This is a genomic window from Bartonella sp. MR100HLJHH (genome assembly GCF_042194215.1).
In the GTDB taxonomy this organism is placed as follows: Bacteria; Pseudomonadota; Alphaproteobacteria; order Rhizobiales; family Rhizobiaceae; genus Bartonella; species Bartonella grahamii.
The window spans coordinates 121,392-165,492 of the sequence record NZ_JBHIMR010000002.1; the positions used below are offsets into that span (position 1 = coordinate 121,392).

General features: G+C 39.2%; 43 protein-coding genes, 1 tRNA gene and 3 pseudogenes. 19 read left to right on the top strand and 28 right to left on the bottom strand.

What is annotated here, in order from left to right; translation table 11 throughout:
- The first annotated feature begins 129 nt into the window (after positions 1-129).
- The 10 genes and pseudogenes from ACFIJ7_RS01725 to ACFIJ7_RS01770 all read left to right on the top strand — a co-directional run bounded on the left by ACFIJ7_RS01725 (position 130) and on the right by ACFIJ7_RS01770 (position 10,317).
- A complete protein-coding gene (locus ACFIJ7_RS01725) occupies positions 130-1,314 on the top strand; it encodes a hypothetical protein (protein ID WP_375644458.1) in 1,185 nt (394 codons plus the stop codon).
- Positions 1,315-1,332: 18 nt separating this feature from the next.
- Positions 1,333-2,820 (top strand): tRNA lysidine(34) synthetase TilS, encoded by a 1,488-nt coding sequence (gene tilS, locus ACFIJ7_RS01730; protein ID WP_375644459.1) that lies wholly within the window; start codon positions 1,333-1,335, stop codon positions 2,818-2,820.
- 114 nt (positions 2,821-2,934) lie between these two features.
- Positions 2,935-5,085: an ATP-dependent zinc metalloprotease FtsH gene (gene ftsH / locus ACFIJ7_RS01735; RefSeq protein ID WP_375644460.1), complete on the top strand. Its 2,151-nt coding sequence runs from the start codon at positions 2,935-2,937 to the stop codon at positions 5,083-5,085.
- A 547-nt stretch (positions 5,086-5,632) separates the two neighbouring features.
- On the top strand, positions 5,633-7,006 hold the full coding sequence (gene glmM / locus ACFIJ7_RS01740; RefSeq protein WP_375635540.1) for a phosphoglucosamine mutase: 1,374 nt from the start codon (positions 5,633-5,635) through the stop codon (positions 7,004-7,006).
- Between the two features lie 281 nt (positions 7,007-7,287).
- Complete coding sequence (locus tag ACFIJ7_RS01745; RefSeq protein WP_375644461.1) at positions 7,288-7,461, top strand: hypothetical protein; 174 nt, start codon at positions 7,288-7,290, stop codon at positions 7,459-7,461.
- Positions 7,462-7,771: 310 nt separating this feature from the next.
- Positions 7,772-7,882, top strand: a pseudogene (locus ACFIJ7_RS01750) (type II toxin-antitoxin system RelE/ParE family toxin); the annotation flags it as partial.
- Positions 7,883-7,898: 16 nt separating this feature from the next.
- Positions 7,899-8,170, top strand: a pseudogene (locus ACFIJ7_RS01755) (HigA family addiction module antitoxin).
- A 167-nt stretch (positions 8,171-8,337) separates the two neighbouring features.
- A complete protein-coding gene (locus tag ACFIJ7_RS01760) occupies positions 8,338-8,526 on the top strand; it encodes an antitoxin VbhA family protein (protein WP_375629692.1) in 189 nt (62 codons plus the stop codon).
- A 204-nt stretch (positions 8,527-8,730) separates the two neighbouring features.
- Positions 8,731-10,032, top strand: coding sequence for a Fic/DOC family protein (locus tag ACFIJ7_RS01765; RefSeq protein WP_375644462.1), 1,302 nt, complete (start codon positions 8,731-8,733; stop codon positions 10,030-10,032).
- Positions 10,033-10,197: 165 nt separating this feature from the next.
- Positions 10,198-10,317, top strand: coding sequence for a hypothetical protein (locus ACFIJ7_RS01770; RefSeq protein ID WP_375644463.1), 120 nt, complete (start codon positions 10,198-10,200; stop codon positions 10,315-10,317).
- A gap of 837 nt (positions 10,318-11,154) precedes the next feature.
- Here the strand turns inward: ACFIJ7_RS01770 and virB11 are convergent.
- The 16 genes from virB11 to ACFIJ7_RS01850 form a co-directional block, all read right to left on the bottom strand.
- On the bottom strand, positions 11,155-12,207 hold the full coding sequence (virB11, locus tag ACFIJ7_RS01775; RefSeq protein ID WP_375644464.1) for a P-type DNA transfer ATPase VirB11: 1,053 nt from the start codon (positions 12,205-12,207) through the stop codon (positions 11,155-11,157).
- Positions 12,208-12,224: 17 nt separating this feature from the next.
- Positions 12,225-13,397, bottom strand: coding sequence for a type IV secretion system protein VirB10 (virB10, locus tag ACFIJ7_RS01780; protein WP_375644465.1), 1,173 nt, complete (start codon positions 13,395-13,397; stop codon positions 12,225-12,227).
- Positions 13,398-13,424: 27 nt separating this feature from the next.
- Positions 13,425-14,279 carry a P-type conjugative transfer protein VirB9 gene (virB9, locus tag ACFIJ7_RS01785; RefSeq protein WP_375644466.1) on the bottom strand — a complete coding sequence of 285 codons (855 nt, stop codon included), beginning with the start codon at positions 14,277-14,279 and terminating at the stop codon, positions 13,425-13,427.
- Between the two features lie 2 nt (positions 14,280-14,281).
- On the bottom strand, positions 14,282-14,953 hold the full coding sequence (locus tag ACFIJ7_RS01790) for a virB8 family protein (protein WP_375644467.1): 672 nt from the start codon (positions 14,951-14,953) through the stop codon (positions 14,282-14,284).
- Positions 14,950-15,237, bottom strand: a complete 288-nt coding sequence (locus ACFIJ7_RS01795) for a type IV secretion protein VblB7 (RefSeq protein WP_375644468.1) — start codon at positions 15,235-15,237, stop codon at positions 14,950-14,952. The genes ACFIJ7_RS01790 and ACFIJ7_RS01795 overlap by 4 nt, the downstream gene beginning before the upstream one ends.
- Positions 15,238-15,243: 6 nt before the next feature.
- The gene (locus tag ACFIJ7_RS01800; protein WP_375644469.1) at positions 15,244-16,179 is read right to left on the bottom strand and encodes a type IV secretion system protein; all 936 of its coding nucleotides are present in this window, start codon (positions 16,177-16,179) and stop codon (positions 15,244-15,246) included.
- Positions 16,180-16,205: 26 nt separating this feature from the next.
- Positions 16,206-16,568, bottom strand: coding sequence for an EexN family lipoprotein (locus ACFIJ7_RS01805; RefSeq protein ID WP_375644470.1), 363 nt, complete (start codon positions 16,566-16,568; stop codon positions 16,206-16,208).
- Positions 16,569-16,879: 311 nt separating this feature from the next.
- Positions 16,880-17,179: an EexN family lipoprotein gene (locus ACFIJ7_RS01810; RefSeq protein ID WP_375635551.1), complete on the bottom strand. Its 300-nt coding sequence runs from the start codon at positions 17,177-17,179 to the stop codon at positions 16,880-16,882.
- A gap of 283 nt (positions 17,180-17,462) precedes the next feature.
- Positions 17,463-17,867: an EexN family lipoprotein gene (locus ACFIJ7_RS01815; RefSeq protein ID WP_375644471.1), complete on the bottom strand. Its 405-nt coding sequence runs from the start codon at positions 17,865-17,867 to the stop codon at positions 17,463-17,465.
- Positions 17,868-17,869: 2 nt separating this feature from the next.
- Positions 17,870-18,262, bottom strand: a complete 393-nt coding sequence (locus ACFIJ7_RS01820) for an EexN family lipoprotein (protein WP_375644472.1) — start codon at positions 18,260-18,262, stop codon at positions 17,870-17,872.
- 2 nt (positions 18,263-18,264) lie between these two features.
- The gene (locus ACFIJ7_RS01825) at positions 18,265-18,639 is read right to left on the bottom strand and encodes an EexN family lipoprotein (protein WP_375644473.1); all 375 of its coding nucleotides are present in this window, start codon (positions 18,637-18,639) and stop codon (positions 18,265-18,267) included.
- A complete protein-coding gene (locus ACFIJ7_RS01830; RefSeq protein ID WP_375644474.1) occupies positions 18,639-18,905 on the bottom strand; it encodes an EexN family lipoprotein in 267 nt (88 codons plus the stop codon). The genes ACFIJ7_RS01825 and ACFIJ7_RS01830 overlap by 1 nt, the downstream gene beginning before the upstream one ends.
- Before the next feature lie 24 nt (positions 18,906-18,929).
- Positions 18,930-19,706 carry a type IV secretion system protein gene (locus ACFIJ7_RS01835; RefSeq protein WP_375644475.1) on the bottom strand — a complete coding sequence of 259 codons (777 nt, stop codon included), beginning with the start codon at positions 19,704-19,706 and terminating at the stop codon, positions 18,930-18,932.
- On the bottom strand, positions 19,703-22,063 hold the full coding sequence (locus tag ACFIJ7_RS01840) for a VirB4 family type IV secretion/conjugal transfer ATPase (protein ID WP_375644476.1): 2,361 nt from the start codon (positions 22,061-22,063) through the stop codon (positions 19,703-19,705). The genes ACFIJ7_RS01835 and ACFIJ7_RS01840 overlap by 4 nt, the downstream gene beginning before the upstream one ends.
- On the bottom strand, positions 22,063-22,386 hold the full coding sequence (locus tag ACFIJ7_RS01845) for a type IV secretion system protein VirB3 (RefSeq protein WP_375644477.1): 324 nt from the start codon (positions 22,384-22,386) through the stop codon (positions 22,063-22,065). Before ACFIJ7_RS01845 ends, ACFIJ7_RS01840 begins: the two co-directional genes overlap by 1 nt.
- A gap of 27 nt (positions 22,387-22,413) precedes the next feature.
- A complete protein-coding gene (locus ACFIJ7_RS01850; RefSeq protein ID WP_375635557.1) occupies positions 22,414-22,764 on the bottom strand; it encodes a TrbC/VirB2 family protein in 351 nt (116 codons plus the stop codon).
- Between the two features lie 157 nt (positions 22,765-22,921).
- Between ACFIJ7_RS01850 and ACFIJ7_RS01855 the strand changes: the two genes are divergently transcribed.
- Both ACFIJ7_RS01855 and ACFIJ7_RS01860 read left to right on the top strand, forming a co-directional pair.
- A complete protein-coding gene (locus ACFIJ7_RS01855) occupies positions 22,922-23,650 on the top strand; it encodes a nuclease (protein ID WP_375644478.1) in 729 nt (242 codons plus the stop codon).
- A gap of 151 nt (positions 23,651-23,801) precedes the next feature.
- Entirely contained in the window at positions 23,802-24,209 is a 408-nt protein-coding gene (locus ACFIJ7_RS01860; protein ID WP_375635559.1) for a hypothetical protein, read from the top strand.
- A gap of 19 nt (positions 24,210-24,228) precedes the next feature.
- On the opposite strand, the gene ACFIJ7_RS01865 is transcribed toward ACFIJ7_RS01860, so the two are convergent.
- Both ACFIJ7_RS01865 and ACFIJ7_RS01870 read right to left on the bottom strand, forming a co-directional pair.
- Positions 24,229-24,672 carry a hypothetical protein gene (locus ACFIJ7_RS01865; protein ID WP_375635560.1) on the bottom strand — a complete coding sequence of 148 codons (444 nt, stop codon included), beginning with the start codon at positions 24,670-24,672 and terminating at the stop codon, positions 24,229-24,231.
- Between the two features lie 3 nt (positions 24,673-24,675).
- Positions 24,676-25,005, bottom strand: coding sequence for a YqjD family protein (locus ACFIJ7_RS01870; protein WP_273787730.1), 330 nt, complete (start codon positions 25,003-25,005; stop codon positions 24,676-24,678).
- Between the two features lie 1,002 nt (positions 25,006-26,007).
- On the opposite strand from ACFIJ7_RS01870, the gene ACFIJ7_RS01875 reads away from it, so the two are divergent.
- Both ACFIJ7_RS01875 and ACFIJ7_RS01880 read left to right on the top strand, forming a co-directional pair.
- Positions 26,008-26,892, top strand: a complete 885-nt coding sequence (locus tag ACFIJ7_RS01875; protein WP_375644479.1) for a MotA/TolQ/ExbB proton channel family protein — start codon at positions 26,008-26,010, stop codon at positions 26,890-26,892.
- A complete protein-coding gene (locus ACFIJ7_RS01880; RefSeq protein ID WP_375644480.1) occupies positions 26,889-27,470 on the top strand; it encodes a biopolymer transporter ExbD in 582 nt (193 codons plus the stop codon). Before ACFIJ7_RS01875 ends, ACFIJ7_RS01880 begins: the two co-directional genes overlap by 4 nt.
- An 836-nt stretch (positions 27,471-28,306) precedes the next feature.
- Here the strand turns inward: ACFIJ7_RS01880 and dut (ACFIJ7_RS01885) are convergent.
- The 3 genes and pseudogenes from dut (ACFIJ7_RS01885) to ACFIJ7_RS01895 all read right to left on the bottom strand — a co-directional run bounded on the left by dut (ACFIJ7_RS01885) (position 28,307) and on the right by ACFIJ7_RS01895 (position 30,539).
- Positions 28,307-28,772 (bottom strand): annotated as a pseudogene (gene dut / locus ACFIJ7_RS01885) (dUTP diphosphatase).
- Positions 28,773-28,953: 181 nt separating this feature from the next.
- Complete coding sequence (gene dut / locus ACFIJ7_RS01890) at positions 28,954-29,484, bottom strand: dUTP diphosphatase (RefSeq protein ID WP_375644481.1); 531 nt, start codon at positions 29,482-29,484, stop codon at positions 28,954-28,956.
- Between the two features lie 245 nt (positions 29,485-29,729).
- The gene (locus ACFIJ7_RS01895) at positions 29,730-30,539 is read right to left on the bottom strand and encodes a VIT1/CCC1 transporter family protein (RefSeq protein ID WP_375635564.1); all 810 of its coding nucleotides are present in this window, start codon (positions 30,537-30,539) and stop codon (positions 29,730-29,732) included.
- A 1,161-nt stretch (positions 30,540-31,700) separates the two neighbouring features.
- Here ACFIJ7_RS01895 and ACFIJ7_RS01900 point away from each other — a divergent pair.
- Positions 31,701-32,111 (top strand): hypothetical protein, encoded by a 411-nt coding sequence (locus ACFIJ7_RS01900; protein WP_375644482.1) that lies wholly within the window; start codon positions 31,701-31,703, stop codon positions 32,109-32,111.
- Positions 32,112-32,873: 762 nt separating this feature from the next.
- Here the strand turns inward: ACFIJ7_RS01900 and ACFIJ7_RS01905 are convergent.
- Both ACFIJ7_RS01905 and ACFIJ7_RS01910 read right to left on the bottom strand, forming a co-directional pair.
- Entirely contained in the window at positions 32,874-33,242 is a 369-nt protein-coding gene (locus tag ACFIJ7_RS01905; RefSeq protein ID WP_375635567.1) for a hypothetical protein, read from the bottom strand.
- Between the two features lie 1,271 nt (positions 33,243-34,513).
- Positions 34,514-35,038, bottom strand: coding sequence for a type II toxin-antitoxin system PemK/MazF family toxin (locus ACFIJ7_RS01910; protein ID WP_375635568.1), 525 nt, complete (start codon positions 35,036-35,038; stop codon positions 34,514-34,516).
- Between the two features lie 161 nt (positions 35,039-35,199).
- On the opposite strand from ACFIJ7_RS01910, the gene ACFIJ7_RS01915 reads away from it, so the two are divergent.
- Complete coding sequence (locus tag ACFIJ7_RS01915; RefSeq protein WP_375644483.1) at positions 35,200-35,337, top strand: hypothetical protein; 138 nt, start codon at positions 35,200-35,202, stop codon at positions 35,335-35,337.
- On the opposite strand, the gene ACFIJ7_RS01920 is transcribed toward ACFIJ7_RS01915, so the two are convergent.
- Both ACFIJ7_RS01920 and ACFIJ7_RS01925 read right to left on the bottom strand, forming a co-directional pair.
- Positions 35,334-35,906: a disulfide bond formation protein B gene (locus tag ACFIJ7_RS01920; RefSeq protein ID WP_015856908.1), complete on the bottom strand. Its 573-nt coding sequence runs from the start codon at positions 35,904-35,906 to the stop codon at positions 35,334-35,336. The genes ACFIJ7_RS01915 and ACFIJ7_RS01920 overlap by 4 nt on opposite strands.
- A gap of 12 nt (positions 35,907-35,918) precedes the next feature.
- Positions 35,919-36,524 carry a YqaA family protein gene (locus ACFIJ7_RS01925; protein ID WP_015856907.1) on the bottom strand — a complete coding sequence of 202 codons (606 nt, stop codon included), beginning with the start codon at positions 36,522-36,524 and terminating at the stop codon, positions 35,919-35,921.
- A gap of 221 nt (positions 36,525-36,745) precedes the next feature.
- Between ACFIJ7_RS01925 and ACFIJ7_RS01930 the strand changes: the two genes are divergently transcribed.
- Positions 36,746-36,830, top strand: a tRNA-Leu gene (locus ACFIJ7_RS01930).
- A gap of 1,402 nt (positions 36,831-38,232) precedes the next feature.
- On the opposite strand, the gene ACFIJ7_RS01935 is transcribed toward ACFIJ7_RS01930, so the two are convergent.
- The 3 genes from ACFIJ7_RS01935 to fumC all read right to left on the bottom strand — a co-directional run bounded on the left by ACFIJ7_RS01935 (position 38,233) and on the right by fumC (position 41,945).
- Entirely contained in the window at positions 38,233-39,123 is an 891-nt protein-coding gene (locus ACFIJ7_RS01935) for an outer membrane protein (protein WP_375635570.1), read from the bottom strand.
- A gap of 982 nt (positions 39,124-40,105) precedes the next feature.
- Positions 40,106-40,237, bottom strand: a complete 132-nt coding sequence (locus ACFIJ7_RS01940; protein ID WP_375635571.1) for a hypothetical protein — start codon at positions 40,235-40,237, stop codon at positions 40,106-40,108.
- Between the two features lie 319 nt (positions 40,238-40,556).
- Complete coding sequence (gene fumC, locus ACFIJ7_RS01945; protein WP_375644484.1) at positions 40,557-41,945, bottom strand: class II fumarate hydratase; 1,389 nt, start codon at positions 41,943-41,945, stop codon at positions 40,557-40,559.
- Positions 41,946-42,171: 226 nt separating this feature from the next.
- On the opposite strand from fumC, the gene groES reads away from it, so the two are divergent.
- Positions 42,172-42,468 carry a co-chaperone GroES gene (gene groES / locus ACFIJ7_RS01950; RefSeq protein ID WP_005774667.1) on the top strand — a complete coding sequence of 99 codons (297 nt, stop codon included), beginning with the start codon at positions 42,172-42,174 and terminating at the stop codon, positions 42,466-42,468.
- A gap of 58 nt (positions 42,469-42,526) precedes the next feature.
- A partial coding sequence (gene groL, locus ACFIJ7_RS01955; RefSeq protein ID WP_375644485.1) for a chaperonin GroEL occupies positions 42,527-44,101 on the top strand: 1,575 nt, incomplete at its 3' end.

Genomic DNA, 44,101 nt, shown 5'->3' on the forward strand with positions numbered 1-44,101 from the left:
AAGAAAGCACCTGAAGCAGCTGATAAAGCAGCATCTAGCGCGGAGGAAAAAGCCACTGACACTGTTAATAAGGCTATCGATGCAGTGAAGAAAGCACCTGAAGCAGCTGATAAAGCAGCATCTGATGTGGTGGAAAAAGCCACTGACACTGTTAATAAGGCTATTGATGCAGTGAAGAAAGCACCTGAAGCAGCTGATAAAGCAGCATCTAGCGCGGAGGAAAAAGCCACTGACACTGTTAATAAGGCTATCGATGCAGTGAAGAAAGCACCTGAAGCAGCTGATAAAGCAGCATCTGATGTGGTGGAAAAAGCCACTGACACTGTTAATAAGGCTATCGATGCAGTGAAGAAAGCACCTGAAGCAGCTGATAAAGCAGCATCTGATGTGGTGGAAAAAGCCACTGACACTGTTAATAAGGCTATCGATGCAGTGAAGAAAGCACCTGAAGCAGCTGATAAAGCAGCATCTGATGTGGTGGAAAAAGCCACTGACACTGTTAATAAGGCTATTGATGCAGTGAAGAAAGCACCTGAAGCAGCTGATAAAGCAGCATCTAGCGCGGAGGAAAAAGCCACTAGTGTTGTGGAGCACCAAGGGATTATTTTAGAGAATCAGCAGGCTTTATTTAAAGATTATGATTTAGATAAGCTTTTGCATAAGATACGAATGGTGCTTGAGCATAACAATCTAAAAAATGTTAACAAGCAGTTTCATGGGCTTTTTGATAAAAAATCCCCGTCCGTTTATTCTTGCTCTTTTGAAAAGTCCGCTGTGGATGAAAAATCTCAGACTGTAAAAAAAGAGATGGAGCAGGAACATAGTACAGGTGATCAGACAAAGGTTGCTGCTGTGGAAGCTAAGGTGGAGAGCCATGATCATGAAAACAGTCACCATTTTAACAAAGTGCATGAAGTAAGTGCTCCAATTGAAGCACATCAGAGTGACAATCTTTCTTCTTCTAAAGCTTTGTATAAGGAAGGGTATGATTTTATTCGTTCTGCCAACTATGTTGATGCTGAAAAAAGCTTTTGCGCTTTTCAAAATCGTTACAAAAAAGATTCTTTGAGTGATGATGCTTTATTTTGGTTGGCTGAATCTTTGTTGGGACAAAAACGCTATCATGAAGCAGCGCAAGTTTATCTTACCGCATGGTATGCAGATAAAAAGAAGCTCTATACCTCCGAGATTTTGCTGAAATTAGCAAGAAGTATGATCGCTCTTGAGCCAAATAAAGACGATTGTGCTCATTTTTTGAAAAAATCAAAACATCAAAAAACATTAGAGTCTATTTTTTGTAAACCTGCAAAATAAATAGCGAGGTTGTTTTCGGTGTGCGTTAGACTGGCAAGAAATCTCTTTAAAACATCGGATTTTATTCAGTGTCAGAAGTTGATTCTTGCCGTCTCAGGGGGAAGTGATTCTTTGGCTTTGATGTTTTTGGTCAAAGAGCATTTGGAAACTCTCTCAGTTCCTCCAGAAATGATTGTTGTCACGGTTGATCATCAATTGCGTAAAGAATCAACGCGTGAAGTAGAAACTGTTGCGAAAATTTGTCGAGTCCATCACATTAAACATATTGCTGTGCGGTGGGAAGGTGAAAAACCAAAGACGCATATTGCTTCCAGTGCTCGTGTTGCACGCTATGATCTCTTGGTTAAAGAAGCACAAAAACAAGGCGCATCAGTTATTATGACGGGCCATACACTCAATGATCAGGTTGAAACCTATCAAATGCGGTATCAACGTCTCCAAAAAAATAGAGGTGCGTTGCACGGTGAAGTTGGTGCCATGCGTGATGAGGTTTATTCCAGTGGTTTTGCCGGTGTTTTGCGCGGTGAAGCCGAAGGTATACATGATGAGGATCATGCCAGAGAAACGGGAAAAAATATTGCCGAAAAAAACTATGGTCCCCTATATGAGCGTGGTTTATCCTGTATTCCGCGTGAGGCGTTGTTGCATAGAAAAGTGCGTTTGATTCGGCCGCTCCTTGGTGTAAAACGCCAAACATTACGGAATTATTTACGCTTACAAGGACAAACATGGATTGATGATCCAACCAATGAAGATTGCAATTTTGAACGTGTGCGCGTACGTCAATCTCTTCATCCTGAAAAATTGGCTTATATTGCTCAAAAAATAAATGAAGCCGCATTGCAGCGTCGTCAACAAGCGAAAAATATTGCTGATTTGATCTTAGCGCTGGATATTACTGTTAAACATGGGCGTTGTTTCATAGCAAAGCCTGCGCTATTTTTACAGAAACATTCCAGTTTTCCTTTTGTGGTGGGGCTCTTTGCGGTGTTGATGGGAGGGGGATTTTATTTGCTTCCCAATCAAAAATTAAGCATGCTTGTTCAAAAACTCTGTCTCGATTCTCCAGAAAAGAAGCGTTTTACTTATGCGGGCTCTGTTATTGAATATAACAAGTACGGAATTTCTTTGTGGCGTGAAGGGCGGAATATGAAAGAGGCTATCGTTGAGCCAGATAAAACTTTTATATGGGATGGGCGCTATCAGATCACAAATCATGGATCTGAGGCTATAAAGATTGGAGCCGCAAATTTAGAACAGCTGAAATTTTTATTGAAAAATAGCGATTTTGAGCTTGAAAAGCCTCATTTTCCCTCTTTACAATCGCTGCTGATGATCTCAAATCACAAAGGGTATGATATTCCAGAGTTGATTTCTCAAGCAGTTGTTCATAAACATGTTATAATCAAGCGGATTATGGCACCTTTCGATTGGCTTTCTTCACGAGAAGATGCTGCTGTGGTAAATATTGTGGAACCTTTTTTTAATATTGAGGTGAAAAGATAAAGGAAAATTACGTTAAAAGAAAATAAACAGCTTCTCATCCCTTGGCAAGGGGCTGACAAGGTTATATGTTAAGGGGAACTGTTTGAAATCTATATTTGATTAAGTGGGCTGAATATGAATTCCAATTACCGCTCTCTCCTCATTTGGGGAGTTATTGCCTTCATTTTGATTGTGTCGTTTTCTCTCTTTAATGGAGATAGTCAGCGTTCTGGTGGTGGAGAAGTCTCCTATTCTGAATTTTTGCAAAAAGTTGAGAATAATGAGTTGAAATCTGTGACCATTCAAGGTCAAAAATTAACAGGACAAACCATTGAACATAGAGCTATTTCAACCTATGCTCCTCGTGATCCAGGTTTGATACAAAAATTGGAAAGCAAAAACGTTAATGTTAAAGCTATTCCTGAAAGCTCTGGAAATAGCATTTTCCTCAATCTTCTCTTTTCCTTATTGCCTGTTATTATTATCGTGGGGGCGTGGGTCTTTTTTATGCGGCAAATGCAAAATGGATCACGCGGTGCAATGGGATTTGGGAAATCAAAAGCGAGATTGCTTAATGAAGCGCAAGGACGTGTTACCTTTAAAGATGTTGCTGGCGTTGAAGAAGCAAAGCAAGATCTTCAAGAAATTGTTGAATTTTTACGTGAACCACAAAAATTTCAACGCTTAGGGGGGCGTATTCCACGCGGTGTTTTGCTTGTTGGTCCTCCAGGAACCGGTAAAACTTTGCTAGCACGTTCTGTGGCAGGTGAAGCTAATGTGCCATTCTTTACCATTTCAGGGTCTGATTTTGTTGAAATGTTTGTTGGTGTTGGGGCGAGCCGTGTGCGCGATATGTTCGAACAGGCTAAAAAAAACGCACCTTGCATTATCTTTATCGATGAAATCGATGCTGTTGGACGTCATCGGGGGGCTGGACTTGGTGGTGGAAACGATGAACGTGAACAGACCTTAAATCAGTTGCTTGTCGAAATGGATGGGTTTGAGCCCAATGAAAGTATTATTCTTATTGCTGCAACAAACCGTCCCGATGTGCTTGATCCCGCGTTGTTAAGACCAGGGCGTTTCGACCGACAAGTTGTTGTGCCAAATCCTGATGTTTCTGGGCGTGAACAAATCTTGAAAGTGCATGTGCGCAACGTGCCTTTAGCACCTAACGTTGACTTAAAAATTTTGGCAAGGGGAACACCAGGATTTTCCGGTGCGGACCTGATGAATTTGGTAAATGAAGCTGCTCTTATGGCTGCGAGCCGTAATAAAAGAGTTGTCACGATGCAAGAATTCGAAGATGCCAAAGATAAGGTGATGATGGGGGCTGAACGTCGTTCAACCGCTATGACACAAGAGGAAAAGGAACTCACTGCTTATCACGAAGCAGGACATGCTATTGTGGCTCTTAATGTGCCGGTTGCTGATCCTGTCCACAAAGCAACAATCGTTCCAAGGGGAAGAGCATTGGGAATGGTGATGCAATTGCCTGAAGGTGACCGCTATTCCATGAGTTATCGATGGATGATTTCTCGTTTGGCCATTATGATGGGTGGACGTGTGGCTGAAGAATTAAAGTTTGGAAAGGAAAATATCACATCCGGTGCTTCTTCTGATATTGAGCAAGCAACTAAATTGGCGCGCGCAATGATCACACGGTGGGGATTTTCTGATCTGCTTGGAAATGTAGCTTATGGCGATAACCAAGATGAAGTCTTTTTGGGTCATTCTGTTGCGCGAACACAAAATGTCTCTGAAGAAACAGCGCGCATGATTGATATGGAAGTGCGTAAGCTTATTGATGATGCCTATAAAAATGCGACTAACATTTTGAAAACAAAAAGAAAAGAATGGTTTGCTTTGGCACAAGGTTTGCTGGAATATGAGACTTTAACGGGAGCTGAAATTAACGAAGTTATTGCAGGAAAGCCTCCTTCACGCACACAGAAAGATGAGGGTGCTGCGCCACGGGGATCTTCTGTTCCAAAAACTGGAAAAATGAAGACAGAGACAACAGTGGTAGATGAAAAAGATGCTGAAGCAGCCCCTCATAAAGCAGAGACCGATAAAGGCAAGGCAGGTAAAGCAGAGGAAGCTGTTGGGAAAAAAACAGCAAAATCCGGTAATGTTGAGCTTAAGGAGGCTCAGTCTAAAGAAGTGCAATCGGATGAGACTGAGAAAAAAGCGCAAAGCACAAAAGGTACCACAAAATCAGTCAACCGCTCTAAAAGTAATGCTGAAAAGAAGTCCAGTACTGCGGGAGATGATAAAGAAAAATAAGAACTGTTTAATAACGCTTGAGTAACGATGTTTTAGGAAAATTTCTAAATTCTTTGAGAAAGGCGCAAGCAAAGCTTGCGCCTTTAATGTAATATTTGCAAAAATATGGAAGCAAAAAATTAAGCAAAGCTGTTGTATGATGACAGTTTTAGCAGGCTATAAGGCGAGGTGGTATTTTCCTTTACGGATTTAGCAAGGTGTGAGGCTAGGCGATAGATTTCCTTGCGGATTTGGTAAGGTTTGAGGTTAGGTGCTGGGTTTCTTTACGGATTTAGCAAATGTGTGAGATTATCCTTTGGTTGTGTTCAAGAGATGTGTAAAGCATTTTGAGGAGATAATATTGCTTGTATGTGTGAGGGTGTAAACATAATTGGTTGAGAGGGGTTTAGATGTGTAGATGGTGAATAGGGTTCTTGATTGTCTAAATGCATGAAGGTTTAGACCAATGATCTGATTTTATATGGGGAGGGGGCCTATTGTACCAAGGGGGCTTGTTAGGGTTTTAAAGAAAAGCCAAGGGAAGAGTTATATATTAAAGGAAAGAGGCATGGTGCAAAAATATTTTGGTACAGATGGAATTCGGGGGAAAGCCAATTCATTTCCTATGACACCCGATTTTGCCATGAAGGTGGGGATGGCTGTAGGGGTTTTATTTCGCTCACAACATCAATCGCGTCGTGTGGTGATTGGCAAGGATACACGATTATCTGGCTATATGTTGGAAAATGCTTTGGTTTCAGGGTTGACTGCTGCGGGGATGGAAGCTTTTTTATTGGGGCCAGTGCCAACACCTGCTGTTGCAATGCTTTGCCGCTCTTTGCGAGCGGATCTTGGGGTGATGATTTCTGCTTCTCATAATCCGTTCTATGATAATGGAATTAAACTTTTTGGTCCTGATGGTTTTAAACTTTCAGATGATATGGAAGCGAAAATTGAACAATTGATCGATACAGATCTTTCAAAGTCTTTAGCAAGTTCTTCTGAAATTGGTTATGCAAAACGGGTTGAGGGGGATATTTATCGTTATATTGAATATGCTAAACGAACTTTGCCGCGTGATGTTCGCTTAGATGCTTTGCGTATTGTTGTGGATTGTGCCAATGGAGCTGCTTATAAAGCTGCTCCCCGTGCTTTATGGGAATTGGGGGCTGAGGTTTTTGCTATTCATGATGAGCCTAATGGTACCAATATTAATCAAAAATGTGGATCAACCGATTTAAGCTCTTTAAAACGAAAAGTGCATGAAGTGCGTGCTGATGTGGGGATTGCTCTTGATGGAGATGGAGATCGTGTTCTCATTGTTGATGAAAAAGCACAAACGGTTGATGGAGATCAGTTGATTGCTGTAATTGCTGAAAATTGGCATAAAATGGGACGATTACGGTGCAATGGTGTTGTCACAACGATTATGTCAAATCTTGGACTGGAGCGTTTCTTGAACAGTAAAGGGTTGCACCTTGTAAGGACAAATGTTGGAGATCGTTATGTTGTCGACGCCATGCGCCAAAAGGGATATAATGTTGGTGGTGAGGCTTCTGGGCATATCGTGCTTAGTGATTTTGGTACAACGGGTGATGGTTTGGTGGCTGCATTGCAGATTTTAGCCTGTATGAAAGAAAGTCAAAGCCCTATGAGCCAATTGTGTAAACGGTTTGAACCTGTACCGCAAATTTTAAAAAATGTAACGATTAAAAATAAAAATGTACTGAAAAAAAATCCAGTCAAAGCGGCAATCGATAAAGCAACGCAACAATTGGGAAAAGAGGCACGGCTGGTGATCCGCGCTTCTGGAACTGAGCCGCTTATCCGCCTTATGGCTGAAGGCGATGCACGAGAAGTATTGGACACGGTCGTGACAGAGTTGATGGATGTTATTATCCATCATGATGTACGCATGGGTACTGCACTTGAGGAATCTTGAATTTTTTGAGAAAATTATCAGATCATCTTTTGATAAAGCTCTTATTGTAATGCGCGATTTTGGCAATTACAAAAGGTATGGTAGCTATGTTAGTGATGTAATAACGGTAATTGATACTCTATTTACTAATAAATTAAATAAAAAAGAGAAAAATCGAGTTCTCATAAATATAACGCGTAGAGTGTTCTATAGTTCGTAAGATATTAAAACCATGCCTTCTTTTGCTTGTTCGTAAACTAGTTATTATTTTAACAGAGTTTAGAGTAGGGGGGAGTTTATTATTGTTATTCATTCTTTTTACTGGATATACAGCGGGTGCAGCGCCCTATGAACATCAAACAGCAATGGTCATTGGTTATATCATCTTGATGTTTCTAAGCGCAGCTGCCAATTGGGGATATGATGCGCTCCTATTACGTTTAGCTCCCCCTAATTATGAACGTATACTTTTCTAATAATGAGTAGAATAATTAGAAAGAGATGAGAATGATCAATTTTTTCACGACAGTTCTAATGTTTATAAAGTAAAAAAAGCCCTGTGATGTAAAAATAATGAACATTTTTTGTATCTTGGAGGGTTACACTCTATATTAATTTATGCTTTTAAGATTTAAACATAAAAGGATTGAAGCCTGCTATAATACTGGTACGACTAAAGGGTTTAGAACTGCCCATGCTCAAAAATTAAAGCGTATTCTAGGTGCCTTTGAAGTTGCTATATCGCCAAATGATTTCAATTTTCCGTCTTTTTGATTACATCTACTAAAGGGCGTTCTCAAAGGTTATTGGTCAGTTACCGTAAATGGAAATTGTCGCGTAATATTTCGCTTTGATGGCATAGATGTCGAAATGGTTGATTATCTGGATTATCATTAAAAAGGAGATCCAAACAATGATGAAGAATCCTTCACATCCCGGTGAATTATTGCGTGAAGATGTGATCAAAGAGCTTGGTTTATCCGTTAATGAAGCAGCAGAGCGGCTTGGTATTCTCGAGTGGCACTTTCTAGAGTTTTAAATGGAAAAGCCGCTATGAGTGCTAATCTTGCTATTAGGCTTGAAATGTCTGGTGTAAGCACAGCACGTGCTTGGCTTGCTATGCAAACAAATTATGATTTATCAAAAAAAATCCTTAACAACAGTCTCATGATCAAGATTGCATAAAAGAGTATCAAACGGCGGTTAAGTTTTTGCAACAGAGACATGTGGAAGAGCAAAATAATGCGATAGCGCGTACAAAATCAAAAGATGTGAACACGGTAAGATAAGGATAAAATCTTGTTTCTGTAGTCTGTTTGGCTATAATAAATATAAGCAAAGGAGGGTTTTATATGTTGAGTGAAGAGGAAATTAAGCGACGTCGCTTTGCTGCTAAAAATGCATTGGCAAGCCAACGTTTAGAGGGATTAGAGCCAGATCCGCTGGTTGTTGCGCAAATGGAGCGTGTTATTATTGGAGAGCTCGAAACAAGTGATGTCATCAAAGATTTGTTGGAACGGGTAAAACGTGGAGAAGTATAAGGGAAGCGGTGATCCTTATACTGATCTTGAAACTGGTGTGATGTATAATCGGCTTGGTATTAAAGACAAAGCCACACTGCAGCGCGTAGGATCTACGATTTCTTATGTAAAATCTTTCGAATTTGTACATACTCCTATTCGTGGTGAGTTTGATCTGGGTTACATGAAACAGATCCATAGAAGACTGTTTGGTGACATATATGAATGGGCGCGGGACAAGTTCGTTTAGTGGATATTGCCAAAGGCAATAGTATGTTTGCTAGTTATAATCAGATTGAAAGTTATGCACTGAAGATTACACAAAAGCTTGCAAAAGAACAGTATTTGTGTGGTCTTGGCGCTTATGACTTTAGCCAAAGGGCTGGGTATTACATGGGCGAGTTGAATGTATTGCATCCGTTTCGAGAGGGGAATGGGCGTACTCAGCGTGAATTTATGGTGCAACTGGCTCGTGAAGCTGGTTACCATATCAACTGGAAGGGTATTGAGCGACAAGAAATGACACGTGCGTCAATTGAAGCACATTTTGGTAATTCAGAATATCTGTCTGCACTCATCTATAAGAACCTTACCAAGTTTACAGAAAATAAAAGGGATGATGTTTCTCAAGGTATTGGCAAAAATATTGCTTTTGGCGTTGATCTTAATAAAGAGTGCTTGGAACAACAAAAAGAGAAGATTGAAACTCCTTGGGATAGAGAAAAGATAAGTTTTGCTAAACGTCAAAAAGAAGAACTTGAACAATTACAAAATGATTTGAATGTTGTTGCAAAAGCAACAGAACGAGAGCCATACCTTGCGGCTTATACGGATAACTCTAATCTAGAACAGAAGGTGCTAAGCGCCCTTAGAAATAAAAAATCTTACATTGATATGTTTAAAAAATTAAACAGTCGTTTAGCATTTATTTATAAAGATCCACAAGAGGCTGCGCTTAGGATTGAGCAAACGATTTTAGCAGGGAAAGGCGATAAACTCTCTGATATTTTGGATAGGGCACCTGATAGAGCGGGCGAATTGCGTGGATCAGATCGTTTAATCGATAAACTCAAATCTACAGGAAAAGAACGTAAAACCGCGCTTTACAATGTTCCTCTTGCTGTTTCTACTATGAGAGCGCTTCAATCCTTTTATAAGAATTCTTATGAGACACATATGGATAGTGTTACACGGGAGCGTGAACAGTTAAAAGTTGAAGTCCCCTCACTTTCACAAGAAGCAGTGACTTTTATGAAAAATGTTGAAGCTGGTTGTGATAGTTATTCAAAGATACCAGAGCAGGTTAATCAAGAGTTTTTAAAGCTGCAAAGTGTTTTAGATAAACGTTTTGGACATGATGCCATTCATAAATATGGTTTTGATTTATCAAAAGTGATCCCCAAAGAACAGTCTTATAATAAAGAACGCATAAAAGAGCTTCAAATGGTTGTTAAATTTTTGCAACAGAGACAACAGGAGAAAATCAACGCAATAGCGCGTGCAAGATCAAGAGATGTGATACGGTGAGGGCAAGGATAAGTCTTATGCTGTATAAGCCCTATTAAACCATACGGTAAAAGAGAGGTAATCAAAGGAGGTTTAATGTGGGTGTGACAAAAGATGTTATACGATCCCGCATAGATAAGACGTTAAAAAGAAGCTCATGAAATATTAGCAAGTTTAGGACTTACGGTGTCTGATTTTATCCGTATTGTTTTGATAAAAGTTGTTTATGAAAAGGGATTGCCGTTTGATATGTATATTCCTTATGCGGAAACGCTTAAAACTTTTGAGAAAAGTGACAAGGGTTAAGAGATATGTATTGCTAAAGATAAGAAAGATTTGTTTCGTCATTTGGTTATTTGATATTTCTGATCATTCACTTCAAATTAGCTTTTAATTTACATCATTATCGTTATGGGTGTTTCCGTATATTGAATGATGTACGCAAACTGTGATTGAAATGGCAGCTTATTGAATTTCTGCAAAAGAAGAAGGCCTATCGCTTGAAGAATTATTTGATATTGTTTCTTTTATTGCTACTCATTCAGATGCTGGTGATCTTGTGGAAGGTACGAGAGGAAGCTAGGGAATATCAGGTTTAAAAGCATAAGGGTAAAAGAGGGGGGATATAGGGTTATATCCTTTTGGGGTGGTCAAAATATTCCTGTGTTGATTGAAGATGTTTACAGTTAATCATCTTGAGGCAATTTGGCAAAATCAGAGAGGAATGCGTTGAAGAAAATTTTTATACTGCGCCTTGATGAATATCGAAAAGAATAATAATGGATAAGACAAATAAAGCAGGATCTGGTATATTAAAAGGTGTTTGTGAAGCTCTTGTCTGAAGCTAAAGGTGAAGTGGATGTCACTAAATTTTGTATCGATATTCCTGCAAATGTTGATGTCAAAAAAAATCAGAAAAGATATTGGGTTATAGATATCATTTTCGGCACGTTGTGGTTTTTGTGTGGGGCGCATTCGTGATTGGGAATGGGGATGATATTTTTACTTCTTTTTGCTTTCGATTATTGAAAATGAATCTGAAGCTATGGTGGTAATTTAGTACGCGATGATATCCGTCGCTTATAATCGTGTTTTTAAGAAAGCTCTATTGGTATAAAAGGGGTGTGAGGGTTGCGTTTTTTTTTAAAAAGCATCACGGCGTTTGAAGGGGTCGTAATAGATTTCTGTTACACGAAATTTTCCTTCGAGGCGTTTACATTGGATGATGACATCTATCATCGAGATTAATAAGCCGCGGATATCATCGCGTGCTAAATTACCACCACCGTCACTTTCTTTGACTAAAAGGGTCATTTGTTCGAAGGCTGCAAGTGCTGTTGAGGCGTGGACGGTGGTAATGGAGCCGGGGTGACCAGAGTTGACATTACGGATGTAGTAAAAGGCTGTACCATCACGCAGCTCTTGTAGAAGGATTCTGTCGGGGCGCATGCGTAAGCCAGATTCAAGCAGTTCTTTTGCACCTGCTTTTGCTAAGCCTTGGTTATCTTTTGAATAAAAAAGTTGGACTTTGTTGGCGTGCGGAACGACAAGTTCTGGCGTGTCTTCAATGGTGAGAATTCGTTCATAGTCAGGGATTTTTGCAATCAAAGCTTTGGAGAGGGTTGTTTTACCAGAACCGGTTTTGCCCGATATTAAGATATTTTGTTGTGTAATAACGGCTCTTTCTAAAAAGTTGCAAAAGTCTTTGGCGATAAAGAGATCTGTTAGCTCTTTGTCTGTGTCAGAGAGTTCGGATAATCGTTCTGTCATTTGTTGCGTGGGTGTGAAACTGGTGTTTTGGGCAACAGAAAACAGATTGTTTTCATGTAAACTTTCAAGAGAAAAAGTGCGTGATGAAGGTTTACGAATGGTCATGCTAATGGTATTGGCTGCAACTGCTGGAGGCATAACAATTTGTATGCGTTCGTTGTTGGGCAGTGTTGCGGAGAGAACGGGATTTTCTACACTAATTTTTTGTGTTGTGTAGGCAGCAACAACTTTTGCAATCCCTTCTAGTTCGCTGTAGGTTAGCTCTTTTAAGATGTGGGTTTGCCAACCATTGGGACCCTCAACGATTACTTCGCCAGGGCGATTGATGACAATTTCAAATAAATTGTCATCATTGAGGAAGTCATCTAAGATCTTTAATTTTGTTAAAACGATGGAGGCGCGTTCTGCATTTTTTGCTGATGGCATAATGTGACTTTATTGGCTTAATGAAAAAAGGAATAGCTGGGAGTAGAGCGGTTTCTTTTGCTCTTTACGACTAGTTTATAGACAGAGGAAAAATCGAGATCTTTTGCTACGAAAATGTTGACCAGTTCGCCTTGAAATTTTTCTAAGGTAGGAGGGATATTGATTTGATTTTCAAGGGCAATACTGGCGGCATCTTTTCCAGTGTTGTTTGCGCCTTCAAAACCGCCGCCTCCAGAGTTGTTTGAACCTTCTTTATTGGAATTGCCTACTATTTTATTTGTTAGGGCGGTTGTGGCACCATCAATAACGGTCAACAAAAGGGAAGAGCCAAAGCGTTCCCACCAATGGGTGTTGATGTTGCCATCAAAACCGGCTCTGCCTAAACTGTCGGTTGCGGGTGAGGCAAGGTCGATGATGACACCGGTTGGGGTTTTTGCTCTTGTCCAGAGCACAAAGAGGCGAGATTGACCTTGTTTTATCCCTCCGCGGTATTCGCCAATCACTTGGGTTCCTTTATCAAGCAAAACAACGCGCCCATTGTCAGAGAGGATATCACGGTTGATGATGCAGCTTGCAAAGCCTGGTTGCTCACTGTTTAATGCAGTTTCTAAGATACAGGGGATAGAGGTTCCCATGGCGATGATAAAGTTTCTATTGCCGATGAGTTTTGCTTTTGTTTCTTCTGTTTTGGTAGGCTTTAAGAGGGTCGCAAAATTTTGTGTGTCTTGAAGGGCAGGAGAATTTTGCGCATTTGCGAGATTTTCGAGGGCATGGAGTTTGTCAAAGGGGTTGAGAGTCGTGTTGACAATGTCTTTTAATTGAGATTTAGAACCTTTGGCAAAAGCTAAAACAGGGGCGCGTCTTGCGGCATCAAGTAGTGGGTCATCTTTTTTGGGTTCTTGTGCGAGTGGTTGTGGGGGTGGTAAGGTTATTGGCGCTATGTTGGCACGCGGGTCAGAGGGCGCGAGCTCTAAAGGGGCGAGGGAATTGTGAAAGTTTTGTGCTTGTTTTTTATGAGCTTTTGCGGTGTCTTTTTGTTCTGTGGGGGTGGCTAAGATGTTCCAGAGCACATAGCCGCAGATTCCTATACAGGCTATTGCGACAACTATTTTTTTGCCGGCGCTTTTGGCGCTATTGTTTTTGCCATCCCCAATAGATCCTCGATCTTCGATGATTGGTTTATCACTCATAAGTTGTCCCCTTCAATTCCCGCTTATTTAAAGATCTGATGCAATTTTACGTTCAACAGATGGTGAGGTTGTTCCGGTATTTGGATTTGTGCCTTTTGGTTGATAGGCTTCGTTAAAGACGCATAGGACGTTTCTTCCCTGTCTTAGGGTGAAGCGCGCGCTAATGGCATGGACAATAACCATGTTGCCTCTTGTGGTTTTTGGAACCAGCGATTCTGTACCGTCATTGTTGATAATATAAATGGCAGGGATTTCTTGGTTGTCGGGAAATGTAAATGTTGTTGTTTTGCCATTGTCATAAACGGAGGCGGGTTCGAGCGTGCTTGATCCTTGAGCGGTGTAAGCCCAATTGCGTGGTCCGTAGGTTTCATAAGCGTTGAAGACACTATCAATACGCTGGGCTTGTTTTTTTTCTTGTCGCATAAGGGCTGCGAGTCTTCTTTGTTCTGCTTCTTCTTGTGGGTAGCGAAATTTCACAAGGAAATATGTTTCTTGTCCAGATGAAATTTCCCCATCTTTGATCATGAGTTCAAATTGATAGGAGCGCTTTGAGCCATCAAGCTTTGTGGTGACGACTTGGAGATTGGTAATGGGTTGGACTTCTCGGGCTTTAAGGAAAAGAATATTGCCAGCGGGAGCGACTTCCCATGCAACGCTGTTGCCAATTGCCACATGGGCAATTTCTTCATTGGGAGAAAATTCTATTTGTACCGATGAGCGTATAGAGCCAATAATTTTTGTGACATTATAGGCATCATAGTTGATAAAGCGAATGCGGCTATCGCTTGGCGCACGGGTGGGAAAAATACTGGCATGGCTCAAGGCTATAGGAGAAAGGGTAATAGCGATGTTAAGAATGAGAAAAAGAATTTTTTTTGTCATGATCAGTTGACCACTTCCGGATCGGTTCTATATTCACTAACAATAAACCCTAGAGGATTTATCAAACGGTTTTGGACAGAGATAGGGGCATTGATGTATTCAAAGGTAAGTGTTGCAACCCAGTGGGTGACGAATTCTCTGTTGTTTTCGTTGTCATGAATGGTTCTGTAGTAACGCACTTGGGCAACATCGTCATTGATAAAGGAGATTGATTTTATTGTTATTGTAACGGCGGCGTTTTTATAGAGAATTTGAGGACTTTGGGGATTTCTTGCTCCATACCAGCTGGCAAATCTTTCCTGTTCTTCAGAAGAAGAGAGGAGAGAGACGGTTTGGAAGTTGTGTTGTGTTTCTTCTGTGGTGAAGCCTTCACGGGAGCGGACATATTTTGCAGCAAAGTAGCGTGTGATTGCTTCGTCGACATTGGTGGGACCTTCTTTTAAGGCTTCCACAACTTCGACAATGCCGGTTGAATTGTCCACACGGATGACAAAAGGTTCCACGGTTTTAAGGGGTGTGAGGGTGATGACCGCGAGAGAAGACATTATTGCAACAGCAACCGCGATGCCGGCAATGGCAAGCGAGACGCGGGTGGTGCGGCGTGAGGCGAGCATGCGATCTTGATCAAACGAGCGTGCTTCAGCAATGTATTGTTCTATGTCTTTTTCTTTCATGCTTTTTGCCCGCAATTTTTGTAAGATTTGATTTCTTCATCCGTTAATTTTTGTGCCAGAAGCGTTTCCAGCTTCCCTTCTTTTAGGGGTGAAGGGGTGTTGTTACTGATGATAATGGGCGTGGGCGTGGGTTTTTTCCCTTCCCAATTCCACATTGATCTGTTGAGTGGACGTTTAGAATATCCATCACACTTTGGGAGTGACTTCAGTGTGTTTGGTGAAGACACACAGCCACTGAGAAAGAGAAATGGTAAGATGACCCCAATTTTTTTAAATTCCCGCATTTGAACTTAGACCTTTTTTAATAGTGATGCTAGTTTTTTAACGCCCTTCGTTATCGTGTTGGCTGTTGCTTTAGCAGCTTTACCTGTTAGTTGAGCCGTTGTTTTAGCGACTGGTCCTGATCCTGTAAGAGAAGCCCCCCCAGAGGCTAAAGCTGATGCGATATCAGGGAGTCTGAGGAAAAGAAAAATACCACCAATACCAACAACCAAGAATTGAATTAAAGTAGTGAAGATATTGTCAATACCTCTTGAAAAAACGTTCATTGAAATGTTAACATATAAACCACCAAGCAGCACGACTAACACATATAAAATGATGAAGTTTGCAACTTGCCCTAACCATGCTTCTGTGAATTTTCTGGTTGAGGAAAATATATAGAGGCTTATGAAGAGTGGTCCTATTGATAGGACAAGAAATGATCCCAGTTTAGCAAATAATGAAACAACAAAACCGACTAGACAAAAAAAGGCAGCAACTACTAGGCAGATAAAACCAGCAATCCATGTCGCAATAAACATCCCCATTTGAGTCAGACCTGTGTACTGGTTTGCTGCGTCCAAAACCTGTGCTCCAGCTTGGTTCATCATATTGTCCCATACATTTCGATCCACATGTGCTCCTTGTGTGACATTTGAAATGGCATTTGGCAGATCATGGAAAAATATACCACTGACCCACTCATTATAAAGAGCAGCGTTTGTGGCAAGTGAAACAACGATGCCGAGTTTGAAAGTTGTCACTATAAATTCCCATAAGGGCATGGAAGAGCGCCCATAGATGATATTGTAGCCCATAAATATAATGTAAATTGTACAAGACAGCTTAAGCGGAGCACCTAAGCTTGATGAGAGATTGTGAATGATTTCATTCATTGTCTTTGTAATGGGATTCATCAACATATCATCTATGTCAGTAAATACGCCTTTGGTTACTATTGCCATTTAGATGCTCCGTTATTTATCGTGTCTTAATGGTTATTTTGTTGTTGTTCAGCTTCTCTTTTAGCGCGTTCTCTTGCTTCTCGTTTAGCTCTCATTTTTTCAATCCAAGCGTCTTGTTCAGCTTTCAATTTTTCCATTGATTTGCGATTTTCTTCTTCAATTTTACGACTTCTTTCTGCTGCTTTTGCTTCATACTCTTTCTGAAGTTCTAAAAATGCTAACCGCATGTTTTCACAATTTTTTGAAGTTCCTGCAAATCCACATTTCGCATCCCATTCTAGGCGTAATTTTTCATCTTTTTTAAATTCTGCGACGCTATAGGTTTTTTCACATCCAGCAGCGATAATTCCAGTGCAAAGCAGCAATGTTGTTATGAGAACTTTATTCATAGATATTCCCCTTTTTCCTTTCAGTTTTTGAGGTTTGAGCACAATTTTTAAATTATGCTAGGTTATCGGTTTTTATAACCAGTGATGATAAATCTAGGGCAGCGACATAATGTTGCCATAAATCTATTGTATAGTCTGTAAGGTTCTTTAAGTTGAGCAGCTAAAGCGCAATAGATGTTATCCATTGTTTTTGTAATGGGATCCGTTAACATATTGTCTATCTTAGTAAATATATCATACGCTGCCATTGTCTTTCCTCCGCTCCTTATCATATGGGGTTCGTGTTCCATACGGAGTCAAATTTTTATGATTTAATTACTGTCCTCTTTCTTTTCAGATTGTTCTTTCATTTTTTTCTTATCGTCATTTTTACGATATTTATTTAGATAGTTTTGAAAGGATTCTTCACGAAGTTCGTCTAGTGCTTTTCCTAAGTTTTCACAATTTTGAGGAGATTCTGTTTTAGAAGGCTTTTTCCACATACATTTAGGTGTCCACTCATTACGTAATTTTTCGTCTTTTTTAAATTCTGCTACGCTGTAGGTTTTTTCACATCCAGCCGTGATGAGCCCTGTGCAAAGTAGCAATGTTGTTATGAGAACTTTATTCATAGATATTTCCCCTTCTTTCTTTCAGTTTTACAAGGTTTGAGCACAATTTTTAAATTATGCTAGGTTATCGGTTTTTTATAACCAGTGATGATAAATCTAGGGCAGCGACATAATGTTGCCATAAATCTATTGTATAGTCTGTAAGGTTCTTTAAGTTGAGCAGCTAAAGCGCAATAGATGTTATCCATTGTTTTTGTAATGGGATTCATTAACATATTGTCGATATAAGAAAATACGCCTTTGGTTACTATTGCCATTGAGATGCTCCGCTCTTCATTGTGTCTTAATGGTTATTTTGTTGTTCTTCTGCCGTGCGCTCTTTTGCTCTTCGTTCTTCCTCAGCACGTCGCTTTGCTTCTTGTTCAGCTAATTTTTTTTTAGTGTTAGCTTCCATTTTTTTAAGTCTGGCTCTCATTTCAGCTATATCTTCTTCTTCTCTTTTACGATTTTCTTCTGCAATTTTACGACTTCTTTCTGCTGCTTTTGCTTCATACTCTTTCTGAAGTTCTAAAAATGCTAACCGCATGTTTTCACAATTTTTTGAAGTTCCTGCAAATCCACATTTCGCATCCCACTCTAGGCGTAATTTTTCATCTTTTTTAAATTCTGCAACGCTATAGGTTTTTTCACATCCAGCTGTGATGAGCCCTGTGCAAAGTAGCAATGTTGTTATGAGAACTTTATTCATGATTAATGGGTGTCCTGTTGTTGTTTAGCTTTAGCGCGCTCTTCTGCTTTTCGTTCTTTCTCTTGTTGTTCAGCTTGCCTTCTTTCATATTCAGCTTGATTTCTTTGAATCTCCTCTCTCAATCTAATTCTGGTTTTTTCAAATGCTTTATCAAGGTTCTCTTGAGCTTTACGAGCTCTTTCTTCAGCTTTCGCTTCATATTCCTTTTCAAGTTCAAGTTGTGCTAATCTTAGGTTTTCACAATTTTTGGCAGTTCCTGCGAATCCACATTTAGCATTCCACTCTTCCATCAATTTTTTATCTTTTTTAAATTCTGCGACGCTATAAGTTTTTTCACAGCCAGCTGTGATGAGCCCTGTGCAAAGTAGCAATGTTGTTATGAGAACTTTATTCATGATTAATGACTGTCCTGTTGTTGTTTAGCACGCTCTTCTGCTTCTCGTTCGGCTTGTTCTTTTGCTTTTTGTTCAGCTCGGAATTTTTCATTCTCAGCTCTCATTTTTTCAATCCAAGCTTTTTGTTTAGCTTTAAATTCTTCATCTAGTTTGCGATTATGTTCTTCAGCTTTTTTCCGGCGTTCCTTTTCAAGTTCTAAAGCTGCTACTCTTAGGTTTTCACAATTTTTTGAAGTTCCTGCAAATCCACATCTTGCTCCCCATTCTTCCATCAATTTTTTATCTTTTTTAAATTCTGCGACGCTATAGGTTTTTTCACAACCAGCTGTGATGAGCCCTGTGCAAAGTAGCAATGTTGTTATGAGAACTTTATTCATTATTTATTGTCCTGTTTCTTTTCAGATTCTTGTTTATCGTCATTTGTCGAGCCAAAGCCTCTCCATTTTTTACGGGTTTCAAATTCAGCTTGCTCTGCATTTTTACAATTTTTCGAATTCAAATCCCCTGACGTCAAACATTTCACTAATACTTCTTCCATCAGTTTTTTATTTTTTTTAAGTTCTTCTACGCTGTAGGTTTTTTCACAACCAGTCGTGATCAGCCCTGTGCAAAGTAGCAATGTTGTTATGATGATCTTGTTCATATTCAAGCCCCTCTTTTTTACTCTTTATTGACCACGCATTTTTTGGGCCAAAGCTTTGGTTCGTGCTTTAAATTCTTCTATTTCACGTCTTTCTGCAGCTTTTTCTTCTGCTTGTTGAATCATCATGGCAGCTTGCATTTGTAGTATTTTTGCTTGGAGGTCTGCTTGTACCGCTGCTAATTGTGCTTGAATGCCTTGAATTTTACCCGCATCTTCAGTACTTCCAAGTTCGTCAAGGAGCTTGGTAATATTTTTTTGTGTTTCACTGGCTTCTTCGTAGACGTCTTGTCCTTTGGCTGCTTGTCCTACTACGCGCTGTTCAGCTTTTTTCACTTCTTGTGCGTAAAAAGCATCTACTGCCTCTTTTGAGTCTGCGCCCCCCGCGGGCTCTTTGTATTTAAGTTCTTCTTGCCATTTTTGCGTGTTTTTGCTGCCGCCACCGCCACCGCCACCGCCACCGCCGCTGCCCATCGATTGTTGAAAGTGGTTAAAATCTGAAGGAAGGGCGCCACTGCTCCCTTGCTTGTTAAACATGTCTTTCAATCCCGAGATGTCAGGCTTGACATTCAAGGAGTTATATAATTGTTTCGCTTGATCGAGTTGGCTCTTTAATTGCTCAAGCTGTTGTGCACCTTGTTGAACTTGCTGTTTTGCTTTATCAACTTGTTGCTTCAATTGTTCAAGTTGCTTTCCCCCTTGCGTAAAAGATTGTAAATCGAATGTAGGCATTTGTGCAAAGGCATTTGTTTGAAAGCCAAATGAAGCTGCGCAAAGAGCTGTTGCCAATAAAAGTTTTTTCATTGTTTTGACCTTTCTTGAAAAATAGGAAGCCATTTTTCTGGAGATTGTCCAACTTCATCCATAATGGTCTCTAGGAGTTCAATATTCTTGGTGGTGCCACTTAAAATGGCTATTTCATCATCAAAGCCGCGTAAATTCAGTTCTGCTACAACTGAACTTTGCCCTTGTTTGATGAGAAAACGCCGTGACTCACGGCTTAATTCTGATTGTATCAGGTTAAATTCTCTGTCCGATAATTTAAAACCTTCTACATAATCCCCATGATTGCCCTTTTGATTAGGAAAATAAATCTGTGTGGGGCATTGCTCTATAATGGTGTGAGCAATGGTCGAATTGATCGCATCTTTGGGAGATTGTGTCGCAAACAACATCAAACCATTTTGTTTACGAATAGTTTTCAGCCTGTCTTGCGCAAAGGCTTTAAAGGAATCATCCTCTAAGGCTTTCCAAAACTCATCAATGACAATGATAATACGACGTCCATCAATCAGAGACAAAATCCTATGAAAAAGATACATCATTAAAGGTGGACGAATTTCATCATTGTCTAAAAAATCCGTCATGTCATAACCAATAAATTTTGCATCAATGCCAATGTCGTCATCAGGATTGTCAAAAACCCACCCTAAGGCATTGCCTTTACACCATCTTTCTAAACGACCCGATATCCCCTCCCTATGCGTGGTGTCAAAAAACATTTGTAAGGCGGAGATCGTCCGTTGTTCTTTTGGCAACAAGGCAAGCTGCTCAACAGCCGCCGTAATGTCTTGTCTTTCTGATTCACTGATCTTTTGATCTTCAGAAGAAACAAGCTTTATAATCCATTGGCGTAAAAAAACTCTATCTGCTGGATTGTTATAGTCTAAGCCTTTTAGCGGTGCTATGCCTGTCGGTCTACCATTCTTCAAGGGCATATAAGTGCCGCCACCCGCTCTGACAAAAAGTTCTGCACCCCGATCTTTGTCAAAAAAGACCATATTGGGATCATGCTTTTGAAGTTGTGCTAAAAGAAAATTGACAATAACCGTTTTCCCAGAACCAGAGGGACCACAAACAAACGTATTGCCTAAATCACCAAAGTGAAAGTTAAAATAAAACGGTGAACCAGCAGAGGTTTTCATCAAGGCTACTGCTGGTCCCCACACATTGCCATCTATTTTTCCAACCGGAAAAGAATGAAAAGGAGAAAGCGCTGCATAATTGCGGCTTGTTATTGCACCAGAGCGGGTGCGATAAGCATAATTGCCAGGCAATTGTGCCCACCAAGCCGCCGCTAACCCTAAATCTTCCCGCGCAATCACAGCTCCACCATCTGTAAGACGAGAACGCGCTTTGGCAAGATTATCCGCTAACTCTTGCGGCGTATCAGCAAAAACTGCCAATGATAAATGATGCTCCCCTAAAACAAAACGATTGGATTCAAGATCATCAAGCGCATCATCTAGCTCCATAATTTGTGAGCCCGCACGGTCTCCTGCATTGACCATTTGGTTTTGTTTGCGCCCCATAATCTGCTTGGCAATGTTTTTGCTCTTGAAAACAAAAGATTGGGTGAAAATAAACTCAAAGGGAAGCGTGAGCAAACCATCCGCCATGCCTACCCTGGTTTTTGCTGGATATTCTTTCCAACCAAACATGCCCGCAAACCGTTGTTCCGCCTCATAGCGTATTTCTATGATCTCTTTCCCAAAAATGAGACGGTCTGAATAAACAGTTGAAGCTATCGTCCCCCATGTGAGGGGGATACGTTCACGACGACCTCCCACCAATTGGTGGATAAACTCACTTTGCTGCGAATAAATATTACCTTCATGTTCATAAAGGCTCAGTCTTTTTGCACCATAGCGCTCTAAATTTTGAATAAGATCTGTTGTAATATCTTCAAGCTTGCGAACGGACTCTGCATCAACTTCTGTCTTTTCTTGCTTGGCTTTGCCTAAACGTTTGAAAAACTCCACTAATTTATCCGTTTGATCAACGTGTGGATTCCACAAAATTGAAAGATAAAGATCATTGCGATAAAGTTCCTGTGAAACCATCCGCTCGCGATATTTATCATCTAATTGCTTGGCAAATGCCGATCTGAAAGTCCCATCCGGATAAACAGTTTCACGCTTTCTGATAATATGGCTATAAAGCGCTATCCGTTCATCCGCTATGTTTTTAAACAGATTATTGAGCTGTTCGTGAAGCACATTCAGATCAATAATATCCGCTGTCTCAAAGTTAATCCCTTCAAGTTTAATAACGCTCATGAGAGCGCGTGAATCCAGCGCAATGATGTGTTTATTGACATGGCGCACGTAAGGAATGATCGCCTCTGGCTGCTTTTCACGTTTGCGCTCTGTTCTATTCATTATAATTCCTCATAATTACGAATTAATCGTAATGGAGAAATACTTCCCCCACCCCATAGACTCGAATTTCTGGCAAAAATAGATGTCTTTTGCCATGTCAGAAGAATACGAAATTTGTTATGGTCATGCTTTAGGATTTCCTTGAATATGAAATGCGTCGTCACACCAAAGGTGATAAGAAAAATATTGCCTGTCATAATGAACAACATCATCGTTCCTATCGCATTTAAGCCCATAGCTTCCACCGTCACGCCCGCAATCATTGCAGGGCGTGTACAAGCAAGAAATAACGTATCTTCTGTTAGCTTGTCGTGCTCTTTCATGGCTTTGAAAGGCTAGAGTCAAGCGAATTAAGACATAAACATTGATGCGATTTGTGGTGCACCAAAAACAATGCCGATGCCAACACAAACAAAGAAAGCTTTACGCATTTCAACATAACCAGCAATCCATGCAAGCCCAATACCAGCAACCGCAATGGTTGCAATCGATTTTGCAATGTTTCCTGTTAAAGCTTTGACTAATTTATCAAGAGCAGTTTCAACTTTTCCAAAGTCACCTGCGGCAAATGCTGGCTCACTCAGTGCGATGAAGGCAATAAACAGCATCAATGCTGCTGTTAACCATTTCTTTTGTGTGTTGGATAGAGTAGTTTTTGGTAAGGTATGTTCATTAATGAACAAATTATTCATGTTTTTCATGAAAATTTCCCCGCTTTATGTTTAAGTTGATAATAAGATTAATATTCAAAATATTAATCAGGAATTATATAAATGAAAAAATAAATTTTTCTATCGATAAATTAACAATATTTAATCTTTTCTTAATTAATAAACAAAAAATATACTAATATTCAAAATGATACTTTTAAAATATCTTAAAGCATCGCCTAAATATATTGTCTTAATTTATATTATTATTTTGGGATACTTTTATTTCAGTCAACATACTGAAAAACTTATGCAATCTTCTTTTTTTAAAGTGCCAGAAAAGACAATAGAAAACCTTGTTCAAAAGCCGAAGTCACAATTGATAGATTATGCAAACCAACAAAATGTGATGTTACATCCAGAACCACTCGCATCACAATTTTATGAAGAAAATGTGCCGGTTTATTCAGGTGCTATACAGGTTACAAGTGGTGTGACCTTTAAAATGATTACGCTTGTGGATGATGGATGGAGAAAAAAGATTATCCGTGATATCCGCTTATATGGTGTGGAAAGCTGTGAAATGAGGCAATTTGCTTCACGCAATGGAGTTAAGTGGCCGTGCGGTGCTTTTGTTACTGCGTGGCTTGTCTCAAAAACAATCGATAAAAAGGTTACTTGTCGGCAAGCACGTGTCATTCAACAGGTTCATTATGCACAATGTTTTGTGGATGGGGTTGATCTGGCACGTTTGGGGCTTGCAGAAGGGTTAATGGTGTTAACAAAAGATCAGCATAATTTTCCATCTCCAGCAGACTATAAAACTCTACAATCTGCTGCTCAAAAAGCACAAAATGGCTTATGGTCGAGCAAATTTCAACAACCAGAAGATTGGCGAAGAGATCACGGGAGCTATAATCCTATTGACCATTATTGATAAAACGTCCTCTCAAGCGCTATTTAAAAATCAAGACAATATTCCACTACGAACTTTATCAGAAAAAAGTTAATCATAGTCCACACAGTCCTTGGTGGACAACTCTCTTCAGTAAAAATTGTTGTGTTTAAAGCTCGTGTATGCATATAGGTTGCTTACTACAGCGCTATGTAAGAGCGCGTTTCCTTCCCCTAAACAGAATAGTCATTGTAACAAACATGAGTGTTCAGAAAAATATGAACACATTCAAATAGATGACGTGACCTTCGGTCATGAAAAAAAGGCTTATGAAAAAATAGAGAAAAGCAGAAACGAACTATCTCTATCTTCAAAAAATACTACATTGCTTCAAATCAAACCAGAATTTTTAATGCAAGCATTGCCTCATGTTGCTATGTTCATGAAACATGGATTGCAATCTGAAAGAGATTTAATCGGATCCATGGAATTTTTAGCGAAAATGAAAGGGATTTCCTTTCAGGCACTTGAAGAAGCTAAAGAGACTATAAGAAAAGATGTGCTTTCTTTTGCTATAAAAGAAAGCACATTGGGGGATTAGAGTGACAGCTTTACATATTTTACTTTGAAAAGCGGTCTTTTTTACCTTTTTTCCACAAAAAATAAGTTACAAGTCCCAGAATGGGAACTCTCAATTTGGCAAAAGGGAAATGTTGACTGAGAGCTGCAAGGCTGGAAACGGTTGCATCTGTCATTAGTTTTTGGCGTTGTTCTTCTGTCTTTTTTTGTTGGTCATAGCGTTGATAAGCCTTGAAAACCCGACTGATGATAAGACCTAATCCTGCAAGAGAAAGACAAATTAAAAACATGATACTCGCAGCGGCAAGAGGCTTCATAACAGAACATAACGCAATAAAAACGATGATACATAAAAAAAGCAAAGACATGAAGAATGAAATGCCAATAAACCCATAGCAAATTGCTTGAAGGCGTACTTGCTTGACAGTGCTTTTAAGCCCTCCACCGACAAGATGGTTTAAAAGAGGAGCGATAAACTTATGCATTGCTTAACGACGCAGTAATTGAGAAAGAATAAAACCAACCCCTGCGGCAAACAAAACGCTTTTGCCAGGATTTTTGCGAACGCATTGATTCATGGTTTGTTCAAGATCACTGATTTTGTCTTTTGCTTGAGACATCATGTCTTCACCACTTTCTTTCGCTGAATGATATAGTTTTTCCGCTTTGTCTTTGGCGGCGTTAAATTTGTTTGCACCAAGATCTGTCAGGGTTGAGGTAATCCCTGAAATTTCAGTGCGTAACTTTTCTAATTGTCCTTGTAGGTCTTTTTCTTCTACGGCTGTTTTATTGTGCTGTGTTGTTTTGTTCTGAGCCATGATATTCTTTCCCTCTCTTGATTTATTATATTTGTATTGGTGTGTTCATAGTGATCATTTGCATTGGAGTGAAAATTTTCACTGGTTGAGTAACGCCAAAAGTTTTTTTTGGTTCCTTTCATTTTGTCGAATTTAAAACTGTTTTTGATAAAATAAATCTTTCCTATGCGATAGGCAATACCCGTAAAGGATTGCATCCGTTGAAAATTGTCTTATGCTTTTGCAGGAAGTTAGCACCATTCTTTAGTTTCTTGTGGCGCAGTTCTTATAATAGTTTTTTAAAAGCGTGTTGAGGCTTATTTTTTAGGTTTGTGACAGATAAAAAACATGGTTGTTGCGCTTTTGCGGCAGAAGTAATGTCATTTTTATGCTTTTGCAGAAGAACAAGAAAATAATATTGTTGTTCGTTGCTCTCTATGTATTTGGGGGCTAAACGAGCACTCCCATTATACTTGTGGTCAGTTTAAGATATTGCGATAGTTCTTTTTTAAAAATGTAAGGTATATTTTTATTTTGGGATAGGTGGTACTTCAGTGCACTGGTTGTTAGAGATGTGCATATCCTTTTCTTCAAGAGTTTTATGATATTTTTGCTGCTTATTCTCTGCAAGTAAATATTTTGTTGGGTTTAAAAGAGCTGCTGAAATGAGAGAAGCTTTGCGATATGAGGGATTCATTCAACAGAAACGATGATAAATTATTCTTATAAATTAAAATATTATATGCAATACTCCTTGCGAGTCTATCATTTTGCCAAATTTATGTAATAAATTGATTGGCTAAGATCAACTTGTTGAATTGTTAGAGACAAATTTCTTGAGTGATTTCTTTAGAATAAGAGAGAGCTTGTGGAATAAAACTATACTTGATTTATCAAGTTTTCTTTCTTAAGAGGAATGCGAAAATGACGTTAAAAGGGTAGTGGCATTGTGGAACAGCGATGCTGTGCGGGGTGACGATCCAGCTCATAAAAAAGATAAGACCATAAGAATGTGAGATAGAAATGGAATCTGAAACAGTACCTTTAGATAATATGTCTGCTGTATTGACAGCGCATGATTTTTCTCCTTTTTCTATGTTTATGGCTGCTGATTGGGTGGTGAAAGCCGTTATCATTATTTTGTTACTTGCTTCTCTTATGTCTTGGACAATTGCTTTTGTGAAAATTATTGAGATCACTTTGGCAAAACGAAGAGTACGTCATGAACTTCAATTGGTTCTTAATGCTCAGACTCTTACACGTTTGGCAGCTAGCTTGAAAGAAAGCAAAGGGGCTGGTGTGTTTTTTCTCAAAGAAGTCCTTAAAGAGGTGTATCTTTCTACACAACAGGTTCATTTTTCTGCTCCTGAAGGGATAAATAAAAGCTCTGGGGAAAGAACCGGTGCAAGGGAAAGTGCACAAACGCTTGAAGACATTCTCTTTTATGAGGAGAGCAATCAATATGAAGATGTTTCCCGCGATGTTCGCGATGTTAAGGTTCGCGATGTTCATGAAGGTTTAAAAGAAAGGGTTCATTCGCTTTTGTCACGCTGCTTGTTGGCTGCTACACGCCGTGTTGCATGTGGAAGCACTGTTCTTGCAACCATTGGCGCAATTGCTCCCTTTGTTGGTCTTTTTGCAACTGTTTGGGGCATTATGAATTCTTTTATTGGGATTGCTCAGTCTCAAACAACGCGACTTGATGTGGTTGCTCCTGGGATTGCTGAAGCCTTATTCGCAACAGCTATTGGGCTTTTTGTAGCTATTCCCGCCGTTGTTATGTATAATAGCTTCATGCGTGCTTTGAATGGTTATCGCAATGATTTAGGCGATATCGCTGCGGCTCTTGAAAGGCTCTTGAGCCGTGAACTTGATAGACAAAGACAACAGAAAAGTCATAAAAAATGAAAGCAAGCCTTAATAATGATTGGGATACAGATGAGAGTGGGTTGCAAAGCGAAATCAATGTGACCCCTTTTATTGATGTTGTATTGGTGTTGCTTATTGTTTTTATGGTTGCTGCACCTTTGGCAACATCTGTCATTCCCGTTCAGCTTCCTTCTATAACTCAAGTACCTTCAGTGGTTCAGTCTGATGAACCTCTTTATGTTACGTTGCAAAAAGATCGTTCTCTTTACATTGGTGATCATCTTGTAGAACAAGCAGCTTTGAGAGAAGCTTTGTTGAGGGAAACTACGCAAAATTTAGAGACAAAAATTTTAATCAAAGCTGATAGCGAAATTGATTATGGTGCTGTCATCGATTTATTAAATCAAATACGCATGGCTGGATATAATAAAATCGGTCTTGTAGGATTGCAAAACTCTACCAATCTTACCTCAAAAGGTGTGATCAATAATAAAACCACAGGGGTAGCGGACGCTACTGTCGATGGAGCGGGTGGTAACGTTGTGGGGCATGTGGATGCCGTAACAACGGGCACTGCGGTAAACGCTAATATTTCAGGAGCTGCTTCTGACCAGTGATAAAAAACAGCCTTTGTTGCAGGAAGCAAAGCATATTACTCAAAGTCGTAGAGTGAAATTGATGAGGGTTTTGTCGTGGATTTATTAAACCAAATACGCATGGGTTTGATATTACGCATGGGGTTCATATATTGAATCGGTTGTGTAGGATTAAGCTCTACTAATCTTGCCTCAAGAGGTACGATCAAGAAAAACAGCAGGAGTGGTTGTTGTGTGTCTTAATACATCTTAAAGCCTTTTTTGCGACGGTGTTTATAAATGGTATGACGGTAAAGCCCCCCGTAAAATAATAAAAAATCTATTGAACCTCACTATCTTTATGCTTAACAAAAGAGCAAGTGAGCACCATTATAGTATTTATATTTTCTCCCAATGTTGTGACAGTGCTGAGTACAAGTATTCATTATAGGTATTTTTCCAGTTTTTATCTACATGCCAGCCACATTTGGAACGTGAGAGACATGCTTTTGATTGATGTAATATAAATAGATTTGCAATGAAAAAATCTTACAGTATTGAGTTTTCTCATTTAAGTTGCAAGATAATTAATTATTATAAATCAATATGATGTATAGACTGTGGACATTACAAGCGGTATGTGGGCTCTCAATGATTAATGCCAATGTTTTTGTTATGGGGGAGGGGTGTTTGGTGATAACGAAGTTTTGTATAGCGCAAGAAACGTAATTGAGAGATGATTGTTTAGAGGTTCCGTTTAGTAAAAAACTTTGAGAGCAAATGCGCACTCCTTCTGCACTTTAAAAGCCCAAGGGGTTTTAAGTGAAAGAGTGGTTGCGAGTGTTATATTTTGAGAGTAGCGATTTTTTCAGAGCTTCTTAAGTATGCTCCGTTGAACCAAAACCTCCTGTTCCACGGCTCTCGTTATGGTTTTGGGTATTTTGCTCTGGTTCAATGGCACAAACATTGACTTGGGATACGGGGGCGATGACTGTTTGGGCAATGCGCATTCCCCGTTGGATAGAAAAGTCTTCTTGGCCTAAATTTATAAGAAGGACTTTGACTTCACTTTCGGATAATCACACTCAATCGTTCTTGGAGTGTTGAGGCATGTGATGGCGTGTTTTAAGGCTAAGTCAGAGTGTGGATGGATGCGTGCTTCAAGCCCCCCGTGATAAATGAAAAATGAGATCTGTTGGAATAAGTGCCCGCTGCCCAAGGGCAAGAACAAGCGTTTCTTCTTTACCAATTGCTGTTTGTAAATCCAAGACCGGCAGAACCAGCCGTTGCGTAGTGAGGAAGTTTCCTTGTCCCAAGCGCAAGACGCTGAAGGGATAAAGTCAGGGCATGTGAAGATTGAGAAGAGACAGAGGAAGAGTAAGGATGATTGTTTAGAGGTTCCGTTTAGTAAAAAACTTTGAAGGCACATGCACACTCCTTCTACACTTTAAAAGCCCAAAGGACTTCCAGTGAAAGAGTGGTTGCGAGTGTTATATTTTGAGAGTAGCGATTTTTTCAGAGCTTCTTAAGTATGCCCCGTTGAACCAAAACCTCCTGTTCCACGGCTCTCGTTATGGCTTTGGGTATTTTGCTCTGGTTCAATGGCGCAAACATTGACTTGGGATACGGGGGCGATGACTGTTTGGGCAATGCGCATTCCCCGTTGGATAGAAAAGTCTTCTTGTCCTAAATTGATAAGAAGGACTTTGACTTCACCACGGTAATCACTATCAATTGTTCCTGGAGTGTTGAGGCATGTGATGCCGTGTTTTAAGGCTAAGCCAGAGCGTGGACGTATTTGTGCTTCAAAACCTGGTTGAAGATGAAAGATCAGACCCGTTGGGATAAGGGCGCGTTGCCCCGGTGTGAGGACCACGGTTTCTTCTTCTCCAATTGCTGCACGTAGATCAAGACCCGCAGAACCAGCCGTTGCGTAGTGAGGAAGTTCTAAATCTTGTCCGTGTGCAAGACGCTGAACGGATAAAGTCTGGGCATGTGAAGGTTGAGAAGAGACAGGGTGATTGTTTAGAGGGGTGTTGGTTTCAGAGTGCGACATGATCAAGGTATTTCCAAAATATGAGGTCTAGAAAGAAATGGTACTTTAACAAAAGATATCCATAAAACCAAGTCGATAAAGGTTTGTTGATATAGGTTGTCCCCAGAGCTTGCTGATCTAGAATATTCCAAAACACCATCTGACACCATTAATGGTATTTTTCAATAATGGCATCATCAATGATGGCTTATACCTAAGGACATGCGCTTATTTGAGATCTAAATTATGTTTACAGATAAGATTTTTTAGATACTACCAATAAGAATACCCGTGGCAAAAACCAGAGCACCACCAATGATGACCTGTAAAGAGGCGCGCCAAAAGGGAGTTGACATGAATTTGTTTTGGATCCAGACGATTGCGCCTAGTTCGAAAAAAACAATGATAAATGCAATAACTGTCGCTACATAAAAAGAGTTGATCAAATAGGGAAGAGTATGGCCCAACCCCCCTAATGTTGTCATAATGCCGCTGGCAAGACCTCTTTTTAATGGCGAACCACGCCCTGATAATTTACCGTCATCGTGGGCTGCTTCTGTGAAACCCATCGAAAGTCCTGCACCAATAGAAGCTGAAAGCCCTATCAAAAAAGTTTGATGTGTGTCTCCTGTGGCAAAAGCTGCTGCAAAAATGGGGGCAAGGGTAGAGACAGAGCCATCCATTAATCCTGCAAGACCTGGTTGAATCCAAGTCAAAAGTGTTTGTCTTTGCGTTTTCGAAGGTTTTTTTACGGTGTTATTGGCCACTGTTGTTTTTTTAGAGGGATGGCTACTCTTGCTTTTTACAAGAGAAGTTCGGTCACATAATGAACCGATAGTGTTTGCACGATTATGGCAAGTAAGGCACAAAAGTTCCTTATAATTTTCAAGCTCTTGAAGCCCCATGGCGGTAAAAACCGCCGCTTCCTTAGAGGAATAAGATTCTAGAGCTTTTGCATATTTCAAATAGAGCGCTGCATGCTGCTCTTTTACTTTGAGCGCTTGAAGCATCATTTTTTGTGCTGAACGAAAGAACAGAGCTTTACGTTGTACAAATGAAAAAAACGATCTCAACATTTTCTGTCCCTCTGCACTTTAGAATAGTTCTAAACCATAAGAAAAATAAACCAAAAGTCAATCTAAAAGTTAAAAACTGAAAAATTGCAAAAAGGTTGCACTGAGAAAAAAGAGTGCTGGGAAGTCAAGAAAGCAAAGGAGATTTATCAAGAAGTATGGTCACATGAAAGAAATGATTGCGTGAAAAAATTAAGAGACAATGTGCTTTATTTTGCTAAAGGGGCGTTTGAATGAAGTGTTTCAATGTATTGATGCTCGAGAATGTAGGGAAAGAAATAGGCTTGGCGTCATCATTCATTTTATGCGTTCAAAAGACTGTAACAGCTCTTGGAATTTGAGATGATTCTTTTAAAGGAGACCTTTTTCAAGGGACAAAAGCCCATTTCGCGAGGGGACCCCTGTGAAGAGTATAGAAGGGTAGAGCGACAAAATTTCCATGAAATAATATAAACTCTATTGAGTCTTCTTAATCTTTACGCTTCATAAAAGAGCAAGCCGGCATCATCATACACCTTAGCTCCCAGTGTTGCGACAATCTTTAGCACGGTTTATTATGGGTATGGCATTTTATTGTACAGTTTTACGCCACTCATTCTGCTTGTGGAGGTGTAAGCCAGTATTCTTATGATATTTACGCGCATTTAGCGTTGTTACAGCTTTTGCATTTAGGTGGATTTGTTAGCGTGTAACGAATTATCTTTTGTGCTGCAATTTCAGGGGCAGGTTTAAGGGGGGGAGTGCATACAGGTTTAGGGGGGGGAGTGCATAAATGAGAGAGACATTATCATATCAAATTGTTTGATCACGCATAAAAATTTATGCTTTATGAAGGGGCATTTATCGCCTTGTAACTTGCCTGATATCTTGCATGAAAGCCCAAAGTTCAGTAGGTTTCCTCTCACTTCAAAACTTCTTATATTGAAGCAATTCAAATCATTTTCTTGTGTATCACAAGGAAGGGTGTGGTTGTGGGATTATTAAAAAGTGTGATAAGTGCGCAATGTGAGGGGAGTATAATCTCTGTGTAGTGAAGGAGAGAAGCGAGTACCGTTTGATAAAATTGCTTTGTTCCGAGCTGTTTATAGTGACATAGTAAGAGAAGCAAAAGAGGGAAAATTAAGGGTAGAATGGTACTATCTTAGTGGTTTTCGGGTGGGGCATTTGAACGATCCTATTGCTGAATATTCTTCTGTTTCCCTAGATGATTTGAGGAAATGGCTTTTATTGCGTGGTAAGAGACCTAAAGTTTTTTTCCCTGAGGATGATTCTCGTGACGTTAAGGATCAAAAATATGCGTTTCAAGATCCAACGCATCCACGTTATGCTCCAAAGCTTGCTGCTATTGTTGCGGCATGGGAAGCGGTGAGTGAGGTTGAGGGTGGTAAAACTGTTAAAGGAACGCTTGCAAAATGGTTGCAACAGAATGCTGATCAATATGATTTACACAATAAGAAAAATGGTAAGTTAAAAAAGGATGTTATTGAGGAATTAGCGGCTGTTGCGAATTGGGAACCTACCGGAGGGGCGCCTAAGACACCTGCCAGCTCTCTTTTATCAAAAGAAAAAAAATAAAAAGATCACTAAAATTGTGCTGTTTTTTTGATAATTTTGAAGATAATCTCTTTTTCTGGGGGAGATTTTTACTTTTCTTCCCTAGATTATAAGTAATTGTTTTTCAATGAAAATAATTTTTATAGTGTTCCTCTGACTGTTCAGGCGGGGGAAAATAGACATTTTGGGGCAGTAAAATTTACCCTGTAGTTTTCGTAACTTACCTCTCTATTTTTGTTTGATTTTTTTAGTCATTTTTAAAATCCGTTGTCAATTTAAGGAGAGCAACATGATTAAAGTTAATCTTTTTTTTACTATGCGTAAAAGTGTGAAAATTTTTCGGGGAAATGTACGGATATTTGGCAATGTGTTGCGGATGAGGTGGTACATAAATCGTTTAGAATAGGCGTATTATCGTGTTGGTTAAAGTTTGAATGATTGCTGTTATTCAAATAGTCGAAGTTGAGCGTTGTTACAGCTTTTGCATTTAGGTGGATTTTTTAGCGTGTAACGAATTATCTTTTGTGCTGCAATTTCAGGGGTAGGTTTAAGGGTGGGGGTGCATAAATGAGAGAGAGATATTATCATATCAAACAGTGTTCAATTTATCGCATTGCATTTGTGTGAATATAGCTGATCAAATTTTATTTATCATGTAGAGTGGGGAAAAGTTAACAATATTAATTGAATATAAAAAAACATAAACTGTAATCTGAATTACAGTTTATGTTATTAAGTATTAAATAAGCTTACTGTTTAAACTGTATTTAAGTAAAACGTTGTTTAAACGAGCATCCACGCACTGTCTGCAAAAGCATCAAATGCTTTTTGACCCGGTGTACGATAGGGAGCCCGCTTTTTAGAAAACAACCATGAAAAATACGCAATAAGACCCCAAAGTGCTGGTGCAAGTCCCATCATAACTCCTACCTTTACAACACCTTTTTTAAAATCTTGTTCAGTGCTTTGTGTTGAAATATGATCCATAATCATATCAATAGCTTTAACAACTTTATTTTCTTTTGACACTGTAGAAGCAAAACTAGAACCTTGAGAATGACTATTCAAATAATAAGCATTAGCTTCCAAAACCTGTGAAAAGAAAAAGGCTATTGTAACAATATATAACGCGATTTTTTGAAATATTTTCATTATAATGATCCAAATTTAAAAGATTTAATCAAAAAAGTTTTTTCATTACACTCTTTAAACAAAACAAAAAAAGCACCGTGGCATCCTATGATGCATAATTTCATTATGTGTTTAATGTGCTGTTAATACAAAGTGTTTAATTGCACATTTTGTATTATATTTTTATGTAATTTCCATAGTTTATTGATTCTGTCAACTTTTCAATTTTAGTTTTTAACTTAAATTATAAGCTGTAGTTTTTTTGTTAATTTAGAAATAAGTTTAAATTATATTATTGTTTTTATTGTATTTATTGTATCATCTGTTTTGGTAAGTCGTAAACGCAATTCTATATTATTAACGGAGATATTTTTAATATACAAAATGTTTTTTAAATAAACAAAATGTAGTTTTATTGTGGTGTAAATGACATATGTTCTGTATGAATTTTTCAAATTTCATAGTATTTTATAAAAATGCTATGGATTATTGATGCAATTTTTAATATATATTGCGGTGTGAAGTAATCGTTTTTTGTTATATCATAAAAACACTATTTTGCGGTGGGGTGATGTAAGTTCTGTGTTTAGCGTTATCGTTATCAATCGGTTATCATATGGTAAGTAAACTAATATTATTCAGATTATATAAGCATTATTAGCTCTCTTTACAGAAATAGATGCGTTCAAAGATGAATGGAGTATTCTGTGTAGTCTTAAAGCGTTTGAATCATTAAATGCTCTTTATTTTTCTTTTCAAAAATGCTGGCTTTTTCATCCGCTTCATCCGTATTGAGGGACGTAAATAAACAAGTTGTGAGGTCGAATATCTTTTGGTAAATTGAGCGATTGAACACTTCAAGAGCGCGAAGAACAAGGGATTATTTGTTATGCCAAATTATGAAATTTTTTTCAATCTTGGAAAGATATTCCCATTGTGGCAAATCATATAAAGTTTAAGCAACGGCAGCACGGTTTTTTGTGCAATGAAATGATAAATATGTACAACATCACGGTAATCTCCGTGGGAAACTTTACCGGATCAACAGTACGGATAGTGTTTTCTGCTTACCCCAAATCGCAGATATTTCAAAACAACAACGGTGGAGAATGAATGTTGGATATGTTCTAGGGAAGGTTGCAAAAAATGGCTAAAAAGTTCTCAAAAAAAATACCAAAAATGACGAAAGGAGCGGTTGCCCACTCCTTCGTTCCTATCTCCCCTTTCGGGGAAGCGGCCACCATTACTGATGCCGTATATGGTGATACATATACGCTTATTTTTTTCAAAAGTCAATAGTGTAAATGCGGTAAATGTTTGAGCATCAGAGCTACAACTTTATGAAAATCTTCGCTGGATAATCTTGGAACAGTACGTGAGCAACTTAAACGACTTACAGAAACTGTTGTGACATAATTGCAGATAATCCATGCTTTTTTATTTTCTATGGGAGATTGTATTGGATACGCAGCGGGATTATTGGGTTGTGATTTCGTTGAAAAAGGTAAAACTGTCACATTTCCATATAATTTTGCATTCTTAGAAAGCACTAAAACAGGCCGCTTTTTCCAAAATTCAGGGAGTATCGAATCATGAGGAAAATCGCACCAAAAAACTTGTCTGATGCGTGGTGCCGATTTGATTCGTGGTTTTATGTGAGGTGGTTTTTTGTAAGGAGCATTTAAATCTCTTTCTCTTATATGCTCGCGCCATGCATTATAATCATGTTCCATCATAACACATGGTTCTTCAAGTTTGGTTATATCTAAGGAAATAGGTGATAGGGTAGAAGGCGCTGTGTTCTTATCTTCAGCCATAGCAGACCATTTATATTTATCGGTCCCCTCACTTATTATTTTACGGCTTTTCTATCACGAGTTTTTATCAAAATGTTGCTCATAAGTACAGAGAGGTGAAACCATAAAATGGATATATCTGCTTATTTTTGTCTTTTGCGTACAACGCTAGAGGAGGGATATTGGTGATAGGTGGGTTGTTGGGTTGGTTTGGCGGTGGGTGGTTTTGGGTGGTGATTGGTGACTGGAGGGTTGTTGGTTTAGGGGGAAGCGATTGGAGAGAACGAGTGCACGCGGCTTCATTTCTATTTTATGGTTAGAGTTTCTTATTGCTTGAAAGGAGTCCTTTTGAGGCAACATAAAAACTGATAAGCATGTAAAATAGACTAGCAACGACATTCCAGCCGGCAAATGAAAGAAAAAGAAAGCGTGCGGATGCTTCAGAACAAGAAGGGGGATGAATGTTGTTTAATTGGTTAAGAAGCTGGTTAATGTCTGAGGTTTTTCTCACTGCGCTTAAACCACAACTGAGGGGGGCTGCCCAAAAGCCATATTCAACACCTGCATGATAAATGGCTAAAACAAGGCTTATACACATTAAGACAAAAACACACAAAAATAAAAGTTGTATCCAAGCAGACATGCGAAAAAAACATGCCCCAAAACCTGCTAAGAGCAAAAAGGGTATGGCACCATAATAGGGAAAACGCTCTATGAGACACAAATCGCAAGGAAGATACCCTCCAAAATATTCAAAACCAAGGGCAAGACCTATTGTAGCGGACAAGCAAAAAGCGAGAAAAAAAGCCCATAAACTTTGTTCTTTTCTGCTGGGTTCAAGATGAAGGTGCTTGTATAAAAGTGGGTGAGAAGACAAAACGCACGCCATTAAGTCTGTTCCTTATAAAAGCTTTTTGTTTAAAAAAGCTATGAAAATCCCATAAATTAAAACGAGACTAACACAACCAATGAGAATAATCCATTTGAAATTCTGTACTAGAAAATTCATTGCTTTTTGCCCAAAATGTTTAATCAGCCACGCGAGAAGATAAAAACGAGCGCCTCTAGAAAAAATACAAATAAGAATGAAAAGTTCAAGACGTACACTCATTACACCGGCCAAAATTGTGACAATTTTGATGGGGGGAAGATGAAAAAAACCTGATGTTATCAGTAAAATGACTAGAAATTGCAGGGTTGCACTATTTTTCAGAGATTCAAAACTTTCAACCTTACCATAAATTTCTAAAATGGGTTTGGCAAGAGTATCATAGGCAAAATGTCCGATAAACCAACCGGCAATGCCTCCTAATACAGAACAGATAGTCGCAATCAAAGCATAGCGATAAACTCGCTTTTGATGGATAAGCAGCATCGGAATATATAAAACATCTATGGGAATTGGAAAAACAGAACTTTCAATAAAGGCAATGAAACCAAGCCAGTGTGGTGCAGTACGCCGATTTGCCAAAGAAATCGTCCAAAGCTTTAATTTGTTTAATATCATGAGGCTTTCTATAAATTTAAGAGGTAAAGACTTTACAAATGAGATTGTTATAAATCCGGTAGAGAAATCCAATAAAGAAAATATTTCATAAAACAGATAAGAAAATGATATGAATTCTTAAAAAATGAGAAGTCTGCTGTTGACGAATCTGTGCTTCTTCATATAGTGCAAAGGAATAATCGACAAGTCTGTATTTTAAGTACTGTCTTTTGTAGCAATGTGCGGGTGTGGTGGAACTGGTAGACGCGCCAGACTCAAAATCTGGTTCCGAGAGGAGTGTCGGTTCGAGTCCGACCACCCGCACCATCTCATAGAGATTTTCCTTTATCCTGTTATGGCGTATCATGTTAATTTATAAAACATGTGGGATTTATAAATAGTGTTCACTGTTTTGCATGTTGAATGAAAAACCTCGAATACCATAGGATTCTTTCATTTTAAGTTTGTTTATTTTAAGTTTATTTATAGTAAATTAACCGAAATCATGTCTTTTGTACATTGCAAGCTAGATGCGCTATTGTGGAATGAAATTTTACAAAATGTGGAATGAAATTTTACAAAAAATGAATAAAAATGCCTCTTAATAAACCGTTTCAAGGGCATCATTGGGGGGTAGGAGTATATGATGGATGGTGCCAGCTTGCACTTTTATCTTGCACTTTTATGAAGTGTAAAGATGATGCTCTATAGATTTTATATTCTTGTGGGCGTTATTGCAAAATGGGCGTCAGGGTTTTGAGAGATGTTTCTTGAAAACACGCATGTGAATTACCAACCCAAGTGTCTTGGATTTGAGTGTGTTTGGGATTTGAGTGTGTTTGGGATTTGAGTGTGTTTGGTTTGGAGCGCTGTCGTATGACATGAGGGGCGTGATCCAAAAAAGTCCCGTGAGAAACACAAGCATGAGGCAATGCGTAAACTCCTTTCTTTAAAAGACAGAGCTGTAGAGGCCTAAAAGATAGTGCTTTAGAGGCTTTGAAAGTCGTAAAACCGAAGTAAAAAGAAATAGTAAGGTTGGAAATTGGTTTTTGCCTTGACAACTTCATATTCTCCCCAAATGAAGCTGTCTCCCCGTTACAGAAATTACATAAACAGAGAACCGCAATATCCTCTCTCTACTCTGGTATACAATAGCTGTAAACACTGTCATTTGAAGTGTGGTCATATAGGGTCTGTAAACTTCCTTGAAACGTTACAGTAATTTTTTTTCAGTGTGTGTTGGATATTCTTAAGAGTGTTTGTTTTACTTTAGGTTTAAGGGCATTCCATGGGGAGGCGCCAAGAGGAGCCTGCCCCAAGAGTCCCCAAGAGTTGTTGTGTTTTTACAAACGGACATGATTTTAGAAATGGGTTTTAGAATCTTGATCCTTTGAGAGTGGGGAGGCAAGTCAACATCATCCTATAAAACTGCAATTGATGCACAATATCCATAGTTCTTTTAAAGAAACATCTCTTAATAACTGCTCTCATTTATTTTACGATGGTAGCCAGTGGTATGATGGTAAAGCTTTTATATTCTAAATGTATACATGAAAGGGGGAGAGGATAGGAGCTTGCTTTAAAAGAGGGAGAGGCTTTATTGTTTTGTGACGATTTGTTTACAGTTTAGTCTTGGTTTTTAGAATCTGCGTCTTTTTAGGAGGAAAAGAGGCATAAAAAAAACCCCGTTTTAACAGGGTTTTTTAAGAGTTCAATTTTTCTACAAAACTTAGAATTTATAAGCGATACCAAAGCGAACATCATGCGTTTGAGAAGAGATTTCAAGGTTATCGTCTGCAAATTTCTTTTTCAAAAAATCTGAATAACGATATTCTGTACGCATGATGATATTATCTGTCATTGCAAGATCAAAACCACCACCAATAGTGTAACCAAACATTGTTTTTGTTTTATCTAACACATCGCCAGAAGCAAAAACTGTCGAATCTTCTTGTGATTTTGATAAAAGTGACATGATATATTGCATTTGTGTATAGGCTATACCCCCTGCAACATAAGGCATAAGACGATGGGAAGCAAAACCAATACGCGCGCGTGCAGCACCAGACCATTTTTCTTTCAATGTTACACTGCTGACAACAATGTCACCATAGTTGGGTATCGTTTCATCCTGAGCTGCAGGTTTTACGATAGGAATCCCAGCTTCTTTAAAGGCAATGTTAATAGAGTCTAATTCATCTAGAATTTTCTTTCCATTGTCTGTTTGGGTGCTTTTCCTCCCAGACCAGACTATGTCCGTATCAAAACCGAAAACAAGGTTCTCTCCCAGATCAATATTAGAACCTGCATACAAACCTGCTCTCAATCCTGATGGTTTCGGTGATAAATCTCTATCAACCCAAGCCCATTTTCCGTCCCTGGCTTCTTTTGCGTAATCTAGAGTATTTTTACTGGAAAAATATCCAATTTGTCCTCCAAAATAAAAACCAGACCAAGAAAAAGGCGCAGAAACAGTAACCGGTGTGATACGTGACGATGAATCATTTTGCAATGAAACCTTCGGTTTTGATTGCTCAAAGATTACCGTATCTGCTGCTTGCGCTGTTGAAGTGGTAATGAAAGTGAAAATAGATAGTGCGATTAAATATTTTGTTTTCATAAAAACATCCCCAATTCATTTCGGATACAAATCGTATTATATACAAATTGGTTAAAAAAATCTATAGTTAATATCATTATGAAAACTAAAATACGTATAAAATCTATAATTAACCATATTAAAGTGTTTTTAAAACTTGTTTTCGTGCTATTATTCCGCGTTTTTCTTAATTTTTCAGGGTTTGTATATATTCCTTCAGTGTTTTCTATGTTTTAGAAAAAAATATAGTATAGTAAATAAGATTTTAATTTTTTAAAGAACCATTATTATATATATATTAAAAACACTCTTTGTTGTTAAGTTTTAAATATATTGTCTATAATGATTGATATCATTGTGCTTAATATTCAATTGATCGTAAAAAATACATATTGGCACCATCACATTCTTTGCTCGTTTCTGATATTGCGTAGCTTTGTATTGCGATAGCCTTTTGAGCACTTGAGAGGATGAGCGACTTTATTTCTTTATTTCTTTTTTTATCTATATGCCACTTTTGCTTATAACAATCCAAGCGAATAGTTTTGATTGATTGAATGGGATATGAAGAATAAGAAGGAGCAAAGTGCGAGAATCTGATGTTTCATGAGGTTTCTCATGCACCATGTAAAACGATAAATTCTTCTTTTCGTTCGCTTAAAGCCGGAACGTGGATGAGAGCCTAAAAACTGAATGTCGTTGGCAATTTTAAAGAGATTAGCGCGTGCACTCAGGTTTTTGTGGAAATGGGTGAGGGCGTCATGATGGGTAAATGCTCCAAAATTTTTTGCGAACTGTCAAGGATATCCCTGTCAGAGAGCTGATTGTTTCAGTAAAGGCCAAAACCTTTCGGTGCATTGAGTTTTTTCCAACAGCTGTTCCTCTATTGAGCACTTCTATCTTCACGCTTCATAAAGGAGACATTTCTCAATGCTCCCAAACCCATTTCATGGCGGTGGCTCGTGAATGGTATAAAGATAAAGCCATTGAGCCCCCCTTATCTTTACGCTTCATAAAGAATCAAGCCGGTACGATCATTATATTTACCAGCTCGTGGGTGTTGTGACAGCCCTCTCCACAATGTTGTGACAGTTCTTGGCACTTGAGGCGGTTCGTTAGAGGCGTTTTTAGTCATTTCTTATTTTATACAACTTCTATCCATACATTTATCCCGCTTGTGATGTGGAAGTAAGTGATTTTGATTGATTTAACATGGGACAGATTTAAAATGAGAAAATCCTACGGTATTCAGGATTCTCATTCAATATGAATGACGCGAGATTATCATTATAGATAAATACATTATCTCATTGAGACAAGAGCAGAAATATGGACCAGAGCCTAAAATGAACGCTGTGGATAATCGTTATCGGTCATCGTCGGGGTGTAAACACCCCGATCTTTTGACAGAAAGATTTGTTTTAAGACGTTTGCATCTTTTTTTAGTGAGTTGTTTATTGGGGAGAAATCATCTTTTTGGGATCAACCAGCCGGTCATAATCAGCTCCAGAAACGCCAGCTTTTATTGCTTCTGCGCGCAAAGTTGTATCATTTTTATGCGCTGCTTTGGCAATTTCAGCAGCTTTTTCATAGCCAATTTCTGGTGCAAGAGCTGTGACTAACATGAGTGAGCGCTCCATGAGCGAGTGAATATGAATGCGATTGGCTCGTAATCCTTGAATGCAATGTTCATCAAAAGAGCGCATGCAATCACCAAGAAGGGTAATTGATTGTAAAACGTTATAGCCAATAACAGGTTTATAAACGTTGAGTTCAAAATGTCCTTGGCTTGCGGCAAAGGTTACGCTGGTGTGATTGCCAAAAACTTGGCATGCGACCATGGTTAAGGCTTCACATTGCGTGGGATTAACTTTGCCTGGCATGATGGAAGATCCGGGTTCATTTTCGGGAAGACTGAGTTCCCCTAAACCTGAACGTGGTCCTGAGCCCAAAAATCGAATGTCATTAGCAATTTTAAACAGATCAGCAGCTAAGGCATTCAAGCTCCCATGGAAATGCGCAAGGGCTCCATGATGGGCGAGTGCTTCAAATTTATTGCTGGCAGTTTGAAACGTTATTCCTGTGAAAGCGCTCACTGTTTGCGCAAAAGCAATGTCAAAACCTTTTGGCGCATTTAGTCCTGTGCCAACAGCCGTGCCACCTTGAGCAAGCATGTGAACATCGGTTAGAGCATTTTCAATGCGCTGAAGATTGGCTTCTAATGCGGCACGATAGCCTGAAAATTCTTGTCCTAAGGTTAAAGGCGTTGCATCTTGGGTATGGGTGCGGCCGATTTTAATGATGTCTGCAAATTCTTGCTCTTTTTGTTTTAGTGTAGCAATAAGAGCTTCAAGGATTGGCAGTAAGTGTTGGCGTGTTTGCAACGTGGTGGCAATGTGAAGCGCTGTGGGAAAGGAATCGTTCGATGATTGACTCATATTGACATGGTCATTGGGATGAACTGGTTTTTTGCTTCCAAGTTTTCCTCCCAAAATCTTACTGGCACGATTAGCAATGACTTCATTGACATTCATATTGCTTTGTGTGCCAGAACCTGTTTGCCAGACGGAGAGTGGGAAATGCGTATCAAAATCGCCGGCAAGCACTTCATCGGCGGCGGCAATAATTGCTTTTCCAATATTTGCTGGTAGTTTTCCTTTGTCCATATTTACAACAGCTGCAGCTTTTTTGATAAGGGCTAAGGCATAGATGATGGCAAGAGGCTGCTTTTCACTGCCAATATTAAAATTATGCAGTGAACGTTCAGTTTGTGCTCCCCAATAACGATCTTGACGTACCGAAATCGTTCCAAAGCTATCCGTTTCCTGACGTGTTTCAACCATGATAAGATCCTTTTTTGTTCACGGGTTCTTAAAAAAGCTAAATAACGCGAAAGTGCAATGAGAGGCAAGACTTTGAAGCTTCATTTAGAGAAATTATTTTATGGCTATTCTTGACATTAAGAGATGCAGATTTTATATCTAACTTATACTAGCACTCTCAAGCTATGAGTGCTAGCAAGAACTTTTAAGATTAATGCAATTATGTTCAGTTTTAAGGATTTAAAACATGGCTAATATACAATTCCGCCCACTTCACGACCGTGTCGTTGTCCGTCGGGTTGAATCTGAAAATAAAACGGCTGGTGGGATTATCATCCCTGATACAGCAAAAGAAAAACCTCAAGAAGGCGAAGTGATTGCTGTTGGCAATGGCGCTCTCGATGATAACGGAAAGCGTGTGCCTTTAGAAGTCAAAACAGGAGACCGTATCCTCTTTGGAAAATGGTCTGGAACTGAAGTCAAGATTAATGGGGAAGACCTCCTCATCATGAAAGAATCTGACATTATGGGAATTATGGGCTAATTGAAGCGCTTAACTTTTCATTGTGTACTATTTTGAGAAAACTCCAAGGAGAAATTAAATGGCTGCTAAAGAAGTCAAATTTGGCCGTGAAGCGCGTGAGCGTTTGTTGCGCGGTGTCGACATCCTTGCTAATGCTGTTAAGGTGACACTCGGCCCTAAAGGTCGTAATGTGGTGATTGATAAATCATTCGGTGCGCCTCGCATCACAAAAGATGGTGTATCCGTTGCAAAGGAAATTGAACTTGAAGATAAGTTCGAAAATATGGGTGCACAAATGTTGCGCGAAGTTGCTTCTAAAACCAATGATATCGCTGGTGATGGAACAACAACAGCAACTGTTTTAGGACAAGCTATTGTGCAAGAAGGCGTTAAAGCTGTTGCTGCTGGCATGAACCCAATGGATCTTAAACGCGGGATTGATGCTGCTGTGGATGAAGTGGTGGCAAACCTCTTCAAAAAAGCAAAAAAAATCCAAACTTCAGCAGAAATTGCACAAGTAGGAACTATTTCTGCTAATGGTGCTGCTGAAATCGGTAAAATGATCGCTGATGCTATGGAAAAAGTGGGCAATGAAGGCGTCATTACCGTAGAAGAAGCTAAAACTGCTGAAACGGAATTAGAAGTCGTTGAAGGAATGCAATTTGACCGTGGGTATCTTTCCCCTTATTTTGTCACAAATGCTGAGAAAATGGTCGCTGATCTTGATGATCCTTACATTCTCATTCACGAAAAGAAATTGTCTAATCTACAATCTCTTCTTCCAGTGCTTGAAGCTGTTGTGCAATCTGGAAAACCACTTCTCATTATCGCTGAAGATGTGGAAGGTGAAGCTTTGGCAACACTCGTGGTCAACAAGTTGCGTGGTGGTTTGAAAATTGCTGCTGTAAAAGCACCTGGATTTGGTGATCGCCGTAAAGCAATGTTAGAGGATATCGCAATCTTGACATCCGGACAGGTTATTTCTGAAGATGTGGGCATTAAACTTGAAAATGTCACTTTGGATATGCTTGGACGTGCAAAGAAAGTGAACATTTCTAAAGAAAACACCACCATTATTGATGGTGCTGGACAAAAGTCTGAAATTACTGCTCGCGTCAATCAAATCAAGGCTCAGATCGAAGAAACAACTTCTGACTATGACCGTGAGAAATTGCAAGAAAGACTTGCTAAACTCGCTGGTGGTGTTGCTGTTATCCGCGTGGGTGGTGCAACAGAAGTTGAAGTGAAAGAAAAGAAAGACCGTGTTGATGATGCTTTGAATGCAACACGTGCTGCTGTTGAAGAAGGTATTGTTGCTGGTGGTGGTACCGCATTGTTGCGTGCAGCAAATGCGTTGACCGTTAAAGGAAGCAATCCTGACCAAGAAGCAGGTATTCATATCGTTCGTCGTGCTCTTCAAGCGCCAGCACGTCAAATCGCAACCAATGCCGGTGAAGAAGCCGCTATTATTGTGGGCAAAGTGCTGGAAAATAATGCTGACACTTATGGTTACAATACTGCCACGGGTGAATTTGGTGATTTGATTGCTTTGGGAATTGTTGATCCAGTGAAAGTTGTGCGTTCTGCTCTCCAGAATGCGGCTTCAATTGCTAGCCTTCTGATTACAACAGAAGCAATGGTTGCTGAAGTTCCA

Bases quoted from the DNA above. Each gene is read 5' to 3' on its own strand.
- ACFIJ7_RS01855 (WP_375644478.1), top strand. From the start codon at position 22,922: ATGATACTTTTAAAATATCTTAAAGCATCGCCTAAATATATTGTCTTA.
- ACFIJ7_RS01830 (WP_375644474.1), bottom strand. From the start codon at position 18,905: ATGAACAAGATCATCATAACAACATTGCTACTTTGCACAGGGCTGATC.
- groES (WP_005774667.1), top strand. From the start codon at position 42,172: ATGGCTAATATACAATTCCGCCCACTTCACGACCGTGTCGTTGTCCGT.
- ACFIJ7_RS01820 (WP_375644472.1), bottom strand. From the start codon at position 18,262: ATGAATAAAGTTCTCATAACAACATTGCTACTTTGCACAGGGCTCATC.
- ACFIJ7_RS01845 (WP_375644477.1), bottom strand. From the start codon at position 22,386: ATGAAAGAGCACGACAAGCTAACAGAAGATACGTTATTTCTTGCTTGT.
- virB11 (WP_375644464.1), bottom strand. From the start codon at position 12,207: ATGCCATCAGCAAAAAATGCAGAACGCGCCTCCATCGTTTTAACAAAA.
- ACFIJ7_RS01805 (WP_375644470.1), bottom strand. From the start codon at position 16,568: ATGAATAAAGTTCTCATAACAACATTGCTGCTTTGCACTGGAATTATC.
- ACFIJ7_RS01850 (WP_375635557.1), bottom strand. From the start codon at position 22,764: ATGAAAAACATGAATAATTTGTTCATTAATGAACATACCTTACCAAAA.
- ACFIJ7_RS01875 (WP_375644479.1), top strand. From the start codon at position 26,008: ATGGAATCTGAAACAGTACCTTTAGATAATATGTCTGCTGTATTGACA.
- ACFIJ7_RS01920 (WP_015856908.1), bottom strand. From the start codon at position 35,906: ATGGCGTGCGTTTTGTCTTCTCACCCACTTTTATACAAGCACCTTCAT.
- ACFIJ7_RS01840 (WP_375644476.1), bottom strand. From the start codon at position 22,063: ATGAATAGAACAGAGCGCAAACGTGAAAAGCAGCCAGAGGCGATCATT.
- ACFIJ7_RS01810 (WP_375635551.1), bottom strand. From the start codon at position 17,179: ATGAATAAAGTTCTCATAACAACATTGCTACTTTGCACAGGGCTCATC.
- ACFIJ7_RS01800 (WP_375644469.1), bottom strand. From the start codon at position 16,179: ATGGCAATAGTAACCAAAGGCGTATTTACTGACATAGATGATATGTTG.
- ACFIJ7_RS01935 (WP_375635570.1), bottom strand. From the start codon at position 39,123: ATGAAAACAAAATATTTAATCGCACTATCTATTTTCACTTTCATTACC.
- fumC (WP_375644484.1), bottom strand. From the start codon at position 41,945: ATGGTTGAAACACGTCAGGAAACGGATAGCTTTGGAACGATTTCGGTA.
- dut (WP_375644481.1), bottom strand. From the start codon at position 29,484: ATGTCGCACTCTGAAACCAACACCCCTCTAAACAATCACCCTGTCTCT.
- virB9 (WP_375644466.1), bottom strand. From the start codon at position 14,279: ATGACAAAAAAAATTCTTTTTCTCATTCTTAACATCGCTATTACCCTT.
- ACFIJ7_RS01825 (WP_375644473.1), bottom strand. From the start codon at position 18,639: ATGAATAAAGTTCTCATAACAACATTGCTACTTTGCACAGGGCTCATC.
- ACFIJ7_RS01790 (WP_375644467.1), bottom strand. From the start codon at position 14,953: ATGAAAGAAAAAGACATAGAACAATACATTGCTGAAGCACGCTCGTTT.
- ftsH (WP_375644460.1), top strand. From the start codon at position 2,935: ATGAATTCCAATTACCGCTCTCTCCTCATTTGGGGAGTTATTGCCTTC.
- ACFIJ7_RS01765 (WP_375644462.1), top strand. From the start codon at position 8,731: ATGGGCGCGGGACAAGTTCGTTTAGTGGATATTGCCAAAGGCAATAGT.
- ACFIJ7_RS01925 (WP_015856907.1), bottom strand. From the start codon at position 36,524: ATGATATTAAACAAATTAAAGCTTTGGACGATTTCTTTGGCAAATCGG.
- glmM (WP_375635540.1), top strand. From the start codon at position 5,633: ATGGTGCAAAAATATTTTGGTACAGATGGAATTCGGGGGAAAGCCAAT.
- ACFIJ7_RS01895 (WP_375635564.1), bottom strand. From the start codon at position 30,539: ATGTTGAGATCGTTTTTTTCATTTGTACAACGTAAAGCTCTGTTCTTT.
- virB10 (WP_375644465.1), bottom strand. From the start codon at position 13,397: ATGAGTGATAAACCAATCATCGAAGATCGAGGATCTATTGGGGATGGC.
- ACFIJ7_RS01940 (WP_375635571.1), bottom strand. From the start codon at position 40,237: ATGACTAAAAACGCCTCTAACGAACCGCCTCAAGTGCCAAGAACTGTC.
- ACFIJ7_RS01865 (WP_375635560.1), bottom strand. From the start codon at position 24,672: ATGCATAAGTTTATCGCTCCTCTTTTAAACCATCTTGTCGGTGGAGGG.
- ACFIJ7_RS01910 (WP_375635568.1), bottom strand. From the start codon at position 35,038: ATGGCTGAAGATAAGAACACAGCGCCTTCTACCCTATCACCTATTTCC.
- ACFIJ7_RS01795 (WP_375644468.1), bottom strand. From the start codon at position 15,237: ATGCGGGAATTTAAAAAAATTGGGGTCATCTTACCATTTCTCTTTCTC.
- ACFIJ7_RS01905 (WP_375635567.1), bottom strand. From the start codon at position 33,242: ATGAAAATATTTCAAAAAATCGCGTTATATATTGTTACAATAGCCTTT.
- ACFIJ7_RS01835 (WP_375644475.1), bottom strand. From the start codon at position 19,706: ATGAAAAAACTTTTATTGGCAACAGCTCTTTGCGCAGCTTCATTTGGC.
- ACFIJ7_RS01760 (WP_375629692.1), top strand. From the start codon at position 8,338: ATGTTGAGTGAAGAGGAAATTAAGCGACGTCGCTTTGCTGCTAAAAAT.
- ACFIJ7_RS01880 (WP_375644480.1), top strand. From the start codon at position 26,889: ATGAAAGCAAGCCTTAATAATGATTGGGATACAGATGAGAGTGGGTTG.
- ACFIJ7_RS01870 (WP_273787730.1), bottom strand. From the start codon at position 25,005: ATGGCTCAGAACAAAACAACACAGCACAATAAAACAGCCGTAGAAGAA.
- ACFIJ7_RS01815 (WP_375644471.1), bottom strand. From the start codon at position 17,867: ATGAATAAAGTTCTCATAACAACATTGCTACTTTGCACAGGGCTCATC.